At 59.4% G+C, this 56,547-nt stretch carries 55 protein-coding genes (2 of these 55 only partly in view); 32 read left to right on the forward strand and 23 right to left on the reverse strand.

Annotated elements, in window-relative coordinates; translation table 11 throughout:
- The 3 genes from folK to Q7U39_13290 form a co-directional block, all read right to left on the reverse strand.
- On the reverse strand, positions 1-486 hold the 5' portion of the coding sequence (folK, locus tag Q7U39_13280) for a 2-amino-4-hydroxy-6-hydroxymethyldihydropteridine diphosphokinase (GenBank protein MDO9118923.1). Its footprint begins 69 nt before the window's first position; the window shows 486 of its 555 coding nt (coding positions 1-486); its start codon is at positions 484-486; the stop codon falls past the left edge of the window.
- Positions 487-765: 279 nt separating this feature from the next.
- Positions 766-1,941: an LL-diaminopimelate aminotransferase gene (locus Q7U39_13285; GenBank protein MDO9118924.1), complete on the reverse strand. Its 1,176-nt coding sequence runs from the start codon at positions 1,939-1,941 to the stop codon at positions 766-768.
- A gap of 79 nt (positions 1,942-2,020) precedes the next feature.
- Positions 2,021-2,704, reverse strand: coding sequence for a type 1 glutamine amidotransferase (locus tag Q7U39_13290; protein ID MDO9118925.1), 684 nt, complete (start codon positions 2,702-2,704; stop codon positions 2,021-2,023).
- Between the two features lie 150 nt (positions 2,705-2,854).
- Here Q7U39_13290 and Q7U39_13295 point away from each other — a divergent pair, with 150 nt between their 5' ends.
- Together Q7U39_13295 and Q7U39_13300 are read left to right on the forward strand one after the other, a co-directional pair.
- Complete coding sequence (locus Q7U39_13295) at positions 2,855-3,700, forward strand: hypothetical protein (GenBank protein MDO9118926.1); 846 nt, start codon at positions 2,855-2,857, stop codon at positions 3,698-3,700.
- Between the two features lie 29 nt (positions 3,701-3,729).
- Positions 3,730-4,545 (forward strand): hypothetical protein, encoded by an 816-nt coding sequence (locus tag Q7U39_13300; GenBank protein ID MDO9118927.1) that lies wholly within the window; start codon positions 3,730-3,732, stop codon positions 4,543-4,545.
- A 43-nt stretch (positions 4,546-4,588) separates the two neighbouring features.
- On the opposite strand, the gene Q7U39_13305 is transcribed toward Q7U39_13300, so the two are convergent.
- Positions 4,589-5,314, reverse strand: a complete 726-nt coding sequence (locus Q7U39_13305; protein ID MDO9118928.1) for a methyltransferase domain-containing protein — start codon at positions 5,312-5,314, stop codon at positions 4,589-4,591.
- 270 nt (positions 5,315-5,584) lie between these two features.
- Between Q7U39_13305 and Q7U39_13310 the strand changes: the two genes are divergently transcribed.
- Positions 5,585-6,211 (forward strand): hypothetical protein, encoded by a 627-nt coding sequence (locus Q7U39_13310; GenBank protein ID MDO9118929.1) that lies wholly within the window; start codon positions 5,585-5,587, stop codon positions 6,209-6,211.
- On the opposite strand, the gene Q7U39_13315 is transcribed toward Q7U39_13310, so the two are convergent.
- Complete coding sequence (locus Q7U39_13315) at positions 6,188-6,535, reverse strand: hypothetical protein (GenBank protein MDO9118930.1); 348 nt, start codon at positions 6,533-6,535, stop codon at positions 6,188-6,190. The two genes, Q7U39_13310 and Q7U39_13315, sit on opposite strands and share 24 nt — an antisense overlap.
- Before the next feature lie 91 nt (positions 6,536-6,626).
- Between Q7U39_13315 and Q7U39_13320 the strand changes: the two genes are divergently transcribed.
- On the forward strand, positions 6,627-7,109 hold the full coding sequence (locus Q7U39_13320) for a hypothetical protein (protein MDO9118931.1): 483 nt from the start codon (positions 6,627-6,629) through the stop codon (positions 7,107-7,109).
- A gap of 69 nt (positions 7,110-7,178) precedes the next feature.
- On the opposite strand, the gene Q7U39_13325 is transcribed toward Q7U39_13320, so the two are convergent.
- Complete coding sequence (locus Q7U39_13325; GenBank protein MDO9118932.1) at positions 7,179-8,207, reverse strand: hypothetical protein; 1,029 nt, start codon at positions 8,205-8,207, stop codon at positions 7,179-7,181.
- A 666-nt stretch (positions 8,208-8,873) separates the two neighbouring features.
- Here Q7U39_13325 and Q7U39_13330 point away from each other — a divergent pair.
- The 7 genes from Q7U39_13330 to Q7U39_13360 all read left to right on the forward strand — a co-directional run bounded on the left by Q7U39_13330 (position 8,874) and on the right by Q7U39_13360 (position 12,723).
- Positions 8,874-9,152, forward strand: a complete 279-nt coding sequence (locus Q7U39_13330; protein MDO9118933.1) for a type II toxin-antitoxin system RelE/ParE family toxin — start codon at positions 8,874-8,876, stop codon at positions 9,150-9,152.
- Between the two features lie 12 nt (positions 9,153-9,164).
- The gene (locus Q7U39_13335; GenBank protein MDO9118934.1) at positions 9,165-9,449 is read left to right on the forward strand and encodes a HigA family addiction module antitoxin; all 285 of its coding nucleotides are present in this window, start codon (positions 9,165-9,167) and stop codon (positions 9,447-9,449) included.
- A gap of 63 nt (positions 9,450-9,512) precedes the next feature.
- Positions 9,513-9,860, forward strand: coding sequence for a hypothetical protein (locus Q7U39_13340; protein MDO9118935.1), 348 nt, complete (start codon positions 9,513-9,515; stop codon positions 9,858-9,860).
- Positions 9,861-10,592: 732 nt separating this feature from the next.
- The gene (locus Q7U39_13345; protein MDO9118936.1) at positions 10,593-11,216 is read left to right on the forward strand and encodes a DUF5343 domain-containing protein; all 624 of its coding nucleotides are present in this window, start codon (positions 10,593-10,595) and stop codon (positions 11,214-11,216) included.
- Positions 11,216-11,728 (forward strand): DUF4145 domain-containing protein, encoded by a 513-nt coding sequence (locus Q7U39_13350; GenBank protein MDO9118937.1) that lies wholly within the window; start codon positions 11,216-11,218, stop codon positions 11,726-11,728. The genes Q7U39_13345 and Q7U39_13350 overlap by 1 nt, the downstream gene beginning before the upstream one ends.
- An 89-nt stretch (positions 11,729-11,817) precedes the next feature.
- Positions 11,818-12,207, forward strand: coding sequence for a hypothetical protein (locus tag Q7U39_13355; GenBank protein MDO9118938.1), 390 nt, complete (start codon positions 11,818-11,820; stop codon positions 12,205-12,207).
- A 195-nt stretch (positions 12,208-12,402) separates the two neighbouring features.
- Entirely contained in the window at positions 12,403-12,723 is a 321-nt protein-coding gene (locus Q7U39_13360) for a HigA family addiction module antitoxin (GenBank protein MDO9118939.1), read from the forward strand.
- Between the two features lie 30 nt (positions 12,724-12,753).
- Here the strand turns inward: Q7U39_13360 and Q7U39_13365 are convergent, their stop codons facing one another.
- Positions 12,754-13,887: a lipocalin-like domain-containing protein gene (locus Q7U39_13365; protein ID MDO9118940.1), complete on the reverse strand. Its 1,134-nt coding sequence runs from the start codon at positions 13,885-13,887 to the stop codon at positions 12,754-12,756.
- Positions 13,888-14,050: 163 nt separating this feature from the next.
- Between Q7U39_13365 and Q7U39_13370 the strand changes: the two genes are divergently transcribed.
- The 4 genes from Q7U39_13370 to Q7U39_13385 all read left to right on the forward strand — a co-directional run bounded on the left by Q7U39_13370 (position 14,051) and on the right by Q7U39_13385 (position 17,467).
- Positions 14,051-14,740, forward strand: a complete 690-nt coding sequence (locus tag Q7U39_13370; GenBank protein ID MDO9118941.1) for an LON peptidase substrate-binding domain-containing protein — start codon at positions 14,051-14,053, stop codon at positions 14,738-14,740.
- Positions 14,740-15,711, forward strand: a complete 972-nt coding sequence (locus tag Q7U39_13375; protein MDO9118942.1) for an ATP-binding cassette domain-containing protein — start codon at positions 14,740-14,742, stop codon at positions 15,709-15,711. Before Q7U39_13370 ends, Q7U39_13375 begins: the two co-directional genes overlap by 1 nt.
- An 88-nt stretch (positions 15,712-15,799) precedes the next feature.
- On the forward strand, positions 15,800-16,579 hold the full coding sequence (locus Q7U39_13380; protein MDO9118943.1) for an ABC transporter permease: 780 nt from the start codon (positions 15,800-15,802) through the stop codon (positions 16,577-16,579).
- Between the two features lie 27 nt (positions 16,580-16,606).
- Positions 16,607-17,467, forward strand: a complete 861-nt coding sequence (locus tag Q7U39_13385) for a transglutaminase-like domain-containing protein (protein ID MDO9118944.1) — start codon at positions 16,607-16,609, stop codon at positions 17,465-17,467.
- A gap of 34 nt (positions 17,468-17,501) precedes the next feature.
- Here the strand turns inward: Q7U39_13385 and Q7U39_13390 are convergent, their stop codons facing one another.
- Complete coding sequence (locus tag Q7U39_13390; protein ID MDO9118945.1) at positions 17,502-18,257, reverse strand: MBL fold metallo-hydrolase; 756 nt, start codon at positions 18,255-18,257, stop codon at positions 17,502-17,504.
- 2 nt (positions 18,258-18,259) lie between these two features.
- Positions 18,260-18,784 (reverse strand): MarR family transcriptional regulator, encoded by a 525-nt coding sequence (locus tag Q7U39_13395; protein ID MDO9118946.1) that lies wholly within the window; start codon positions 18,782-18,784, stop codon positions 18,260-18,262.
- Between the two features lie 55 nt (positions 18,785-18,839).
- On the opposite strand from Q7U39_13395, the gene Q7U39_13400 reads away from it, so the two are divergent.
- A complete protein-coding gene (locus tag Q7U39_13400; GenBank protein MDO9118947.1) occupies positions 18,840-19,478 on the forward strand; it encodes a HEAT repeat domain-containing protein in 639 nt (212 codons plus the stop codon).
- Here the strand turns inward: Q7U39_13400 and Q7U39_13405 are convergent.
- On the reverse strand, positions 19,465-20,319 hold the full coding sequence (locus tag Q7U39_13405) for a metallophosphoesterase (GenBank protein ID MDO9118948.1): 855 nt from the start codon (positions 20,317-20,319) through the stop codon (positions 19,465-19,467). The two genes, Q7U39_13400 and Q7U39_13405, sit on opposite strands and share 14 nt — an antisense overlap.
- 2 nt (positions 20,320-20,321) lie before the next feature.
- On the reverse strand, positions 20,322-20,999 hold the full coding sequence (locus Q7U39_13410; GenBank protein ID MDO9118949.1) for a hypothetical protein: 678 nt from the start codon (positions 20,997-20,999) through the stop codon (positions 20,322-20,324).
- A gap of 81 nt (positions 21,000-21,080) precedes the next feature.
- On the opposite strand from Q7U39_13410, the gene Q7U39_13415 reads away from it, so the two are divergent.
- From Q7U39_13415 to Q7U39_13425, 3 genes are all read left to right on the forward strand, one after another.
- Positions 21,081-22,124 carry a tRNA pseudouridine(13) synthase TruD gene (locus Q7U39_13415; protein ID MDO9118950.1) on the forward strand — a complete coding sequence of 348 codons (1,044 nt, stop codon included), beginning with the start codon at positions 21,081-21,083 and terminating at the stop codon, positions 22,122-22,124.
- Between the two features lie 97 nt (positions 22,125-22,221).
- The gene (locus tag Q7U39_13420; protein ID MDO9118951.1) at positions 22,222-23,466 is read left to right on the forward strand and encodes a TIGR00300 family protein; all 1,245 of its coding nucleotides are present in this window, start codon (positions 22,222-22,224) and stop codon (positions 23,464-23,466) included.
- Positions 23,463-24,263: an arginine deiminase-related protein gene (locus Q7U39_13425; GenBank protein ID MDO9118952.1), complete on the forward strand. Its 801-nt coding sequence runs from the start codon at positions 23,463-23,465 to the stop codon at positions 24,261-24,263. The genes Q7U39_13420 and Q7U39_13425 overlap by 4 nt, the downstream gene beginning before the upstream one ends.
- Positions 24,264-24,279: 16 nt before the next feature.
- Here the strand turns inward: Q7U39_13425 and Q7U39_13430 are convergent, their stop codons facing one another.
- The gene (locus Q7U39_13430; protein MDO9118953.1) at positions 24,280-24,648 is read right to left on the reverse strand and encodes a zinc ribbon domain-containing protein; all 369 of its coding nucleotides are present in this window, start codon (positions 24,646-24,648) and stop codon (positions 24,280-24,282) included.
- Between the two features lie 135 nt (positions 24,649-24,783).
- Complete coding sequence (locus Q7U39_13435) at positions 24,784-25,515, reverse strand: OmpW family outer membrane protein (protein MDO9118954.1); 732 nt, start codon at positions 25,513-25,515, stop codon at positions 24,784-24,786.
- Between the two features lie 263 nt (positions 25,516-25,778).
- On the opposite strand from Q7U39_13435, the gene Q7U39_13440 reads away from it, so the two are divergent.
- Both Q7U39_13440 and larB read left to right on the forward strand, forming a co-directional pair.
- Complete coding sequence (locus Q7U39_13440) at positions 25,779-26,798, forward strand: NAD(P)H-dependent glycerol-3-phosphate dehydrogenase (protein MDO9118955.1); 1,020 nt, start codon at positions 25,779-25,781, stop codon at positions 26,796-26,798.
- Complete coding sequence (gene larB, locus Q7U39_13445) at positions 26,795-27,568, forward strand: nickel pincer cofactor biosynthesis protein LarB (GenBank protein MDO9118956.1); 774 nt, start codon at positions 26,795-26,797, stop codon at positions 27,566-27,568. The genes Q7U39_13440 and larB overlap by 4 nt, the downstream gene beginning before the upstream one ends.
- On the opposite strand, the gene Q7U39_13450 is transcribed toward larB, so the two are convergent.
- Positions 27,561-28,040 carry a hypothetical protein gene (locus Q7U39_13450; GenBank protein MDO9118957.1) on the reverse strand — a complete coding sequence of 160 codons (480 nt, stop codon included), beginning with the start codon at positions 28,038-28,040 and terminating at the stop codon, positions 27,561-27,563. The two genes, larB and Q7U39_13450, sit on opposite strands and share 8 nt — an antisense overlap.
- A gap of 373 nt (positions 28,041-28,413) precedes the next feature.
- On the opposite strand from Q7U39_13450, the gene larC reads away from it, so the two are divergent.
- From larC to Q7U39_13490, 8 genes are all read left to right on the forward strand, one after another.
- On the forward strand, positions 28,414-29,625 hold the full coding sequence (gene larC, locus Q7U39_13455; protein ID MDO9118958.1) for a nickel pincer cofactor biosynthesis protein LarC: 1,212 nt from the start codon (positions 28,414-28,416) through the stop codon (positions 29,623-29,625).
- A complete protein-coding gene (locus Q7U39_13460) occupies positions 29,622-30,626 on the forward strand; it encodes a hypothetical protein (protein MDO9118959.1) in 1,005 nt (334 codons plus the stop codon). The genes larC and Q7U39_13460 overlap by 4 nt, the downstream gene beginning before the upstream one ends.
- Positions 30,616-31,659, forward strand: coding sequence for a 4-hydroxythreonine-4-phosphate dehydrogenase PdxA (pdxA, locus tag Q7U39_13465; protein ID MDO9118960.1), 1,044 nt, complete (start codon positions 30,616-30,618; stop codon positions 31,657-31,659). The genes Q7U39_13460 and pdxA overlap by 11 nt, the downstream gene beginning before the upstream one ends.
- Positions 31,660-31,675: 16 nt before the next feature.
- Positions 31,676-32,002: a hypothetical protein gene (locus Q7U39_13470; protein MDO9118961.1), complete on the forward strand. Its 327-nt coding sequence runs from the start codon at positions 31,676-31,678 to the stop codon at positions 32,000-32,002.
- 3 nt (positions 32,003-32,005) lie between these two features.
- Positions 32,006-32,821, forward strand: coding sequence for a 16S rRNA (adenine(1518)-N(6)/adenine(1519)-N(6))-dimethyltransferase RsmA (rsmA, locus tag Q7U39_13475; protein ID MDO9118962.1), 816 nt, complete (start codon positions 32,006-32,008; stop codon positions 32,819-32,821).
- An 87-nt stretch (positions 32,822-32,908) separates the two neighbouring features.
- Positions 32,909-35,332 carry a DNA translocase FtsK gene (locus tag Q7U39_13480; GenBank protein MDO9118963.1) on the forward strand — a complete coding sequence of 808 codons (2,424 nt, stop codon included), beginning with the start codon at positions 32,909-32,911 and terminating at the stop codon, positions 35,330-35,332.
- Complete coding sequence (locus tag Q7U39_13485; GenBank protein MDO9118964.1) at positions 35,329-36,039, forward strand: outer membrane lipoprotein carrier protein LolA; 711 nt, start codon at positions 35,329-35,331, stop codon at positions 36,037-36,039. The genes Q7U39_13480 and Q7U39_13485 overlap by 4 nt, the downstream gene beginning before the upstream one ends.
- Positions 36,040-36,102: 63 nt before the next feature.
- Positions 36,103-36,864, forward strand: a complete 762-nt coding sequence (locus tag Q7U39_13490) for a 2OG-Fe(II) oxygenase (GenBank protein MDO9118965.1) — start codon at positions 36,103-36,105, stop codon at positions 36,862-36,864.
- Between the two features lie 1,039 nt (positions 36,865-37,903).
- On the opposite strand, the gene Q7U39_13495 is transcribed toward Q7U39_13490, so the two are convergent.
- The 5 genes from Q7U39_13495 to Q7U39_13515 form a co-directional block, all read right to left on the reverse strand.
- Positions 37,904-38,413: a hypothetical protein gene (locus Q7U39_13495; GenBank protein ID MDO9118966.1), complete on the reverse strand. Its 510-nt coding sequence runs from the start codon at positions 38,411-38,413 to the stop codon at positions 37,904-37,906.
- Between the two features lie 47 nt (positions 38,414-38,460).
- Positions 38,461-39,864 carry a radical SAM protein gene (locus Q7U39_13500; protein MDO9118967.1) on the reverse strand — a complete coding sequence of 468 codons (1,404 nt, stop codon included), beginning with the start codon at positions 39,862-39,864 and terminating at the stop codon, positions 38,461-38,463.
- Positions 39,864-41,957, reverse strand: a complete 2,094-nt coding sequence (locus tag Q7U39_13505; protein MDO9118968.1) for a universal stress protein — start codon at positions 41,955-41,957, stop codon at positions 39,864-39,866. Before Q7U39_13505 ends, Q7U39_13500 begins: the two co-directional genes overlap by 1 nt.
- 169 nt (positions 41,958-42,126) lie before the next feature.
- Positions 42,127-43,770 carry a radical SAM protein gene (locus Q7U39_13510; protein ID MDO9118969.1) on the reverse strand — a complete coding sequence of 548 codons (1,644 nt, stop codon included), beginning with the start codon at positions 43,768-43,770 and terminating at the stop codon, positions 42,127-42,129.
- A 4-nt stretch (positions 43,771-43,774) separates the two neighbouring features.
- Positions 43,775-44,551, reverse strand: coding sequence for a class I SAM-dependent methyltransferase (locus Q7U39_13515; protein ID MDO9118970.1), 777 nt, complete (start codon positions 44,549-44,551; stop codon positions 43,775-43,777).
- A gap of 79 nt (positions 44,552-44,630) precedes the next feature.
- Between Q7U39_13515 and uvrA the strand changes: the two genes are divergently transcribed.
- Together uvrA and Q7U39_13525 are read left to right on the forward strand one after the other, a co-directional pair.
- Positions 44,631-47,129, forward strand: coding sequence for an excinuclease ABC subunit UvrA (gene uvrA / locus Q7U39_13520; GenBank protein MDO9118971.1), 2,499 nt, complete (start codon positions 44,631-44,633; stop codon positions 47,127-47,129).
- A gap of 1,065 nt (positions 47,130-48,194) precedes the next feature.
- Entirely contained in the window at positions 48,195-48,524 is a 330-nt protein-coding gene (locus tag Q7U39_13525; GenBank protein ID MDO9118972.1) for a DMT family protein, read from the forward strand.
- A 5-nt stretch (positions 48,525-48,529) separates the two neighbouring features.
- Here Q7U39_13525 and Q7U39_13530 read toward each other — a convergent pair whose 3' ends face one another.
- The gene (locus Q7U39_13530) at positions 48,530-49,465 is read right to left on the reverse strand and encodes a hypothetical protein (protein MDO9118973.1); all 936 of its coding nucleotides are present in this window, start codon (positions 49,463-49,465) and stop codon (positions 48,530-48,532) included.
- A gap of 322 nt (positions 49,466-49,787) precedes the next feature.
- Between Q7U39_13530 and Q7U39_13535 the strand changes: the two genes are divergently transcribed.
- Complete coding sequence (locus Q7U39_13535) at positions 49,788-52,271, forward strand: ATP-binding protein (protein ID MDO9118974.1); 2,484 nt, start codon at positions 49,788-49,790, stop codon at positions 52,269-52,271.
- A gap of 16 nt (positions 52,272-52,287) precedes the next feature.
- On the opposite strand, the gene Q7U39_13540 is transcribed toward Q7U39_13535, so the two are convergent.
- The 3 genes in view from Q7U39_13540 to Q7U39_13550 are tightly spaced (at most 42 nt apart) and all read right to left on the reverse strand, a layout consistent with a single transcriptional unit that may run on beyond the window.
- Positions 52,288-54,957 (reverse strand): patatin-like phospholipase family protein, encoded by a 2,670-nt coding sequence (locus Q7U39_13540; protein ID MDO9118975.1) that lies wholly within the window; start codon positions 54,955-54,957, stop codon positions 52,288-52,290.
- A 42-nt stretch (positions 54,958-54,999) separates the two neighbouring features.
- Entirely contained in the window at positions 55,000-56,436 is a 1,437-nt protein-coding gene (locus tag Q7U39_13545) for a patatin-like phospholipase family protein (protein MDO9118976.1), read from the reverse strand.
- A 41-nt stretch (positions 56,437-56,477) separates the two neighbouring features.
- Positions 56,478-56,547 carry the 3' portion of a hypothetical protein gene (locus tag Q7U39_13550; GenBank protein MDO9118977.1) on the reverse strand. Its footprint extends 992 nt past the window's final position, so the window shows 70 of its 1,062 coding nt (coding positions 993-1,062); its start codon lies off the right edge, out of view; its stop codon occupies positions 56,478-56,480.

Here is a 56,547-nt window from a genome sequence, read left to right on the forward strand (position 1 = left end):
GCGAACTTCCGACCGGTCTTTGACCTCTGCGAGCAATTGTGTGGCGGTGCGCTCAAGCGAGGGATGGACCAAGAGCGGATCGAGTTCGTTTAACGGCATCAGGACGAACCGCCGGTCGTGCAGCCGGGGATGCGGCACGACAAGATCCGCTTCGTGGATGACCCTGGTGCCGTAAAACAGAATATCCAGATCGATCGTGCGAGGGCCCGAGCGATTGTCCTCATCGCGTCCCAACGAGCGCTCGATCTCGCGTAGGATCGTGAGCAAGCTGCGGGGCGTGATGTCGGTGTCGAGCTGCACGACGCCGTTGAGAAACCAAGTCTCTCCCGGTTGCGCATGGTCGAGCACGGGTTCGGTTTCGTAGAGCAACGAAATCCCGGTGACCTGCGAATGGGGAAGCAGGCTCAACAGGGTCACTGCGCGATCGCAGAAATCAAGGCGATCGCCGACATTTGATCCGAACCCGATGTAAACCGTTTCGCGCATATTCGTGATGAGCGATCTGTGATCAGTGATGGGTGAGAAGGAAATGAGACTGGTCCGACGCTCATCACCCTTCACTCAACACGCATCACTAGAATCCTGCCTTTTTAATCCGCGCCACCGCTTCCGCCAGCCGTTCTTTGGTCGTGCAGACGGTCATGCGGATGGAGCCCTTGTTCGATTGCACCGAACCCGATGTAGGCGGGTCCTCGTATGTCCGTCAACCACCACGTGTCAATCGTGAGGAATCTGCACGGTTGACGAGTGGCGAATGACGCCCACTCAGAATCCTGCCTTTTTAATCCGCTCCACCGCTTCTGCCAGCCGTTCTTTGGTCGTGCAGACGGTCATGCGGATGTAGCCCTCGCCCGGCGCGCCGAATCCGTTGCCCGGCGTGGTGACGATACCGGCCTTTTCCAGCAAATGCGCGGTGAACGAGGCGGACGAATACCCCTTCGGCACGGTCACCCAGATGTAGAAAGCGGCAGGCGGCGAATCCACCTCGAGCCCGAGCTCCTTCAGGCCCGGCACCAGCGTATCGCGCCGTTCCTGATAAATCTTCCGCAGCCCGTCCGTTACCGAATCGTCCAGCCCCAGTGCCGTGATGCCGGCGGCCTGCACCGCCTCGAACACGCCTGAGTCCAGCTGGCTTTTCACCTTGCCGAGCCCGGCCAGCACGTCCTTGTTGCCGACAGCGAACCCGATGCGCCAGCCGGTCATGTTGTAGGTCTTGGAGAGCGAGTGGAATTCCACGCCGACATCTTTCGCGCCATCCACTTCGAGGAAACTCGCCGGGCGTTTGCCGTCGTAAAAAATCTCCGAGTAGGCCGCATCGTGGCAGACGATGACCTGATTCTCCTGTGCGAACTCGACCACCCGCTTGAAGTAGTCCTTCGTCATGATGACGGAGGTCGGATTGTTGGGCGAGTTCAGCCACATCAGCTTAGCCTTCTTGGCGACGTCTTTCGGAATCGCGCTCAGGTCCGGCAGGAACCCGTTGGCCTTGGTGAGCGGCATGATGTGCGAGACGCCGCCGCAGAAGCTCGTGCCGACCGGATAGACCGGGTAGCCGGGGCTGGGGACCAGCACGGTATCGCCCGGATCGACAAACGCCAGATGGATATGGCCGATGCCTTCCTTCGAACCGATTAAGGTCAAGACTTCGTCGGCGGGATTCAACGTCACGTTGAACCGGCGCTTATACCAGTCGGCCACCGCCGTGCGGAACGACAGCATGCCCTCATAGGAGGGATATTGATGGTGCTTGGGGTTCTTGGCGGCTTGCGCCAGACTCTCGATGATCGGCGCGGGTGTAGGCAAATCCGGATCGCCGATGCCGAGGTTGATGATATCCACGCCCTTGGCAATCGCCGCCTGCTTCATCTTGTCGATGGCGGCGAAGAGATAGGGGGGCAAGGTTTTAATTCGGGTTGCGACTTCGATGGGGAAACCAGCCATGTCCGATGCACTCCTTTGCTAGATGGGGGGCCCTCGGGCCGAACGAAGCCCCTAGGCTACTTCAGGAATGAGCCGGTAATCAATGATTGGATTGCAGGAGATGCCCGATCAGCCGGTCGGCAATCTGGTGGGACAGCCACATATGGGGAAGGAAGCTGATCGAGGCCTTCGACGCCGTGATGTGCACCCGGTCCAGATCGGATGGACACTCGCGACAAAGGGCTTCGATTCCCTCCGCCTCGATTTCCAAGTGAAACAGCAGACCATAGGCCCTGGTTCCGTAGCGAAACGCTTGCAGCGGCGCAATGTCAGAACCGGCCAGGGGCACGCAATCAGCGGGGAGGTCGAACACCTCTCCGTGCCATTCGAAGACCGAGAGGGTTTCGGGAAAGCCGCCGAACACCGGATCGGTTTTCCCTTCGCCGGTTAGATGTATTCGTGTCGTGCCGATTTCCAGAGCCTTGCCTGGTTTCACGGCTGCGCCCAACGCCTTCACCATCAACTGACTGCCGAGGCAGACGCCGATGACAGGTGTTCCAGCGAGGAGGGCGGAGCGAATGAACGCGGTCTCCTCGGTGATCCAACGATCCGAATCGTTCACCGACATCGGCCCGCCCATCACGATCAACAGATCGCCCGCCTCTTTCGGCAGCCCGTCTTGCGGGACGAGATACCGATCGAGACTCACGCCCCGGTCAGTCAGCGCCGCGGCGAACGCCCCAGGACCTTCGAAGGGAACATGTTGAAGGCAAACGGCTCGCATGCAGACAGTAAGTCTCATAAACTTAAAAGTGGGGTCAAGGCGCATGCTTTCCAATAGCCAAGCGCGACGTGAGCCTTCGCTGCTGCCCTGGCTCAATGTCAATTCCGGTTCCCCTCTTCAGCTTTCACGCTAAATTGCCGAAAAGTAGTCATGATTGCCGAAATCGATTGCCCGGTACAGGAGACGGAAGGGACGCTGCCAGCCGTGGTCACGTCCGCGCCACGCTATTCATTGCCGCAACGGATCCGCTCGAGCTATCACGCCTTCTGGTACTGGCTTGGCGAAGGATTGGAGTGGTCGCGCGGTCTGTATCGCGAACGACCTGTGGGTCAGCTGACGCATCTCAGCGGGAGCCAGCAAGCGCGGATTGCCCTGTTGCGGCGCCAATTCGATGTCCGGTTTGAACAGCATTGCGCCGCGCTCACGACACTGAAGAGCTACGACTACCTCGACATTCTCGACCAGGCGTGGGCCGCCTGGGGGCAGCCCCGGCCGGTCGGCGGCGTCGTGCACGATGTGGGCGCCTCCAACTTCTGGTACGCCCGTGCGCTCCACGCCTTTTTCCTTCCGTCGGCCCTGACCGGGGTCGAAGTGGAAGGCCATCGCATTTACTACAACGGCTACAGCCGTCACGACTATGCGCAAGGGTACGTGCGCAATCTGCCGCAGACCGACTTTGTAATCGCCGACTATGCGCAGTATGCGCAGCCGGCCGATACGATCGTGGCCTGGTATCCCTTTGTAACCCCTGCGCCGGTGCTGGCGTGGCGGATGCCGCTGGCGTTTCTGGCGCCGCAGGCCTTGTTCGCGCGCATCGCAATGAATTTGAATCCGTCCGGTGTCTTCGTGATGGTCAATCAGGGTCGGGAAGAAGCCGACGTGGCCGCCGGTCTTTGCCGGCAGGCGGGACTGAGATGTGAGAGTTCCTGTGAATTGCGAGTGACATTGCGTCGGCGGCGCATTCCCCCGGTCGTATCCTGGTGGCGTTGTCTCTAGCCGTTCTCTATGGGGCTGCGTTACAATCCATGACCATGCAACACGCAATTAAAACGGTCGAAGATCTGCGGTGGCTGATGGCCCACACGGGCGGCTTCCGTTCCGGCTATGTGACCGACCTGCAGATGGCCAAGCGCCGGCTGTTCGACGAAGAGTCCGGCCGTGATGTGCTGGCCGACACCACGGTGTCGATGACGATCCGCTATCAGCTGCGAGGGATGGTGCGGGTGGCAAAGCTGGTGATGAACGGGGTGACGGATTTTTCGATCTTCGAGCAGGAGGGGAGCGACTCGTCGGCGCTCAGCGTGATTCAAGCGGAGCGGAGCAACGGGCGTCTGCGGTTCTGGTTCGATCCGCAGGGCGAGCTTTATGCGGTCTGTGAAGACGCGCAGCTCGAAGAAATTGCCACGCCGATTCTTGCGGAGCAGGTGCTCCCGGAGTTGGCTCGCTGGACGTTCCAGGGGCATTCCGGGGAGGCTCCGGCCATCTCGTGGTTTCTCATGGAACTCGAAGAGGCGGGCGCTCCTTGTTCTTGGGTCATCTCGAAAAAGCGCCGCGCCAGCGAGGCGCTGGCGCGATGGGAAGGGGACCTGACCCCGGTCGGCGACGGCAAGGGGCCGCGCGGAAATGCCGTGCGTGTGTTGGTCTATGGGGCGCAGGATGGCGAAGGATTCGGCGTCGTGCTCCGTGCGCTCGGCACGCCGGACCGGCAGGTGAGCCGGGTGCTGACGTTGCTGGCCGATCGCATGACGCAGCGCTATGCGGGAAGTTGTCTGGTGGGAACCACGATTATTCCTGGACGGGAGTGGGAGTCGTGGCGATCTCGAGGCGACGCCAGGCCGTAAGGGCTTGCGAAACCGCCAGGCCTGTATCGAGTGCCGGATTAGATTAGTGCGAGTGCCCGTTGGCGAAGTGGCCGTTGGTGCTGGTGTGGTGCTCGGTCTCATGGCCATTGCCGTTTGAATGGACCGCGCTCCCGTTTTTCACGACCTGCCCGTTCTTTCCGTTCACGCATTCCACCAAGGCCCAGAATCGCAGCGGATTCACGTTCTGCTTGCGCGCGACCTGCAACGACGTGCCTTCCAGGACGGTGTGCAGAGAGAGGTCCGTGCGCCATCCCAGATGCTTCGTGAGCGGGGAGATGACTTTCTCCATTGCCGCGATGATTTTGTTGCCGTTGCTGAAGTGGTTGAGCATGATGATGCGGCCGCCCGGCCGGCAGACGCGGATCATCTCATTGACGACTTTGCGGTGGTCCGGCACGGCGGTGACGACGTAGGCCGCGACGACGGTATCGAAACTATTGTCGGCGAACTCCATGGCCCCGGCATCCATGCGGTGGAGCTGCACGTGCGTCAAGCGATGCATCTCCGCCCGTTCCTTTGCCTTCCCCAGCATGCCTTCGGAAAGATCGATGCCGGTGATCTTGCAATGACGGGGATACATCGGAAGGGCGAGGCCGGTGCCCACGCCGACTTCCAGGATCTGCTCATTCGGCTGCACGTTGAGATTGCGGATCGCCGATTCGCGTCCCTCGTGAAAGACTTTGCCGAAAATCTGATCGTACACGCCGGCATACGACGTGTAGACCCGCTCCACTTTCTTCAAATCCATGAGTCCTCCGAATCCCGCATGACTTGGGAGTGGCCGTGCCTACTGAAGTAGGTTGGCGTGGAACCCAAACATCTGGGGAAAAACAAAAGGCGGGGAACCCGTGTGAGACGCGAGAGGCCCGCCTGAATTGCAAACGGCGCTACTGTAGCCAAGTCATGATGGTGAGTCAACTGATTCTTCTGAGGCAATCAGCCCTATCAAGCAGGGGCGGAAGACGGTCCGGCAGTGCCGTCTTGATTCGCGCGGCGCGCCTATGGGATAGGTACGCGCATGATGCTTGCAGGATTATTTGCCGGGGCGCTGTTCCTCGGCTTGCTCGTCGGCGACCGCTGGTACTTCCGCACCCTCTCCGCCGAAGCGAGCCGCTACGGCTGTCAGGTCGGGCGTGGAGCGACGCGGCTGGACACCTTGAGTCTCGCGCAGATCCATGCCCGCTTCGATACCCTGGGGCTTCTTCCGATGCGGCACGGGGTGGCCCGGTTGTTCGGTGAAAGCCAGCGCGTGCTCCTCCGCCCCCGCTATCCGACCCTCTGGGCGTTTCTCTGGATCTGGCCGATGAAGGCCACGATTGATCTCCGGGCCGACGGCGAGGCGGTCGTTTTGGCGATGACGAAACGCACGCCCTGGGCCTCGGCGATCCTGACCGGCGCGTGGTTTGTTATCGTCACAGTCGGGATGCTGGCGACGATCGTGAGCTATGCGGTGGAAGGGGGCTTGGCCAGTTCCAGCGGAGTCTGGATGGCCAGCGGAATTATCACCCTCGGATTGTTCTTTCTTTTTTCCGGTCTGGTGACGGTGGTGATGGCCTATCGCATGGAGAACAGCCGGCTCGCGGTGTTGCAGCAGGAGTTCGAAGAAGTCGTGACCGGCCGGTCACGACGCGTTGAACAATCCTAAAAAGTGATCGAATTCGGGCGGCAGGTCCAACGCCGAACGACGGCGTGCGAGACCGGCAATGATGCCGCGATGTTTTTTCACGAGGCCGGAGGTTTCAAAGGCCTGCCGGAATTGTTGCCATTGCAACGCGGGGTCGGCGGCAATCCTGGCCTGCTCATCTTTGGGCAGCGCGTGCACGGCAGTCGTCAGCGTCCGGATCGCTTTCTCCACGCTTTCATAGGGTGGCGCAAGTTTGAGCTGTGCGTAGAACGTTTCCAGATGAGACCGGAACTCCTCGCGCAGGCGCTGCAGGGGATCCTGTGATGGAACAGCTGGTTCAGGCATAGTCGTAGTCCGGATGATACGGTATGATGGTTTCGAGTCACAAGTCCTGCGGGAAGTATTCGTGCATTGGCTATCACAGGAGGTAGGTAAGATGATCAAGATGCGTTGGATGGTGTTGTCGATGGTCGGGATGTTGGCGTTGGGCGGCTGTTCTTCCCATCATCATCACGGGATGATGGAGTCGGGCAAGAGCGATGCCTATTGGCAGAAGGGCCAGCAGGACATGGCGGGCTTGATCGACCGGACGGTGAAGGATCCGGCCAAGGCCACGCAGGTGAAAGCCATTGTCGGCGAGATTGTCACCGAGCTGAAGGCGGGCCGTGAGCAGGAGCGCGCCGCTCATCGCCAGCTCTATGCGCTCAGCGCCAATTATGCGGCGACGCCCGAAGAGTTTACCAAGGTGATGGATGAGGCGAACAATCAGCGCATGAAGACGTCCACGAAGATTCTTGGCCTGCGGTTCAAAATGAAGGATCTGATGACGGCCGAGGAGTGGAAAGCGCTGTCCGACCAGATGCTGTCCTACAGCAGCAAGTATCAGCATGGGAGCGCCGGAGCGAAGACAGGGTATTAAGACGGGCTGTGAAGCGTCTCTCGTGAAGCGTTGTTCGCACGCGAGAGGCGAACGACGAGATACGAGGAACTAGTTTCGGACGGCAGCGGCTTTCAATGGCATGGGCGTCCAGCGCGTGCCGCCGTCGGTGGAGTGATAGAGGCCGCTGCCGTTGGTGCCGACAAAGAGGTCTTGCGGATTCTTGGGGCTCATGGCCAGGGAACGGATGTTCAAGGACGTGAGCCCCGCATTCATCGCCTGCCAGGTTTTGCCGCTATCCAGACTTTTCCAGACGCCGCCTGGTCCCCCGATATAAAGCTGTGTCGGTTGTGCCGGATCGATGAGCAGGCTGCTGACAAAGGGGTCTTTCATCCCTTCCCCGATCCGCTCCCATGATCGGCCCCCGTTGGCCGTGCGGAACAAGCCCTTGGTCGTTCCGGCATACACAATGTCCGGGGTGACTGGGTCAATGGCGATTGCATTCACACCCAGCGCCATGGCTCCCATCAGTTCCGTCTCGGGGATGAGTCCGGTATTGATCTTCTTCCACGAGGCCGCCGCGTCTTCCGATCGATACACGCCGCCGGTGGTGCCTGCGTAGAGGATGCGGGGATTCGTGGGGTGGATCGCGATCGACACCACGATGTGCACCTCTTTCATCCCCGCCATCCGCTCTTCCCACTCGCGCCCGCCGTCTTTCGTGGAGAAGGCGCCGACCGTCGTGGCAATGTAGATCTGCTCGTTGTTGGTGGAGTCGAACACGAATTGATTGATGAACGAGACGTGTTCCTTAAGCCCGACGTTGTGGGGGAGCCAATGTTGCCCGCCGTCCGGACTCTTGTAGACGGCGTCGGCCATGGTGCCGGCGTAGATCGTGGCCGGGAACTGCGGATCAATAGCGAGCGTCGTCACGCGGCGCGCGCTGAAACTCGGAAAGCGCTCCCAGGATGCCCCGGCATCGCGGGACTTGTAGACCGCATCGTTCGTGGCGACGTAGAGAATTTGAGTATTAGTTGGGTGTAGCGCAATCGAGACAATCGACTCGCTCTCTTTCTCGCAGCCAAGGCAGAAGAGGAGAAGAGCGAACGACGCCAATCTGAAGAGAGTGCGAATCAACATAACAGGGGTGGACCTAATCATAGGCGTTGTTGTTGAGTCAAGAAGAAGGGGAGGGGCGAGGTGGCCGGCCAGTCTCTGTGCTCGCGGAACGCGCGCCCTCGGAAGGACCTCGTTCGACGCGCGCAGTGGAAACTCGCCGGCCACCTCGCTGAAAGTAGAGGGGAGGGGATAGCGCAGCGTAGGAAGGGGAAGGGAGGGAGGCGTGGCCCGGGCAATCTCCCTTGCTCGCGCCCCGCGCACACGGGATCAATCCGTATTTCTACATCAAGGGAGGTGCTCGGTGCATGCGCGCAGTGGGAGATCGCCCAAGCCACGCCTCTAAATGATGACGAAGGGAGTAATGCGAGGGGGAAGGAGGGAGGCGAGGCGGCCGGCCAGTCTCTGTGCTCGCGGAACGCGCGCCCTCAGAAGGGCCTCGTTCGACGCGCGCAGTTGAGACTCCACCAGCCGCCTCGCTGAAAAGTGGAGGAAGGAGATTGCGTGGGTAGAAAGGGCGAGGGAGGCGTGGCCCGGGCGATCTCCCGTGCTCGCGCCTTGCGCACACGGGAAGGGGTGGCGTTCCCCTCATTCCGACTGCGCAAGGTGCGTTTGAGGGGGATGGTCATCGTAGTAACGTGCTTCTCCAGCGGCTTGTCAGGCGTAACGTAATAGGTTACAGTGTCCCGTGTGATCCGCAGCTTCAAGCATAAGGGCCTAGGCCGCTTCTTCGAGAGCGGGAGTAAATCAGGTATCCAGGCTCAACATGCAGAGCGGGTGCGCCTGATTTTGGCCCAATTGAATGCGGCCACCTCGCCACGGGATATGGCGCTGCCGGGGTTAGACCTTCATCCGCTCAAGGGAGACCGCAAAGGCACCTGGGCTGTGTCGGTAAGCGGGAACTGGCGGATCACGTTTCGGTTTGTCGGTAAGGACGCAGAGGTTGTCGATTACGAGGATTATCACTGACGAGGTCACGCTATGCGCATGCACAATCCCCCTCACCCAGGGACCATCATCAAGCATCTGTGTTTAGACCCGCTCAGCTTGAGTGTCACTCAGGCTGCTCAGGCCTTGGGGGTTAGCCGGAAAACCCTCTCTGCCATTTTGAACGGCCGGGCGGGGATTAGTCCTGAGATGGCGGTTCGCCTGTCGATGGCATTCGGCACTTCGTCTGAGAGCTGGCTCAATCAGCAAACCCAGTATGACCTGTGGCACGCCGAGCAGCGCCGCAAAGAACTTCGTGTCGCCAAGCTTGCGGTATAGAAGTAGGGTAATTTAAGGGGCAGCCCCCTTGCTCTTGTCACCGTGAGATTGCGAGGTGGGATCATGAAAACGGTCATACTTGAAGTGCGCTCTCCTGAGGAAGGCATGGCTGAGTTCGCGCAGGCCTGGAAGTCGGGCAAGGCGCATCGGTCGGCGCGCATTGGCTTTGCGACTCCTGAACTGCTGTGGAAGGTACTGTCTGCCAAACGATGGGACCTTCTGAAGGCGCTGTGCGGCGCCGGGCCGGTTTCCATCCGCGAAGCGGCACGCCGCGTTCAACGGGATGTGAAGGCCGTTCACAGCGACGTCACGGCTCTGTTGTCCGCCGGCTTGTTGAATCGTACGAAAACCGGCGGCATCGAATTCCCCTACGAGGCCGTAAAGGTCGAGTTCCTACTCCAGGCCGCATAACCTACCGGGCGAGCATGTAGCGACCCTTCACTCGCGGCAATGAGCCATGGCAGTGCTAAGAGCTGGCGTCGGCTCTATAGCGTTATCACTGTCCGCGCCGCATCTTCATTACTAGACAGCGTCATAACCAGAAATCTGAGTTAAGGCGTGGCCCGGGCGATCTCCCTTGCTCGCGCCACGCGCACGTGAGGAGGGGAGGAACGCCACCCCTGTCGCTCCTGTGCTCCCGGAGTGCGCACGCGGGATCAATCAGATGGTGAAATCAAGGGCGGTGCTCCCTCCATGGGCGCAGTAGGAACGACAAGGTGCCATTCCTTTGGGAGCGGGCAAATAATCTCGGCGCATCCCAGGGTGGGCGGGTGAAAAGGTTGCGCGCAGTGGGAGATTGCCCAGGCCACGCCTCTAAATGATAGCAAAGGGAGTAATGCGAGGGGGAAGGAGGGCGGCGAGGCGGCCGGCAAGTGTCTGTGCTCGCGGAACGCGCGCCCTCAGAAGGACCTCGTTCGACGCGCGCAGATGAGACTCCGCCAGCCGCATTGCTTAAAGGGGAAACAAAGAGGAATAGGGCCTAACGCATTGAATGATCGTCGACTAAGGCGTATTGTTCGCGACTGGCGATGGTGTGTTTCACGGGCAGGAAATGGCCGATTCGGTCCTTGTGCGGATCAGCCTAAACATTGTTGGACGGCAACTTGCACAAGCAGAAAAGTATCACGAGGAGGAGAACCAAAGATGGCTGATTTCATTTACACAACCGTCCCGGGGAAAATAAAACAGCTACTCCAGAAAATCAGAGAAGTCGGCGTGCCCCAAAAAGCTACCGTACAATGGCTTAAAGCCGTTGGCTTTAAATCTAGTAACGATGCATCGTTGCTTGGCGTCCTGAAGTTTATCGGCTTTATTGACTCAAGCAGCGTCCCCAGTTCGAAGTGGGCTCAATACAGAGGCGCAAACCACAAGGTTGTACTTGGAGAGGCACTTCGCGAGGGTTACGCGGACCTATTCGCTGTCTATCCAGACGCAAACCAACGAAGCCAAAGTGATATCGATCATGTTTTCAGCACAAGCTCATCGGGTGGAAAGCAGGTCATCGCAAAGACAGTGAGCACCTTCAAAGCACTTGCGGAACAGGCAGAATTTTCGCCAGTAAATGAACAGACCGACCTTCGCATGCCCTCTGGTCCTCTCCATACGCCGGCGGTTCAACCCCCAGGTGGGGCCGGCCGCAGTTCGTTTGGGCCTGCATTACATATCGATGTTCAGATTCATATATCGCCAGAGGCTTCGGCGGACCAAATAGATCAAATCTTCGCAAGCATGTCTAAGCATCTTTATGGTTCAAAGAAGCCTGAATAATGGCAGGCGCACGTAATATATTCTCGGTTGCGAAAGCGATCCAAGCGGATGTCGCAAAAGAGCTGGGGCCGCCAGAAGAAGGGCTGCGCTCCTCCACGCAATGCGTGATCCCGCTGTCTGTTGTACGTGGGACACGCGGATACATCGAACGCGTAGCCAACCAAATCAATGGGGCTTACGAAAATGGTTGGTATGACGCATGCGCAGTTATGATTCGCCGCGTTCTAGAAACGCTGATTATCGAAGCCTACGAACATTACAACCTTGCAGCGAGCATAAAAAACGCGGCGGGCGACTTTTTCTATTTAAGGGATCTCATCGACAAATGCCTTCAAGAAACTGCTTGGAACCTGAGTCGGAATTGTAGACAGGCAATGCCGAAACTTAAGGACATTGGCGACAAGTCGGCACATAGTCGAAGATACAACGCTCATAGGGGCGATATCGATCCACTGTTGTTGGATATTAGATTGGTCGTGCAGGAGTTTGTTTACCTTGCAGGGCTCAAGTAAGCCGCCCAACAAGGCGCTCCAGCCGACGTCGGCGCTAACGCGCCGCCGCGTCTGAGCTTGGTCGTTAGGCGTGACTGGTAGTGCGGCTTATGCTTCACCCCAATCAATTTAAGGTCAACGATGCTTGGATTGCCTTTCGGCTCAATGATGCGGCTATTGTCACGGAACGAGACGGCGACTTTGATTGCATAGCCTTGATGGACGCGGCGAGTTGCTGCATTCTCGGTATGGAAATGTATTCCGCCCGTGCCAAGGGTCCGTCCGCGCAAGAGTCGCGCCGCTTGCTGCAGAAGGCGCACGGTCGCGAAGGCAAATTTCCGCAAAGACTGTTCGTTGCAGAAGGACAAGTTGCAGATGCGCTGTGTCAGGAAGCAGCTCGCCTCACAATCGAGGTTGTCACTGTTCCGGAGGATGAACTGCTCGTGTTTATCGGCGAAGCACGTGACGGGTTCAAAGAACGTTTTGGGAGAACACAGTGACGTCTAGCCATGCGCTGGAGCGGCGGGGGATCGGGTACAGTGCGGTTGTGAAGAAGTGTGAGGTGATCGGAAGCTCACCGAAAATCATAATGTCTCCATTTCTGGCCCCGAGTGAACGATCAGTTCCGCCTCTGTTTTCGTTGGACGGACACCGGGGCGGAAGATGTTGAGATTGTAGACTATCATTGAGCGAGGATGACGATGCGCAAACTGAAGCCGGTCACGCCTGGCGAGCTCTTGTTGGAAGAATTCCTCAAGCCCATGGAGCTGAGCCGGTACCGGCTGGCGAAGGAAATCGGTGTTCCGGCACAGCGCATTGGCGATATTGTGGCCGGCAGCCGCTCAATTACGGCCGACACCGACTTGCGCCTGTGCCGATTCTTCGGCCTTTCGAACGGGTATTGGTTGCGAGCTCAGGCGGCCTATGACATGGAAGTCGCAGAACGAGCGTTAGGTTCGAAGCTCTCAAAAATCAAGCCATGGTCTGGATCAAAAGGGTTGAAGGTTGCATCCTGATTTCAGCCGTAGCAGTTACCCTCTCGCTCCCTACAGCTTCTGTTTGATCCGTTCTGCATACCCCGTCAGTTCGACATAGCCTTGGCCTTTGATTGCTTGGTCATGCTCGGTTCCCTCCACCGCGACTGCTCCTTCCCAATACGTCACTTGCGTGCTGCGTGTCGTGCGCAATTCCTGATCGGCCAGGAGCGGGGTCAGGTTCAACGACAGCCCGAGTGAGGGAATAGAAACCTGCCAGCGGTGGGGATAGGTGGCCTTGCTGGTTGGACTGGTCCAGGTATCAAGCGGGGTCAGTTGGATATCGGAGGCTGAGAGATGCTGCGTGCGACCATCTGCCAAGACGAGCGTCCCGCTGGAGGCTGCGTCCGAAGTTCCGTCGGTATGACGGAGGCGATAGACCATGAGTTCCCGATTGTCGGCGAGTTGGATGCTGAACCAATCCCACCCGGCGAGATCCGCGCCCAAGTCCGCCGAGCCGAACTCGTGGTCCATCCAACTGGTGCCGGTGACGCGGAAAGTCTCGTTGCCGATGCTCAGAGTCCCGGACGTCGTGAGATTGGTAAAAGAATAGTAGTGTGACGCTTGCCCCGCTGCCGCTCCCTTTTTGCTGATGCCTCGCTCGCCATGGATAACCAGCGGTTTAGCGGGATCGAGCGTCAGCGCGAGCGCCACTCCATCGGCCTTGGCCTCGAGCTTCTGCTGGTCGCTGGTTCCACCGGGTGACTCTGCGCGCCAGTGATCGAGCCAGACGTGCAGATGGGTGGCATCGGCTCCGGCCTTGCCTAACCCGGCGCGGCTGATACGGTCGCGAAAGTGAAAGCGTTGGCCCGTGACGTCCGTGACGGCTAGATGGGCCAGATAGAGTTGATCCACCGACCAGCGGGAGGGGCGCGTCTCGACTTGATCGGGCGCGATGCCGCGACGAAAGAAGGTGAGCTCAAATCCGAATCGCCGGCCCTCTGCAGTCTCCAGGTGACCGGTGTAGTACCACCATTCGGTGCGGAAGGCATCGTGTGCGCCGTGATCGCGCGGGAACTCGTACCGATAGCCTTCTTGCGCCAGGCGAAAGGAGATGTCGGCAGGATCGGCCGCGGGTGCCACCGATCCGCCGGTGGCTAAGACCCATGCCAGTCCAATCACGAGACGAGCAGCTAGCGATGTCATTGCACACCAGGCCAGGATGATTATTTCGCCCACCGGCTTATAGCACGCGTGGATTCATGTGCACAAATCGCCTGTATTGGTGAGGCGATTGGCAATGTGTTGCGGGGCAGTCGCGCAGGCGCTCGGCGTTGACAATTTTCACAACTCTCGGCTATCGTGAGCCATGCAAATTGATCGCGAGCGCGACCAACCCACGAGCGATCCCTACGACAACGCCGTCCCGTTCATCATCCCGGAACGTGTCCCAGTGTTTGCGTTGCCCAACGTGGTCTTTTTCCCGAAGACCTATCTGCCGCTCCATATTTTCGAGCCGCGCTATCGGCAGATGGTGGCAGACGCCGCGGCGGGCGGACAGTGCGTGGCCATGGCGCTGCTGAAGGAGGGCTGGGAGGAGGATTACTACGGTCATCCCGCGATCTATCCGATCGGCTGTGTGGGGCGTCTCCTCAGTGTGGAGTCATTGCCGGACGGTCGGTCGAATATCCTGCTCCAGGGGTTGGAGCGGTACGAAATTCAAGAAGAGTTTTTCGAGAAGCCCTATCGGGAGGCCAGGGTGGTCCTGAAGAAGGCGGCCGTCGAGCCGTCGCTGGCTCCGGAAGTGCGCCAGGCCCTGATGAAGGTGTTGGAGAAATATCTGCGCGCGCGCGAAGATGCGGCGACGTGGGAAGGATTGTTCCGCGACGATGTGAAAGACGAAGTCCTCGTCAATACGCTCTCGACGTATTTGGACTGCACACCATTGGAAAAACAATTTCTCATAGAAGCCGAAGGTCTCCACCAGCGGGCGCGTCGTCTGAGCGACCTGATCCAGTTCATGGTGCATGATCAACAAGGCGCGAAGGGTTGGGGGTAATGGACCGGACAATTGCGATTGATGTGAATCGGCTCTGCAAGACCTACGACGGCCATAAAGCGGTCGACGATCTTTCTTTCCAGGTGTATGCGGGCGAAATCTTCGGCCTGCTGGGGCCCAACGGCGCCGGCAAAAGTACGACGCTGCGCACGCTCATTACGCTGCTGCATCCCACCTCCGGCACTGCGACGGTGCTCGGGCACGATACGGTGCGTGAGGCGGATCTGGTGCGGACGCTGTTCGGCTACGTGCCGCAAGAGCGGGCCATCGATCGATTCCTCACCGGGCGCGAGCATCTCGAATTGCTCGGGGCGCTCTACCATCTGACGAAAGAAGAAGCCACGAAGCGGATCGCCGAACTCCTCAAACTGGTCGAACTCGAAGAGCACGCGGACCGGCCGGCCAAGACCTATTCGGGCGGCATGAAGCGGAAGCTCGATATCGCCTGCGGCCTGTTGCCGAATCCGAAGATTCTCTTTTTGGACGAGCCGACGTTGGGGTTGGATGTGCAGAGCCGGCTGCGGATCTGGGACTATATCCGGATGCTCAAGGCCCGCGGCATGACCGTGGTCATGACGACCAATTATCTTGATGAGGCCGATCAATTGTGCGATCGCCTGGCGATCATCGATTGCGGCAAGGTCAAGACGATCGGTTCGCCGGCCGAGCTGAAAGTGGCGCTCGGCGGCGACATCGTGTCGCTCACGATCAAGGAAACCGCGCGGCTTGGCGCCTTGGCTTCCGCTCTCAAGGGGCAGCCCGCCATTCGCACGGTGAATACGACAGCCACCGGCCTCGACATTCGCGTGGAATCCGCTGAAAAAGCCCTTCCGGCCATCTTAGAGGCGGCGAACAAACTGGAATGCCGCCTCGATTTTATTGACTATCACCGTCCCCGGTTGGACGATGTCTTTATCGCCCATACGGGCCGTTCTTTACGAGACGCGGCGCCTGCGGAAGAACCAGCGTAGCAGGGATGCCGTTTGTAATAATGGATTGTCAGTTCATTGGAACTGAAGACGCGTTGAATAGTATTTTGAGTACTTACTAGGGAGATACATGGCGCACTATTGGCAAGAAATCGGGGCTCTGACGATGCGATGGGTTCGCCGTCTGAGCCGGGAAAAATTCAGCATGCTCTTCACGCTGGTGCAGCCGATGCTGTTCTGGCTGATCTTCTTCGGCAATCTGTTTCAGCGCGCGGCGGATGTGCAGGTGACCCAGGCGCCCAATTACATCAGCTTCCTCGCGGCCGGTGTGGTCGTGATGACGGTGCTGAATAACGGGTTGGCCGGCGGCGTCGATCTGCTGTTCGACAAGGAAAACGGATTTCTCGAACGGTTGATGTCCGCGCCGATTCACCGGAGCTCGGTCATTCTGAGCCGGTTTATCTTCGTGATGACGATCACGTCTCTGCAAGTCTTGGTGATCCTCGGTATCGCGTTTCTCTTCGGCGTGCATCCGGCCACGGGATTGCTCGGCGTGGGCATGATCCTCTTGATCGGCATGTTGTTCGGTGTGGGGCTGACAGCCATCTCGATGGCGATGGCCTTTTCGGTGAAGAGTCACGGCGACTTTTTCTCGGTCCTCGGATTCCTCTCGCTCCCGATGATTTTCCTCAGCTCGGCGCTGGTGCCGCTGACGGCCATGCCGACCTGGATGAGTGTTCTGGCGCAATTCAACCCCATGACCTGGGCGATCGACGCCGTGCGGCCTCTGATTCTCACCAATTGGAGCGATGCCCTGCCGCATGTGGGCATGGCGATCGTCGTCATGGTCATTTTTGATGCGCTGTGCTTGTATGGCGGAGCCAAAGCGTTCCGCCGGGCGATGGGCTAGTTGGCTGCGACCCGCGTGAGTACCCCCATGGTGATTCCAGAGAGTCAAATACGCGCCCTCATCCGGCTGTTGTCCGATGAGGATGCACGCATTGTCGAGACCATCAGCGATAAGCTGATCGATATCGGTCCGTCGGCGGTACCGCTGCTTCAGGAAGCCGAGATCGAGCAGCCGGAGATGGCGGATCGCATCGCGACGATTCTGGAAGAGATTCGTTGGGGTAAGCTCGAGGACGAAATGCGGGCCATGGCCGCGGGCCCTGACGCGACCATGAGTCTGGAACAGGGGGCGTTTCTCATTGCCCGGTACACGTACCCCCTGCTCGATACGGCGGAGTACGGGCGGCTGCTCGATACGATGGCGCAGGAAGTCCGGGAACGGATCGGCCCGCGCGCATCCGGTGAAGAAACGGTCAATGCGTTGAACCGCTACGTGTTCACCGAGCAGGGCTTCAAGGGCAACACCAAGAACTATTACGAAGTCGAGAACAGCTATCTGAATCGCGTGATCGATCGGCGGGTAGGGATTCCCATCAGCTTGTCGGTGGTCTATCTCCTCATCGGGCAGCGCCTGGGTCTGCCGCTGCATGGCATCGGGATGCCGGGCCATTTTTTGGTGAAGTACGAGTCGGACCGCTACAAGATTTTCATCGATTGCTTCAACGGCGGAGCGCTGTTGACGGAAAAGAATTGCGCCCGGTTCTTAACGGAAGCCGGGTATGGATTCGATGACAAGTATCTGCAGCACAGCCAGGTTCGCGGCATCCTCTCCCGCATGGTGAAGAATCTTCTGGCGATCTATTCCAAGATGGATGAGCCGGTGAAGACGGCGCGGTTTACCACGCTGATCGAAATTCTCGGCGGGGAGCCCCGCGAAGAGGGCTTGTAGTCCGGCTGGTTTCTTTTTCCGCAGCCTGCTCCCCTCAGAGTCGAATCGTCAGCAGATCTTTCCCCTTCATCACGGTCCCGCGAAAATTCTCCGCTGCCTGAGCTTTCACGTCGGCGCGATCTGCGGGCGGATAGAAATGCGATAGCACCAGTCGATCCACGCCGGCCTCTTCCGCCACCTGGCCGCATTCCCCCGCATGCATGTGCACCGGCCCCGGCTTCGTCGCCGGGAACGAACAGTCCAGCACGGCCACGTCGGCTTCACGGCACAGGCGTACCAAGCTGTCGCAGTATTGCGCATCGCCTGAGTAGACCAGCGTCTTGTTCTTGTGCTCGATCCGATATCCCACGCTATTCAGATCCGGGACATGCACGACCCGACGGGGAGTAATGAGCGTCTCACCGATCCAAAAGGCTCGGTCCGTCACTTCTTTCAGATGTACTCGGAACGGCGGATCGGAAAAGCTGGGGAAGGTGGCCATGATGCTGCGGAACAGCGTTTTCGCCCCGCGCGGGCCGATCAGGGTGAGGTCGGGGCGCCACCCGCCGCCATGCTTGGTATAGATCACCGCGTCAAAGTAGAAGGTGATGAAATCAGAAAAGTGGTCGGCGTGAAAATGAGAGAAGAGGATATGCGTGATGCGATGGCGATCGATGCCGGTTTTCAGGAGATTGGACAGTGTCCTGGGGCCGAAGTCCAACAGCATGGTCTGGTCGGTACGGACGAGATAGCCGGCGGCGGCCCTGGTCGGGTGAACATTCGTGCCAGAGCCGAGAATGGTCAGCCGCATGTCTAGGAAGTTCCTCGCTTGAAGCTGTCACGAAGGCGGAGGAGCAGCCGCCGCGCGTCGTCGACCTCTTTCGGGCTCAATGCCCGTTCGAAAAACGGTTTCAGAAACGCGATATGGGCTGCGTAAGTTTTGCGGAAGACGCCGTCGCCCTTCTCGGTGAGTTGAATCCTGATTTGACGGCGATCGCTGTCGACGGACTCACGGCGAATCAATCCCTTGGCCGCCAGCCGGTCGAGCACGCCGGTGAGTGTCCCCTTGGTCACAAGCGTTCTGGCCGATAACTCAGAGCAGGTCATGCCATCCGTATCTCCCAACGTCGCAATGACGTCGAACTGGGACGGCGTCAGCTTCAACGATCGGATATGGCGGTTATCGGCGAGCCAAAACGCCTGGTAGGCTTCTACCAACGGTCTGACCAGCTTGAGATGGGGGTCGTCTTTCAGATCGGGAAGTTCCATGGCCGGAGCATATTCTGCCGCGGTCATGGGGTCAAGAGACGACGGGTTGATGTGAGTGTTTGCGTGCATGGCAGGGGGATCTTTCATTGACGGCGCGAGGGATGCGCCCGTATGATCCGCTCCCATGTTGCGACGCGCTGACCAGGGCCAGGCCAATCTGAGCGCCATTGTCATCCTCCTAGGGGTCGTCATTACCTCGGTGTGGGTGTGGAAACGGCTGTCACTGGAATCGCAGGAATACGTGATCGACCAGGCGATTCCGCTGGCCGCTGCGGTGCTCGGCATCGGCGTGCTGGTGATGGTGGTTATTAAGAAGATCCGTCGGCGGGTGCAGCAAACCCGCAAACGGGATCGCTTGCTTGCGGCCTTTCTGCGGGAAACCGTTCGCGACAAGAAACTTGAGCTGTCATTCGCCCTGGCGGAAGTGAACGGGTATCGGGTGAACGGGCTTGAATCGGTGGCCCCGGCGCTCAAAGAGCTCTGGGTGAGCACGTTGCGCCGCGCGGTCGGGGAGAAGCAACATCGCATTCGCGGGATGGCCGCCAGTCACTTGGGGGTGCTGCAGGACCGTTCGATCGTTCCGTTGTTACTCGCCGCGCTCGAAGACGATCATGCCTATGTCCGGTCCTGCGCGGCCTTGGGATTGGGCCGCCTGCGCGCCTCCGAGGCCCGGGGAAAACTTGAAGAAGTGATGAAGGAAGATTGGGATCAGACCACGCGCAGTCGCGCCAAAGAAGCGCTGGAACGACTCACGCCGCCATAATGGCCGGAGCGGCTGATTCGACGGTCCACTGGATCAGGGCGATCTCCGGCCGGCAGTTCCACCGCAGCGGGAGAAACGACCAGCCGAGTCCTCGATTGACATACAGCCGCTGGCCGCCCTTCTCGTGGTGCCCGGCAATCCGGCCATTGCAGCCTGGCGGCAGCCAGATGGTCGGAATTCCTGGAATTCTCCACTGCCCTCCGTGGCTGTGTCCGCACAAAATCAGGTTGGCGTGATGCTGCGGTTCCATTTGATCGAGGATATTCGGGGCGTGCGCGAGCAGCAGCGTAAACCGATGCTGTGCTTGGGCAGGTAGGCATCGGAGATCGGCCCGGTGCAGCGACGGATCATCCACCCCGACAAGGGCCAGTTCGCCGCCGTTCGTGTGAATCGTCGCCGACTCGTTGATGAGCAGCGTGATCCGATGCCGCTCCGCCCAGTGGCGGAACTGTTCGACGGGAACGCCGCTGTAGTGGTCATGATTGCCCAGCGTGATATAAACCGGGGCAATGGTGCGCAGTTGCGCGAGAAATCGAAACAGGTGAGGCAGGCCCTCCGGGACATTCAACAGGTCGCCGGTAATGAAAATCCAGTCCGGCTCCAATCCTTTGACTTCGTCGGCGATCAGATCGTGGCGGGGCTGGTGGCGGTCGAGATGGAGATCGCTCAGATGGACGGCCCGGTGGCCGGCCAGCACCCGATGAGGAAAGGTCAGACGGGTGACGGCATGTTCCGACAAGCCGATTTCGCACTGTGGAAACAGGCTGAAGAGGCGATAGAAGGGTTCGCTCAGGCAGGTGCCGACAAACGCCCGGGCACGATCGGGCCACGAATGGCTCACCCTCATTTGGTGACTCGGTCAAGTTCGGCCCGGTCGGCCGGTGAGACTCGATAGCCTTTTTCGTACAGCTGGGCCATGCCGGTCATCAGGTGTTCCAGATCTCGCATGCGATACCAGTCATCGAAGCGCCCGGCGAGCGAGGCCGCCTGTGCGCCGGGAGAGCGGCTGGAATCGAACGTGAGGGCCAAGGCCGGGAAAATATCCTGGAGCTCCTCCAGGCTGTAACGGCCATCGTCGTTGCGATCGCCCACGAGGGCGTACTCATAGAACGTCAGGCTGACGGATAGCGATGTTTGCGTGCGGTGAAAGTCCTGGCGGACCGAGTCTAGCCCGCGCGGATAGGCTCGCAGACATTCCTCCTTACTCGGAGGCTGGAGAACCAGATCCAAGCGAATGGGCTGGGCGAGCGGGGGCGCCGAGGGCTGTTTGTCTTGATGATAGAACCAGTTGGTGCAGCCGCTGGCTTGCGCGAAGGCCGTTTTGTCCAGCTCGATTTGCCGTTGAATATGTTGCGTGAATTGGCGGAAGACGTCGGATGGTTTCCCCGGCCGATCAGATTCGGCTGAGACGGAAAGGGGAAGCAAGCCTGCCAAGCATGTACAGGCGACTGCGATGAGCAGCGGCATCGCCGGGATGTTTCCGGTATGATCGGGCGGGCTTGGCTGGACGCGCTTCAACATAATTCAATATACCATGGGCCTTGGTCTTCCCCGAAGCAAGTGTCGAGATTTATCCATGACGCAACCATCGGATGGTGAAGAGTGAATATACAAGCCGAGCCGTTTCTTACCGCCTCAATCCCCGGCATCGGCGGGGTGATGCGGGCGACCCACGAGGATTTTCAAGTCGAAGAGCGTCCGTTGTATCTCCCGTGCGGAGACGGCGAGCATCTGTATCTGAGCGTGACCAAGCGCGGATTGTCGACGCCGGATCTGGTGAAGAACTTTTCGTCGGTGTTGGGTGTGAAAGCGCAGGCGATCGGGGTCGCCGGATTGAAAGATGCGCGCGCGGTGACGACCCAGATGGTCTCGGTCCAGGGTGTCGATCAAGACCGGATCTCCCGGCTGGCGATCGACGAGCAGGTGCTAAAGGTGGAGGTGCTGGGACGGCACCGCAATCGTTTGCGGACCGGCCATCATGCGGGGAACCGGTTTCGCCTGGTGGTTCGTGATGTGGCCTCGCATGCGGCAGAGTCGGTGCCGGCCATCCTCGCCGAGCTGGGACGCCGCGGCGTCCCGAATTACTTCGGTCCGCAGCGCCAGGGAAAACGCGGGGACAACCATGAAGTCGGCGCCGCCTTGCTGCAAGATGCCCGTCGACGCGAGAAGATGAGTCGGGCCAAACGGATGTGGTATTTGAACACGTACCAGTCCTATCTCTTCAATCTTATTCTGGCCAGGCGTATCGATCGGATCGATCAGGTGGCCGTCGGCGATTGGGCGATGAAGTCGCAGAACGGCGCCTGTTTTTTAGTCGAGGATGCGGAGAAAGAACAGATTCGCGCCGACTGTTTCGAGATCAGTCCGACAGGCATCTTGTTCGGCTCACGCGTGTCCTGGGCCGAAGGAGAGCCGGGCGTGATCGAACAAGCGGTCGTGGCTGAGGCGGGCACGACGCAGGAGGCGTTGGTTGCGGCAGCCAAAGACTGTGGTTTTCGCGGTGAACGACGGGCCCTGCGTGTTCCGCTGGCTGAATTGGAGTGGGCGCTCGACGGGACGGCACTCACCCTCACGTTTGCGCTGCCCCCTGGCGCCTACGCGACGAGTGTTTTGCGAGAGGTCATGAAACCGTCCGCCGGCCTTTGAGCGACCCTGGTCGATCCTTCCTCGAACCCTCCCGGCTCTCCTGCCGATTCCGGTCTGGGGGGTGGTAGAATTAGGACATAGCAGCGGGGAGCGTTGGATGACGACGGTTCAAGAAACGATCGTCCTGCGTGGCCACATTATCGATTCACTGATCCTGGCGAAGGTTCTGGATCTGATTCTGATGATGGGAGGTTCGTTTGACCTCGATCAGGTCGAGATCGGCCGCACCCGGGAGGATCAGTCGCAGGCGCAGATTATCGTACGGGCGCCGACGCTCGCCACGCTGAACCATATCCTGCACGCGATTCAACCGCACGGCGCCGTGGTCGAGCGCGACTCCGACTGCATTCTGCAGCCGGCCCCAGCCGACGGCGTATTCCCCGACGAGTTTTATTCCACCACCCATTTGCCGACCGAAGTGCGCCTGAACGGCACATGGCTCGAGGTCCAAAGGGTCGAGATGGACCTGGGCATTGCCGTAGATCAGCAACAGATGACTGCCAGAACAGTTCCGATGGCCGATGTCCGTAAGGGAGATCGGATCGTTACCGGGCAGGCCGGCGTGCGCGTCATTCCGATGCAGCGGCCTCGCGAGCGCGATGTCTTTGCCTTCATGGAGTCCACGGTCTCCCCCGAACGTCCGCATAGCCACGTTATTGCCGATGTAGCCCGGCGGATGCAGCTGATTCGCGACGAGCGGCGAGCGGGAAGCGGGCAGGCCAAGGTCCTGCTGGCCGGAGGGCCTGCGATCATTCATGCCGGCGGGCGGGATGCGCTGACGTGGTTGATCGAGGAAGGATTCATCCACGTGTTGTTCTGCGGCAATGCCTTGGCGGCGCACGATATGGAAGCCGATCTCTACGGAACCTCGTTAGGTTACGCGTTGACTGTCGGGCATGCGGTTCCGCACGGGCATGCGCATCATCTGCGAACCATCAACCGGATTCGAGCGATCGGCAGCATTCGGGGCGCCGTCGAATCCGGCGTGATCAAGCGCGGGATCATGGCGGCCTGCATCAGGGCCGGGGTTCACCTGGTGATGGCCGGCACGATCAGAGACGATGGCCCATTGCCCGGGGTCATCACCGATTCGATGCAAGCGCAAGCGGCCATGCGGGAGGCGATTCCGGGAGTCGGGCTGGCGCTCCTGGTCGCCTCCACGCTGCATGCGGTGGCTACCGGTAATCTGCTGCCCGCCGCCGCGCCGACCGTCTGTGTCGACATCAATGCGTCGGTTCCCACGAAGCTCGCCGATCGAGGCAGTTTTCAAGCCGTCGGCCTGGTGATGGATGCGGCCTCTTTTCTCAACGAACTGGCCAGGCAGCTGGGGAGGTCCCTGTGAGCCGGCTGTTAGTCTGTCCTCCGGACTATTTCGACATCGAGTATGAGATCAATCCCTGGATGCGGCGTTCAAACACGGTCGATCATGTCAGTGCCGTCACGCAGTGGCACGGTCTCATGCATGTTCTCGAGTGGGAAGTTGGCGCCGTGCTGGAGCGGATGCGTCCGGTGCCGGGGTTGCCGGACTTGGTGTTTACCGCCAATGCCGGTGTGGTCGTCGGCCGACGGGCGGTCGTCAGCCGGTTTCGCTATCCCGAGCGCCAACGGGAGGAAGCCTATTTCGAGGATTGGTTTCGCAGTGCCGGCTATGACGTGGTGACGTTGGAGCCCGAGTTCTTTTTCGAAGGTGCCGGGGACCTGCTGGGATTTTCCGATTGCTGGTTCGGAGGCTATCGCCAGCGATCGGACATACGGGTGTTCCCGCTGCTCAGCGACGTCTTTACGCGTGAGATCATTCCCCTGGAACTCGTCGACGGACGGTTTTACCATCTCGATACGTGCTTCTGCCCTCTGTCAGGCGGCGAGCTGCTCTACTTTCCGGCGGCGTTCGATACGGATGGACAGGAGGTCATCATAGAGCGGGTGCCCGAAGGGGCTCGTTTCGTTGTCCCTGAAAGCGAAGCGTTGAGATTTGCGTGCAATGCGGTGTGTGCGGGGAAACATGTGGTGTTGCCTGCAGGATGTTCCGAGACGGAACGGCAGCTCCAGTCCCGTGGATATCGAACGCACTCTCTGCCGCTGGACGAATTTATGAAGTCCGGCGGGTCGGCGAAGTGTTTGACGCTCGCGCTCGACTGACTGCACCGCCGATATGTTATCGCTTTCTGAAAAAGAAGGCGGCATAGAGGCCTGCAATCGTCACGGTGGTCAGCTCGATGGTGAGCAACATGCGGCTGACGATCGCCTCGGAGGTCGGCGGGGAGAGGACACTGTGAAAGCCGAGGAATTCCGGAGGCTGACTCGGCGGGGTTTCCCAGGGAGGGAGCAACACGGCGACGATCAATGTGCCGACCATGCCATAGAGCACATTCAGATTCAATTGCTCCGGGGTTGTCGGCGGAGGGGTCGGGGCCTGGGACTGGACCGGCGAGGATGATGCGGTCGCCGCGAGTCGTTGTCCGCACTGGGTGCAGAAGCGATTGATCTCCGGCAGCGACTGGTGACAACTTGGACAAGTCTGCATACCCTGCATACTACGGCGAATCGGAGTTCTGCGTAAACCCGCGGGGCAAAGTATTTACGGGAGTAGGAAATAGTATCGGATGTGTGTGCCGAAGGTATGTGCCGCGCTGCCGGTTCATGGCAGCGCGACGATGGCCTAGAAGTGGTAGTTGAGACCGAACGCGATAAAGTGCGGATTATAGTCAGCTTTGAATCCGAATCCGCCGGTACTGTTTCCGTCAAAGTTGAAACTAGCTCGACTATGTTTCCACTCGCCGAACGCGCTGAGATGCCGAGTAATGTAATATTCGAGGCCGGCTTTTGTGTTGAACCCGATGCTCGTTGAACTCTGAGAACCTTCGAATCCCGTTGCCGTTGTTTTGACGTTGGCCATAAAGACGCCCATCCCGATTCCTAGATAGGGTTGCAATCTGGTCTTATGGTAGCGAAACATGAGATTGATGGGAACAAACGCGCGAACTCGAAAATAGTCTCCGGAAAGCGTGCCTTCCACGGTCCCTCCCGCGACTGGGCCAAAATCTTTCAGGGTGGCGCCGTTGGGGATTGTGATTCGGGTGTTCTGCTGTTTGATATGCGGAGTCGTCTGAAAAAACTCCGACTCGATACCAAACCAGCGAGCCCGCGGGAAATAGTAACCCACTTTCACCCCGATGAGGGCCGAACTCGCGAGTTCCCGGTCGGACATGGTTCCTGGCGGCGAGAAGTCCGTCAGCTCGACACCCTTGAGTGTGTTGCCTGCGAGTGTGGTTCCGATCTGTCCCCCGATGTAGGCTTCGGGATACGCGTAGGGCGTGGCGATAAGAAAGGACAAGAGGCCTGCCAAGAGGGCTCCTCCAAAGGTGTGTTTCGTATGCATTTGTTGCGTCATGGGCTTCCTCCGGCTACGTCTGCTCGTGTTCTATCCTATGTCTCTAGGGCCTTCCCGCGAAGGGTTTTCTCGAATTCGTCCACAGAGGGAGCAAGGCATGTGCCATCGTTCCTCGGGGGTCTAACGCTTCGGTTGCCCCTGGCTTGACAGATCTGAGAGCGCCGTTCCGTTCGTTGACTCCTAGCCAGGGGCTTCCTATAATCCGCGCCGCTTGGTTGAGCGGTCTGTCGCGGCTTCCATTTTCACCATTGGATTGATCCGGAATGCAGGAGATCAGATCACTCGGAGTCATTGGAGCCGGTGCTTGGGGGACCGCTCTGGCCAAACACCTGGCCGAGAAGGGGCTGGAGGTTCGCCTCTGGGCCTATGAACGCGATGTGGTCGATTCCATCAACGCGACACAGGAGAATCGAGTCTTTCTCCCGGGTGTTGCGCTCCCCCGGACGCTGACCGCGACTACGTCTCTGGCCGAGGCGATCGAGCAGCGTGACGGTGTTCTGTTTGTGGTCCCGTCCCATGTGACGAGACAGGTCCTGCGCAATCTGGCTTCCTGCCTGTCGCGTCCGATTCCGCTCATCAGTGCGACCAAAGGAGTGGAGGAAGACAGCTCAAAGCTGATGACCCAGGTCATGGACGAGGTGCTCCCGGAATCCATGGAGCAATATCTAATGGCACTATCCGGGCCGAGCTTCGCCAGCGAACTCAGCGCCGGGAAGCCGACGGCGGTTTGTCTGGCCGGGCGAGACGCCCAGCTGGTAGCGCGGTTTCAAACTGCCTTGATGACACCGGCTTTGCGGGTCTACGCCGATACCGATCTCATCGGATTGCAACTCGGCGGGGCGTTGAAGAATGTCATGGCGCTGGCCGCCGGAGTGGTCGACGGGTTGGACCTGGGGCACAATGCGCGCGCGGCTCTGATTACCCGCGGGCTCGCGGAGATCGTGCGATTGGGCGTGGCGATGGGGGCCGATCCGCGGACACTATATGGGCTCTCCGGTGTGGGCGATCTGGTATTGACCTGCACCGGTTCGCTCAGCCGGAACCATATGGTTGGGGTGCGATTGGGCCAGGGCGAATCCCTCGATGCTATTTTGGGTGGGATGCAGGCCGTGGCGGAAGGGGTCCGCACGGCTCGGGCGGCGCTGGGTTTGGCGCGGCGGCATCAGGTCGACATGCCGATTACGCAGGAGATCAATGCCGTGCTGTTCGAAGGAAAGTCCTGCCGGAAGGCGGTGAGTGATCTGATGGAGCGGGATGCGAAGCCGGAGAAAGGGCGGATATGAGTCCGGAGGGGATTGAGCAACTGTTAACGGATGTACGAACCGGTCGGGTGACCGTTGCACGCGCGGTCCAGCGGTTGCGCAGCCTGCCGTTCGAAAACCTCGGCTTTGCCTCGCTGGATCATCATCGGTCGCTCCGTCAGGGCTTTCCTGAAGTGCTGTTGTGCGAAGGCAAGACGGCGAAGCAGTCGGTCGCCATTGCCCGCGCGCTGATCAAGAAGGGCGGGCCGTTTCTGGCAACCCGGGCCGAGCCGTCCGTCGCCAAAGCCATCATGAAACTTGATCGCCGTGCCCGCTATCATGCCGATGCGCGCATCGTGGCGATCAACAGCAAGCCTGCGCGGCGTGCAGGGCATATTCTTGTTCTGACCGCCGGGACCGCGGACGTGCCGGTGGCCGAGGAGGCGCGAGTGACGGCAGAGGTGATGGGCAGTCACGTCGAAACGCTGTACGACGTGGGCGTCGCGGGACTGCATCGGTTGTTAGGCCGGAAGGATCGGCTCTTTGAAGCGCGCGTGGCAATCGTGGTGGCCGGGATGGATGGCGTGTTGCCAAGCGTGGTTGGAGGGTTGGTCGACTGTCCTGTCGTGGCGGTGCCGACGAGCCGGGGATACGGCGCAAGCTTCGGTGGCCTGGCCGCGTTGCTCACGATGCTGAATTCCTGCGCGGCCGGTGTCGGAGTAATGAATATCGATAACGGATTCGGGGCGGGGTGCCTCGCCCATCGTATCAATCTGATGGGCAACTCCCCTCGTCTGCCGGCAGCTACTTGACGGTCAGTTCCCCGCGTTTAGGCCAGGCCACCATCATGGTGCGCAGCCCTTTCTCACTGTTCGCCAGCAACTTAATGCGGACTTCGTACGCATAGGCTCCCGGGCCAGCCAGTTGCTTCCGATGATCTTTCCCGTCCCAGGACAGGCGAATCGGAAGCGTCGTTCGTGCTTCGCCGGGCTTGGTTGATTGCGGCTGAAGTGCCTGGCGATGCGTCAGAAAGCGCAACGATGTTTTCGAGGGGGAACTGATCAGGGAGGAAACTTCAAGGACGGTCGCGCCGTTCAGCTCTTTCGGGAGCTGGACGTTCACGGAGAATTCCAAGAGCCCGTTGCCTGCCTCATAGGGCGTCGGCGCGATGTGCAAGTCCAGAATTTTGAGTTCCGGTTCCGGGCGCGGGACACGCGGGGGCTTTGTCTTGGCAAAGCCGTCGAGGGGAGCCAGCATGACGAGGCCGACGATGCAGCTCAGCATCAGGCCCGTCGTCGCGAAGCGCCCTTCGCGTCCTGGTGCCCGGCGGTCTCGCAAGGCTGGTTGTGCGCTGTCGGAAGTGTGTGAGTGGAAGGCGGCGGACTCAGAACAGTTGTTTATCATATACGGGGGATAACATAGGCTCTGGGGGCTGTCAATGAAAGACCGCCAGGGTGCTCGAAAAGACCGCCCGCGTTGTTCCCCGCCTTTGCAGAAACGCTTCGCACGGGCAGGTCGCGTCGCGCGGAAGCCCGAGATACCGGAGCGTACGACTCATCTCTTCGCTTGCTGCGGCAACCCGAATGTAGCGATTGCCGTTGTGCGGCGCCTTGGGTAAGATGTGCGGCTTGTGACGATGTGTCGATAAGGAGCGGGAGTGGGACGACGATTGCATTTCGATTGTTTCTCGGGCGTGAGCGGCGACATGGTGCTCGGCGCCCTGGTCGATGTCGGGCTCTCGCTGGCCACGCTGCGCACCGAACTCAAACGACTCAAGTTGACCGGATATCGTCTTGAACAGCGGCAAGTGCATCGTGGCGCATTGCATGCGACCAAGATCACGGTTGCGATCCAACGCGGATTCGATCGCCCGCTCACGCTTTCCCGCATTCAAAAGATTCTGGCCGCCAGCACGTTGCCGGCGGTCGTGAAAGAGCAGAGCCGGACGGTGTTCGACCATCTTGCGGCAGCCGAAGGGCTGGCCCATCGAGTCGCCACGCGCGATGTCCATTTTCATGAAGTCGGCGTCATCGATTCGTTTATCGATGTTGTCGGGGGAGTGTTGGGCTGTCATCTGCTCGGGGTCACGACGGTCACGGCTTCGGCGGTGAATGTCGGTGCCGGGACGATTCGAACGGCTCACGGGTTGCTCCCGGTTCCCGGACCGGCAGTCGCCGCGCTTGCGAAGGGCATTCCCATCTATTCTGAAGGGCCGCGCTGTGAGTTGGCGACCCCGACCGGGATGGCGCTGCTGCGTACGTTGGCGGCTTCGTTCGGGTCGATGCCTGTGCTCGAGTCCGCGCAAGTCGGGTATGGTGCCGGAGACGCTGATCCTGAGGGGTGGCCTAATGCGCTCCGGGTCTTTCTGGCCGATGAGACCGGGTCAAGCGGGCGGCCGACCGATCGAGTGGTGCAGATCGAAACGAATCTCGACGATCTCAATCCCCAAGCCTACGAACATGTGATGGCGCAGTTGTTTGCCGTCGGAGCGCTCGATGTGGCCTTGATCCCCGTCATTATGAAACGCAGCCGGCCCGGCGTCATCCTGAGTTGTCTCGCGCCGCGCGAACATACCGATGCGGTGATGGAAGTGGTGTTGCAGGAAACCACCGCGCTGGGTGTCCGGATTCAGGAGCTCGACCGGCAGGTGCTCCCGCGGCGGTTCATGACGGTGAAAGTGACGGGTGGATCGGTGCGGATGAAAATCGGTGAGGTCGGAGCCGGGTGGGAAAAAGCGGCACCGGAATATGTCGATTGTCAGAAGATTGCGGTTCGGATCGGACGCCCGTTGAAAGATGTCATGGATGAAGCGCGCGTCGCGTACTCTCGGGTGGCGCCGCGGAAGGGAAAGAAGGGGGCACGTTCGTGACCCTGCTCTTCTACGTGGCGCTGTTTCTTGTGTCGGTGGCCGTCACGTTGGGTGGCTGCGGCTTATTCACCAATGCCATCGAGTGGTTGGGGAAGCGGCTCGGAATCTCCGAAGGCGCGGTGGGCAGTATCTTCGCGGCGATCGGAACCACGCTGCCGGAAACATCGATTCCTGTCATCGCGATCTTTTTCGGGAAGAGCCAGCAGGAAGCGGAAGTCGGTTTGGGCGCGATTCTCGGGGCTCCCTTCATGCTCAGCACGCTGGTGTTGCCGATTCTCGCCCTGCTGCTGATCCTGTTCGCCCGCGCCGGCAAGCGGTCGGCGCAGTTCCATTTGAACTACGGCGAGGTCAGGACGGATCTGACGTTCTTCACGATCGGGTACGCCGTCGCGCTGGGCTGTGTGTTTATTCCATCCCATGCGGTTCATGTCGCCGCCGCCGTCGGGCTCATGAGTCTCTATGTCTACTACATGAAGATTAAATTCAGTGCCGAAGACGAAGAGGGCGGCGATGGTTCGCTGGAGCCGTTGTTGTTTGCCAAGCAGGCCACGACACCATCCTATATGATGATCGGGCTGCAGGCCGTCGCAGGTCTCGGCGGGTTGATTGCGGGAGCCCATCTATTCGTGACCGCCGCGGAAACTGTGGCTGCGACTTTTTCCATCTCCCCGCTGATCCTGGCGTTGTTGATCGCGCCTTTGGCGACGGAATTACCGGAAATGTCGAACAGCTTCCTCTGGCTCTATCGGAAGAAAGATCGTCTGGCAATCGGGAATGTGACCGGGGCCATGGTGTTCCAAGGAACCTTTCCCGTTTCAGTGGGGTTGATCGGAACCGAATGGGCCCTGGCGCCTTCGGCGATGCTCACGATGGTGTTGGCCGTGGTCGCAGCAGGCCTCTGCCTGCTTCAAATTCTCGTCGGCGGCCGATGGCAACCCTTGTTGCTGGGCGCCGGCGCCATCCTGTATGTGGGGTATACGGTGTATCTCTATGCCTTCTAAACGTTCAGTCAGCACGCGACCGTCATTGCCCCTCCTCGGGATCACGATGGGCGATCCCGCCGGGATCGGACCGGAGGTGATCGCCAAAGCGCTGGCGGGCCGGGAGGTGCAGCGCCTCTGTTTGCCGCTGGTCATCGGGTCTGTGACGGTCATGGAGCGGACGGTCAAGAAGTTACGGCTCAAGCTGAATGTGGTGCCGGTCCATGGCCACGATCCTGTTCCGCTAAAGGGGAATACGGTGGCGGTGCTGGATCCGATGGAGAGGCCGCTGAAAAAATTTACCGCGGGCGTGGCGGCGGCGGAAACCGGCGCGGCGTCTGTCGAGTTCATCAAGAAAGCCGTGCATCTGGCGGCAATCGGCTGCATCGACGGCATCGTCACGGCGCCGATCAATAAAGAAGCCATCAATATGGCGGGCTGTCACTACCCTGGCCATACCGAATTGCTGGCCGATCTGACCCACGCCAAAGAGTCCGGCATGATGATCGTCGGCGGTCCGCTCCGCATCATGTTCGTCACCACGCATGTGGCGATCAGGGATTTGTCCAAGCTCCTGACTCAGGCGAAGATCGAGAAGGCGATTCGCCTCGCCCATCAGGCGCTCACTACTCTCTATGGCATCAAGAAGCCCAGAATCGGAGTCGCCGCCTTGAATCCCCATGCCGGTGAACATGGGCTCTTCGGCAATGAGGAAGCCCGGGTGATCCTCCCGGCCGCCCGTGCCGCGCAGGCGCAGGGAATTCTGGCCAGCGACCCGCAGCCGGCCGATACGCTCTTCGGCAAAGCGGTCAAGGGGCAGTATGACGGCATCGTGGCGATGTATCATGATCAGGGCTTGATCCCGTTGAAGCTCGTGGCGTTCGGGACCTGCGTGAATCTGACGGTCGGACTCCCGATCATCCGCACCTCCGTCGATCACGGCACGGCGTTCGATATCGTCGGGAAAGGCGTGGCCGATCCCGGCAGTCTATTGGAAGCGATCACGCTGGCCGCCAGGATTGCCCAGAGTCGCGCGATGGCGCGCGTGAAATAGGAAGGACACCACCGATATGTCGCAGGAAGTATCTAAGGGACTCGCAGTGATCCAACAGCAGATCAAAGAACTGGATGCGCTGGCCAAGCAAACGCTTGAAGATTTGAACACGGTGGCGGGTGACGAGCGCGTGGCCAAATGGAAAACCCGTACGGTCACGCTCATTACCGAGGCGGTGGGGGCGGCGGAGGGGCAGAAGTTTGCCGCGATTCACCCGGGCCCGTCGTTTACCAATGATCTGGTCGAAGAGTTCAACGACTTGATCGACGGCTATCGTACGCCGTTGGCGGCGCTGGCCAAGCGGTTGGCGGCAATCCCACCACGCCCTGCTCCCGGTGCGTGAGGCGTGGGACGTCCGGATTCTCCTGCCGATCCTCCCGCCGCGATCAAACGGCTCGGTCAGAACTTTCTCATCGATCCCAACATCGTCCGCAAAATCGTGGCGCTGGCGGACATTGCCCCGAACGACCGGGTCCTCGAAATCGGCCCTGGCCGCGGTGTCCTGACCGAGATACTGTGCAAAGCCGCCGGCCATGTCACGGCTGTTGAAATCGACCCCCGGCTTCATGCCTATCTTGCCGAACGGCAGGCGGAGTTTCCCAATCTGACGCTCGTGCTTGAAGACGCATTAGTCTATCCCGTGGAGCATCTGCCGGTCGGGACCATCGTGGTCGCCAATTTGCCGTACTATATCTCGACGCCGTTGTTGTTCAGATTGTTGGACCAACGCGATCGATTCTCCAGGCTGGTGCTCATGCTTCAGAATGAAGTGGCCGACCGACTGGTCGCCAAGCCCGGCAGCTCCGACTATGGCGTCTTGTCGGTCATGGCGCAGTACGCCGCCGAGATCACGAAAGCCTTCCGTGTCTCCGCCCAATGTTTCCGGCCCAGGCCGGAAGTCGGCTCCGCCGTGGTGTTGTTGCGGACGAGAGCGCGGCGGGAACTCAGCCCGCAAGAAGAGCCGAAGTTTGCAGCGTTCGTGAAGGCTGCCTTCGCCCACCGGCGGAAGACGCTGGTGAATTCACTCAAGGACGAAGGGTATGACCAGATGCGTATCGCTGGAGGGCTTGAGCGGCTCTCGCTTTCTCTGTCCATTAGGGCGGAAGGCTTGTCGCTCGAGCAGCTGATCCAGCTCACACGTTTCATGGTTTCCCCGGGATAAATACGGGGTGTCCGGATCGCGTCCTGTTCGGCCTTGTTCCGCTGCCGTTGTTTGAAACGATGTGGCCCCTGTGTTAGCATCCGCGACATGGGTGCTACTACGTCGGCGAAGCGGGGAGAAGCCCGCCGCGCCCCCGCTCCTCCTTCCCATATTCAGCGTGAAGTCATCGGCGTGATCTTGATCGCGCTGAGCTTGCTCACGCTGTTGAGCTTGCTGTCATTTGTGCCGGGTGAAGCCGAGACGGTGGCGTCCGGCGCGTCGGCTACGGCTCCTCCACGCAATTTGATCGGTTCCTTCGGGGCGGTCCTCGCGGGGGGATTCTTTTTCCTGATCGGCGGGGCCGCGTACCTGTTTCCTCCCTTGCTCGGCAAGCTCGGCCTGCGCTGTTTCTCTCAGAGTCCCGTCAGCGTCCGGTTGCGCACGGCCGTCAGTTCGCTCGGGGCGGTCTGTTTCCTGAGTGCCTTTCTGCATCTTGAAGCCACCGCCGTGCCCACGTTGAGCAGCGGTTTCGTCCATCGAGGGATGGCAGGCGGAGTCTTCGGCCAGGTCCTGGCAGATGGGCTCAAGTCCTGGTTTGCCAGCACCGGCGCCCACATTGTGATTCTGGCCAGCTTTTTAGTCTCGCTCTTGTTCACGACCCCGCTGTCCCTGACCGAGTTGGTTCAGGGCTTTCCCGCACGCTGGGATGCCTGGAGAGAAAAGCTTGCGGCGCTGATGCCGGAACCGGCGGTTGAACCGCCGGTGGAGTCCGGGAACCGCAGGCAGCGGAGCCGCGTCATGAAGGACAGTCCGGAGCCCGAACCGGAAGCCCTCGTAGAGGCCACGACCATTGCTGAAAGCGAATCGGCCCCGGTGACCGAGTGGCCGGTGATTCAGCCGCCGATCGCATCGTTTCCCCCTCCTGTGGAAGCGAATGAACCCGAGGTGGAAGCGGTTTCAACGCAGGTCGATGCCGGGGATTATGAACTTCCCGATCCGGATGAGTTGCTGAGTGATCCGACCGGTCCGATCACGCGCATGTCGGACGAGGAGCTGAAGGCGCAGTCAGATGTGCTCATGCGCGCCTTGGCGAGTTTTGGCATCATCGGCAAGGTGACGGAAGTGCGGCCCGGGCCGGTCGTGACGATGTATGAGTTCGAGCCGTCGCCGGGAACCAAGGTCGCGAGGATTGTGAATCTGGCGGACGATCTGGCTCTGGGGCTGAAGGCGATCAGTCTGCGCATTGTCGCGCCGATTCCGGGGAAGTCGGTGGTCGGGATCGAAGTGCCGAACCTGGCTCGCGAAACGGTGTCGATGAAAGAAGTCGTGATGAGCGAGACCTTCACGAAGGCCCGCTCGAAGCTCACGCTGGCGCTGGGCAAAGATATCTTCGGCGCTCCGGCGATCGCGGATCTCAAAACGATGCCGCATCTGCTGGTGGCCGGCGCCACCGGGGCCGGCAAGAGCGTCGGGCTCAATACGATGTTGTTAAGCATTCTGTTTTCCGCAAGGCCGAGCGAGGTCAAGCTCCTCCTGATCGATCCGAAGATGTTGGAGTTTTCGTCGTATGACGGCATCCCCCACTTGCTGCGGCCCGTCATCACCGATGCGAAATCGGCGGCGCGCGGGTTGGGATGGGTGGTCGCCGAGATGGAACGGCGGTACAAGTTGCTGTCGGAAGCCGGCGTCCGGAATATCGACGCGTACAATCGCAAGGTAGCCGGGTTGCATGAGGTGTTTGCGGAAGAGACGGCGGCGGCGAATCAGCCCGAATTGCCGATACAGTTTCTGACGGAAGAGCAGCGCCTTTCTGCCGGTGAGTCGACGGATCCCGAGGTCGCCCCCGGTCCTCGCGATCGTCCGACGCCGCCTGAGCCGCTGCCCTATATTGTCGTGATGATCGATGAGTTGGCCGATTTGATGATGGTGGCGCCGAAGGATGTCGAGGATAAGATCGCCCGGTTGGCGCAGATGGCCCGGGCGTCCGGCATCCATCTCGTGCTGGCGACGCAGCGGCCGTCGGTAGATGTGTTGACGGGCTTGATCAAGGCGAACTTCCCTGCCCGGATCGCCTTCCAGGTTTCGTCGAAGACCGACTCGCGAACGATTCTGGACGCCAACGGCGCCGAAGCGTTGCTGGGTCGCGGTGACATGTTGTATCTGGCCTCGGGCACGGGACGGCTGGCCCGGCTGCACGGATCCTTCGTCTCCGATGACGATGTGCGGCGGGTCGTGGACTTTGTGAAGAAGCAGGCGCTGCCAAAATACGATCCCGAGCTGCAATCATTGAAGCAGGAAGACGCGGCGGAAGAGGAAGCCAAAGACGAAGTCTACGAGCAGGCGAAAGATTTGGTGCTCTCGACCGGTCAGGCCTCCGCGTCATTGATTCAGCGGCGGTTGCGCGTCGGCTATCCCCGCGCTGCCAGGATGATTGAGCAAATGGAAGCGGATGGGATTGTCGGCGCGGCGGGCCGGGACGGGCGCCGGGAAGTGTTGGGCCGCCGTGGCCCGGTGGGAGCAACTGAAGCATGAGTGGATGGAAAGCCCTGGTGTTCATCGGGATTGCGGTGTGCGTGCCGGTCTGGTCTGCCTGGGCCGCCGATGCGGTGCCTGATGAGAAGGCGATGCAGGAAGTGCACGAGGTCGTGCGGCAGTTGCAGGCCCGTTATGAAAAGACGAAGGATCTCCAGGCGGACTTTACGCAAAAGACCAGAATTGAGGGGTTTGAGCGGCCGGTGTTGTCTTCGGGAAAAGTCTACATCAAGAAGCCTGGCCGACTGCGGTGGGACTACCTCGATCCGGCCAACGAACAGATTTATGTGAACCACGACGACGTCAAAGTGTATGTGCCGGAGCATAAACAGGTGCTCATTGGCAAGCTGACGCACATGGCGGCCTCACAGGCGCCGTTGGAACTGTTGCAGGGCGCGGCGAAGCTGGAAGAGTCCTTTGAGATTTCTCCGGCGACCGGGAAAGAGCGCGGTGTGGGCGGGCTTCGCCTCCTGAGTCTGGTGCCGAAGGGGCGTGAGACAGATCCCTCGCGGCATGTGCAGCGGATCGTCGTGGAGGTCTTTCCGAAGACCTATTTTATTCGTACCGTGTGGCTCCATGAGATCAGCGGGAATGTGGCCACGTTCGAGTTTTCCTCGTTAAAACCGAATCTCGGACTGGGGGAAGAGGTCTTCGACTTCAAGGCGCCGGCCGATGTCGAGGTGGTCAAGGCGCCGGTGCTGAATTAGCCGGCTTCTGTCAGGCGGGTTGAGGTCGTCGCGAGAGCGAGACGGGTGGGAGAGGGCGAAGACATGCAATCGACCAGCGCACAGTCAGTGACGGAAGCCGTCGACCGGGCCGTTGCGGCGCTCGATTTCGACCGGTTGCACAAGACCTACTGGGAGCAGAACGAGTTTCTTGTCATCAAGCAATTTCTTCCGCGGGCGTTTGTCGAATCAGCGTTTGTGCCGCAGGTGGAAGGGCTCAAGCCGCGCATCAACCGCAACTATATCCCCGGCCACAAGAAGGGCGGCAGCGTCAGCTACTATACGGTGCAGGAGCAGGCGCCCTTGTTTCTCGACCTCTACCGGTCGACCGCCTATCGCAGCTTTCTCAACCGGTTGGTTCATGCGAATCTGCTGTTATGCCCGGACGATGATCCGCATTCCTGTGCGCTCTACTACTACACGGAGCCGGGGGACCATATCGGCTTTCATTACGATACGTCCTACTACAAGGGCGCGCGCTATACGATCTTGATGGGAATGGTCGACCGTTCATCGCACTGCAAGCTGGTGTGTGATCTGTTTAAGGACGATCCGGCGAAGGAGACGCAGCATCTCGAACTCATTACCGAGCCCGGGGACATGGTCATTTTCAACGGCGACAAGCTCTGGCATGCGGTCACCCCTCTGGCGGAGGGGGAGGAGCGGGTGGCGCTGACGATGGAGTATGTCACGAATCCTGAAATGGGCCGGTTTCATCGTCTGTACTCAAACCTGAAAGACTCGTTCGCCTATTTCGGATTGAAGGCCGTGTTCAAACGGGCGTCCTCCGGTCAACGCACCTCCTAATATCCCGCTCGACGAATCCGCCCCGTGGCAGTGGAACAGTAAAGCCGCTTAGCCGCTCACGTGTCCTTCTGCGTTGGGTATGACGGACTTCCCCCTCACTCTATTTTGTCCCGGCGATGCGGGCCATTGCTTCGGCGATATGGCTGCCTCTCCGTTCGGTTTTCTGGACACCGGTTGCCGTATCGTGAGCATTTGGGTTCGTCCAGCCCCTCGTGCTCCGCGAGGGCGCCCCGCTTTCAATTCCTGCTCGCGAGGAGGGAATGGGCCACGGTTTGCGAGTTCCATCGAGGTGAGCGTCGCACGAAGGGCATCTTCTACGAGCCAGGCTAGCGTGGTGTGGGGTGTCCAGTAGGCGGCATCCCGCAATTGATTGACCAGCTGCATTGGAAGTGTGATCGTCAGTCTGGTGGTCGGTCTATGATGTGCGGAAACCTTCTGAGGATCGGCCTGAGCTCGAGCTCGTTCAGGTCTCGGGGTATTCTCCATGATCGACTCTGCTGGGGGATTGGTTATCAACATGGCAGCCCTTTCATGATGAAGGCGGTGCATAAGAAGTTTCCGTGAGTCTGTGTAACGCAATAGTGGCGATAGGCCGTGCCTCCTTTCGGAGGCACGGCGCTCATGGCCATGGACGAAGGCACCAGCGTGTTTCTGGATGGGCACAATCCAGAAACCGCATCACCCTGCAGAGGGGAACCCTCAGAGACAAGGTGCGTAACTGGCAGCGTCGCGCCATGCCATATCCGATCGAATGGAGTAATGAACGAAAAAGTCGTCATAGCCAAAGTGAACGATCCCTTGTTCGAAGGTACATATGGGAGAACAAGTACGGACTAGGAGTACAGCAATGGGCGTACCAGGCTGGTCACGTCACTCATTCGAGCGAATGAGTTCTAAGATGTTGATTTCTTACGGTGGAGAATTGAGGCGGCGATGACGCTGAGCGAAGGAGAGAATCTGGATCAGATCGATGTATCTGAACCGGTACGAGGGCTATCTGCTTTGATACAGGGTGCGAGCGAGAGGGCGTAGGAAGTGTTTATAGGTGCAGATGTTTCATTGCGGCAGCACAGAGGACGATAAAAAATCCCATCCAGAGAGCCGCGCGCTGATAGGGAATGACTTCATAATCCTCATCCTCCTCTGCTTCATCATCTGACTTGAAGATAACGGTGTAGAGAAACAGGGTGAGCAAGCAAAGGACTAATCCGAGCTTGATGAAGAAAATGGTCAAGTACTTGGCATTGTGCTGGATCCCCAGCTGGGTCTGCGAGGTCATGACCTGATTGACGTAGTGCAAATTGATCCCGCCGGTAAACAGGAGAACCACCAAGAGGATCCCGGCTATTTTCCTATAATGCTGGTAAAACACATCACTGATGGGCTTGATCTGTTCTTTGGCCACGGCTTTCTTCAGCCCCGGAGTAACGGCCATGACAAGAAACGCCAGTCCGCCGATCCAAATGATGGCCGACAGCAGATGGAACCAGTGATTGATGATCGGAATCAGGGTATTCAGATCGGTGACGATGCTTTGGAGGGCGTCCATAGAGCTTTCATGAGGGAACGCAGCGAAAGTTCGCCCGCGTTACGACCTCACTCCTTACCCTTCATGTCGAAATTGAAGACGGGGGCGTCGTTGCCGAATCGCTTTTTTCTGAGCTCTTCCATCAGCTCGATGGTGATGAGCGAGATGCTATTCTCGCGGGCATGCTTCTCGACGCCTTTTTTGACCATCGCGCGGAGAAAATAGGGGATACGGCTCAAGCGTAGCTCGGATGCCTCGTCCCAGGGGATGACGGATTCTTCCGGGACGTTGAAGGCCACCTTGATCTTCTCGCCGCCTTTGGGGGTGTAGAGGCACCACTCATCTTCATCCAGCCAGTCGCCATGATCCACGTACGGACGGGCGCGGCAGCCCCCGCAGATGTCGGTATATTCGCAGTCGCCGCATTTCCCCTTGAGCTGCGGGTAGCGGAAGGAATTGAAGACGTCGGACTTTTCCCAGAGATCGACGAAGCTGTTCTCGCGGACATTGCCGGCAGAGAGCGGCATATAGGGACAGGGCGTCAATTCACCGTTCGGCGTCACGCGCGCGTAGTTGGTGCCGGCGAGGCAGCCGCCGCCCATGTAACCGGTCGCTTTGGTGATGGGAGAGTTCGGATCTTTCTCGTAAGCCAGGCGCTTGAAGTGGGGGGCGCAACGGGCGCGGACCAGCATGCCCTTATAATTGTCCTGGCAATTGACCAGATAGCCTAACACTTCCTCGTACTGCGCCGGCGTGATGTCCGTGAGCTCTTCGCCGCGGCCCGTGCAGACCATGAAGAACACATTGAGGACTCGCGCCCCCAGTTGATGTGACCACTCGATGACCGCGGGCAGCTCCTGATAGTTCATCGGTTGCGCGCTGAAATGGACTTGGAATTGAAGGCCGTTGCGCTTGCTGGCTTCAATGCCGGCCACCGCGGCCTCCCAGGCGCCCGGGACGCCACGGAAAGAATTGTGCTTGGCGGCATCGAGCGAATCGATGCTGATGCCGACGCCCATCACGCCGATCTCGACGAGGGCTTTGGCCATCTGATCGTTGATGAGCATGCCGTTGGTCCCGAAGACCACCATGAAGCCGAGCTTCACCGCGTGGCGGGCGATATCGAGAATGTCGGGACGGACCAGCGGCTCTCCGCCGGTGATGACCAGCAGGCAGCCTTTATTCACTTCGGCAATTTGATCGATGAGCTTGTAGCACTCTTCAGTGGAGAGCTCGTCGTCGCCGCCGGCCGACTTGGTGGTGGCATCGAGGTAGCAGTGATCGCACTTGAGATTGCAGCGTTTCGTCAGATTGAGCGCAACGAGATACGGCTTGAAGTCATCGACGGTCCGGCCGTCGTACACTCCTTCGCCCTTCGACGCAGGGGTCATGAACTGCGTGATCTGTTGTTGAAGCGACCCGAGCGCTCCCTGCAGCGAGGGAAGGCTCAGCATCGGGAGCGATTTACTCATCAGTTGGCCCCGGACTTCGAACCGGTGAGATTGGCAATCATGTCCTTCAGATTGCCGGTCTTCATCGCATCGGCCATATAGCCCTTGGCCTGTTCGATCCCCTCATTGGCCACTTCAGCCGTAATAAGGGTCGCTCCGATCTTCTCCGCATGCTTTTCAATCAAGGCCTTGGTGCAATCGCGCATGAAACCTTCAGGGGCCCGCTCCAGCCTGGCCTGAGCGTCAGCGCTCCAGGTAAACGGAGAATTTTCCGCCGGCTTGGCAGCGCCGTTGCCGTTCGCATGCTCGCCGTTCGTCCCATTGGCCATGGCGGCCAGCTTTTCTTCGGCGACCGGCGCGGTGCCGGTGCCTTTGTTCGCGAAAATCGGCTGATAGTCTTCGTCCGCCGCTTCCTTGATCGTGGGGGCGGCGTATTCGAGTGTAATCGTCGTCATGCCGAGCTTTCTGGCGCTTTTTTCGATTCTGGCCTTGGCGCGGCGACGTTGGAATCCGGCGGGAACCGCGCGGATCGCTTCTTTCGCGTCCTTCGTCCATTGCATGGGGACATCGTCGTAAGCGAGATCGGTTTCCAGCTCGCCTTCGGCCTTGGCGGCCGCTTCGAAAATCTGTTTGTCGACCAGCTTGAACTTGTCGCCGTCGGCGGAGCAGACCGGGCATTTCACGGGCGCGTCGCCCTTCCCGATGTAGCCGCATCCGTCGCAGACGAAATAATTCTGGCTCATGCGGTCGAGGTAGGCCTGGGTCCCGACCGAGTTCTTCGGCTTTTCTTCCACGATGCCGGTCATCATGCCGCTCAGGGTGTTGCCCATGAGGTCTTTGGCGACCGAATCGTCCGCCTGCATCTTGTCCCGGTCGATGCCGGCGGCATCCAGACTGCCCCCGAGGGCGCGCATGGCATCCATGGCTCCTTTGGGAAGAATGTGTCCGATGGCGATATCGAGAACCGTGTTGCTGATGATCGTGTGGCCTTTTTCAATGGCATAACGATGGACCGCGGTCTTGGCCACGCCGCGAGCGAAGATCGGAATCTTTTCCATCCGCCGCAAGGCCTCTTCCGTCCAAGCGATGGTGTACTCGGCTTGCGTATCGATCGGCGGCACGTACTTGCGATTGGACACCAGGACGTTACAGGCGGCGCTGCGCAACAGGTTTTCCGTGTTGCTGCCGATGTCCATGTCTTCATCGCTATGGACGCCGATGCGGCCGACGATGAGCAGCCAGGGGGTATCCTTGCGGACGTACTGAATGATTTTTTCAAAGGCTTTGCCGTCAAGAAGGGTCGTCTTGACGTCGGTGTTCTCGGCTTGGGCAATTTCACGGGAAACATCGAGGTGTGACTGATAGATTTTGGCCAGGCCGCTGTCGATAATTTCTTCGTGCAGCTTTTCCTGTTCCTTGAACCGGAAGACCTTGCCGGCTTCTTCGTTCAACACGCCGGAGATGCTGTGGAAGGCCGCGTAATGGAAGTACGGATCGAAGGCGGAGATGACTTCGACCGGCCGGTTGAAAGCCTTGCCGAGGGCCAGACCCGTCATCAACCCGCCGAACGAATAAGGGCTGCCGTCTACTGCCACGACGATCTTGCCGTTATTCATCGGTTCGGTGTTCTTGATGATGAACATGTCCGAGTTGCGGATGCGGCGGATCACGCGCTCGGTATTGCTGCCGATCACGCTGTCTTTCACTGCGCCGACGCCCAGCGCGCCCATGATGACCAGATCGTAGGCGTTCGTATTGATATCTTCGACGAGCACTTTCCAATTGCGCCCTTCGAGGGATTTGCGTTCGATCGGGAGGTTGGACTCGTTGCACTTCTTGTCGACGTAGTCGAGGTAGGAGTCCGTGATGATCTGGAGTCCGCGCGTGATCAGCGAATCGTGGATCTGCCGCTGGCGGTCCAGTTCCTTTTCATCGTGATACTCCTCAGGCAATCCCGCTTCCATTTGCTTGAAGCGCTTGTCGTGCATCTTCGCGGCGTACACGTGGCTGCCGACGATCTTGGACCCGAAGGTCTTTGCGAACTCGACGCCCACGTCGACCGCTGTATTCGAATGGTCGGAATTATCGACCGGGATATAGATGGTCTTATACATTGAGACGCCTCCTCCAAGGCCTCTTTTTGTCGGGGAGAACCGTCATAATTGTGAGAAAAACCAAACGGTTGCCTGAGATCCCCGGCATAAAAGAGGTCGGATAATAGCATTGGGCCAATCTGGAATGCAAGGCGAAGATCCGGAGTCAAAGGCCTCGTGGGCAGCGAGTTTAGGAAACGGGTGTCGCTGAGGATTTGGAGGAAGATGTCACAGAAGTAGATGGGTTCTTGCGCGACTTGAGAATTTCTTCCAGAGACAGCAGGGCGTCCCGGCCGGAGTTCCCTTCGATCCCTTTGAGGAGGCTTTTGTCCGCGTATTGGCCGGATTGACCCGTCGCATCGGCGGACGCTGTTTGAGAGAGGGAGCCGGTCCATTTTCTGGGGTCGCGACTGCCTTCCTTCCGCTCCCAGGCCTTCAGACAGGCTTTGGCGATGAAGCTGTTAAGGGGGGCTGGGTTATAGAGCAGCTTCCGGATGCTGGTCGGGGTCAGCATCAAGGGATTATAGCCGGCTGACAGGTAGCCTTCTTCAAGCAAGCGCTGTTCAAGATCAGTATTTGGCTGAATTCCCAGGAAGAACATCAGCGGGAACACCCGTTCCTCCCCCAGAATCGAGGCCACGATCTTATAGGACTCCACGCTCTGCAACAGTGTCTCTTCGGTCTCTTTGGGGGAGTTGAGTGAATAGTTTAGGATAACCTTGCCCTTGAATCCGGCTTCGGCCAGGTAGCGGCATCCATCATAGAGGCGCTCGAGCTTAAACCCCATATGGAGGTTGTTCAGCACCTCCTGAGAGCCGGAGGTAATGGCCACTTCCAAATCTCCCACGCCCGACCGCACCATTAGCTTCGCCAACTCAGGCGTAATGAGCGAGGTGCGGATATAGCCGGACCACTCGATCTCCAGTTTTTCGCTGACAATCCGCTCCAGGATCTCCGTGCATTGCGGATAGGCCTCTTTCCCGGTGATGAACTGCGCATCGGTAAACCAGAACCGCCGAGCACCCCACTGGTGGTAATGCTGAGTAATATCCTTCACTACCATGGACGGCGGCCGATACCGGACCCGCTTTCCCTCAATATAGGGGTAGAGGCAGAAGGCGCAGTCGTAGGGACAGCCCCGTTTGGTCTGTACGCCGATCGATTCACCGATAAATTCACGATGCTGGGGGAAAATCGACGTCAGGTAAGGCAGATCGACCGTCAGGGCATCGAGCAGCGCTGGTGAGCCCTGCTGGCCTTTCCGGACTTTCCCGCCTTCTTTGATGATATAGCGTTCGTCTTCGATCGAGCGGCCTTCGATCACTTTCAGGATCGCATCTTCCCCTTCGCCGAGCAGGCCGATCGTCCCCTCCGGCAATTTCTCGATGAGCTGGTCGGCAAAGGCTGTAAAGGCTCCGCCCCCGATCATGATCTGCGCCTTTGAAAACTCTTTCCGGATCAGCCAGGGATACGACAGAATTTTGTAGATGTGGCTGTAGTAGCGGTAGAGCTGTTTCACCCCTTCGAACGAGGCGACTATGCGCTTGAGCGGATTGCTGGCGAAATAGAAATTGAACGCATGCTCCAGCGACGAATCGCCCTCGTGCGGCGAGAAGATCTGAATATCCCGCCAGGAGAAGCAGACCAGGTCCGGCTTGAAGGCCGTCGCCGCATCGCGGAGGGCTTGGCTGCGCTTTGAGACGGGGAAAAGCGACAGGTCGAGGATCTGCTGGCGCACGTCCGGCTGGCGGCGGTGAATAAAGTCGGCCAGATAGGTGATCCCGATCGGATAGACCTTCTTGCATGGCAGGAAGACGTAAAGAACAGAATTCATGGGCTTATTTCACCGCCACATGGATCGCGACGATCCCGCCCGTGAGGTTCTTATAGGACACCTGGCGGAAGCCGGCTTCACGTAAAATCTGGCAGAGCCGCTCCTGATCGGGAAACGTGCGGATGGAGGCGGGCAGATACTCGTAGACGCCGGTGGTGTCCCGCGCGACCTTCGTTCCGATCCAGGGCAGCAGTTTGAACGAATACCAATCATAGAGCGCGCGCAGCCAGCCGAAGACTGGCCGGGAGAACTCCAGGCAGACAAACGTGCCGCCCGGTTTCATCACCCGGCGAATTTCACCGACCGCTTGCGGGAGGTTGCCGACGTTACGCATGCAAAAGCCGGTCGTCACTGCATCGAATGTGTTGTCCGTGAATCCGAGATGCTCTGCATTGGCTTGCAGGCAGGAGATCTTGCCCGTGCGCCCTTTGAGATCCACCTTCTTGAGCCCCTCGGCGAGCATCGCGTGATTGAGATCGGAGGCGACCACGCGGCCGTTGGTTCCCATGCGGGGTTCGACCAACAGAGCCAGGTCGGCCGTGCCGGCTCCCACATCGAGCGCGGTTCCCTGTTCGACTTGCGGGACGACCGACGCCGTGATTTTCTTCCAGCGGTAATGGAGTCCGAAGCTCAGCAGCGTGTTGTTGAGATCGTAGACGCCCGCGATGGCCGTGAACATTCGCTGTACGGCCTGTTCGCGTGCCGGTCCTGACCAGGTCGACACCGCCTGCGCAGGGGCCTGGGTGCCGGATGGAGCAGAAGATTGTCGCGCTTGTACCATGGCGCCGTGGTAACACCTGCTTTCAGACTTTGTCAAGGCAACAGGACGGCCATGGTATAATCCCGCGCCTATGAGCAATATGATCACCATAAAAGGCGCCCGCGAACATAACCTCAAAAATATCGACGTCACGATTCCGCGCGATAAGCTGGTGGTCATTACCGGCTTGAGCGGATCGGGCAAGTCGTCGCTCGCGTTCGACACCATTTACGCCGAAGGGCAGCGGCGTTATGTCGAATCCCTGTCGGCCTACGCCCGGCAGTTCCTGGAGCAGATGGGCAAGCCGGATGTCGATTCGATCGAGGGGCTGTCGCCCGCGATTTCCATCGAGCAAAAGAGTACCAGCCACAATCCTCGTTCCACTGTCGGGACCGTCACGGAGATCTACGACTATCTGCGATTGCTGTTCGCGCGGGTCGGGCGCCCCTACTGTTTTCAGTGCGGAGAAGAAATCGCCGCGCAGACCGTTCAGCAGATGGTTGATGCCATCGCAGGTCTGCCGGAAGGAAGCAAGTTTCAGATTTTGGCGCCGATTGTCCGGGGGCGAAAAGGGGAATATCGCAAAGAGCTGCTTGAGATGCGCAAGGCCGGGTATGTCCGGGCCCGCGTGAACGGCGAGATCGTCGATCTCGGAGAGGACATCGTCCTCGATAAACAGAAGAAGCACACGATTGAAATCATCGTCGATCGCCTGGTGATGAAGGCGGGGGATGCGCTGATGCGGCGCCTGGCCGACTCGGTCGAGACCTCGTTGAAACTCACCGGCGGACTGGTGGCGGTCCTGACCGATAACGGCAAGACGCGTCTCTATAGCGACAAGCTGGCCTGCATCAAGTGCGGCGTGAGCTACCCGGAAGTCGAACCGCGCATCTTCTCATTTAATAGCCCGCACGGAGCTTGCCCGGCCTGCGACGGCATCGGTTACGCCATGACCCCCGGCTGTCCGGAAGAAGAGGATTTTACGTTGCTGGATGCCTGCGAGGTCTGCCAGGGCGCCAGGCTCAAGCCGGAAAGCCTCGCGATCAAGCTGGAGAGGAAATCCATCGCCGAAGTCACGAGCCTGTCGATCAGAGCCGCGGCGGAGTTTTTTGTCTCGCTGAAGTTTACCGATCGTGAACTCGTCATCGCGCATCGCATTTTGAAAGAGATTCGCGAACGGCTCGGTTTTCTGGTGAACGTCGGGTTGGACTACCTCACACTGAATCGGGCAGCGGCGACTTTGTCCGGCGGCGAGGGACAGCGGATCAGGCTGGCCACGCAAATTGGCTCAGGCCTCGTCGGCGTCCTCTATATTCTCGACGAACCGTCGATCGGGTTGCACCAGCGGGACAACCGCCGGCTCTTGCAGACTCTGCTGCGGTTGCGCGATCTCGGCAATACGGTCGTGGTGGTGGAGCATGACGCCGAAACGATGATGGCCGCAGATCACCTGCTCGACATGGGGCCCGGCGCCGGCACGCAAGGCGGCCATGTCATCGCCCAGGGGACGCCGCAAGAGGTGATGGGCAATCCCGATTCCATCACCGGCCAGTATCTGCGCGGCATTCAGACCGTCTCGCTGCCGCAGCGCGACCGCAAGCCGAAGGGCTATCTCACAGTCGCGAACGCGCAGAAGCACAACCTCAAGAATGTGACGGCGAAGATTCCGTTAGGCATGTTGACCTGCGTGACCGGCGTCTCTGGTTCGGGGAAGAGTACGCTCGTCCTCGAGGTCCTGTTCCATTCGCTCTCGCAGATGCTTTATCAGAAGAAACCCAAGATTGACGGCTGTAAGGAGCTGCGCGGCGTGGATGCGCTGGATAAGGTCATCGACATCGATCAGTCCCCGATCGGCCGGACGCCGCGATCTAATCCGGCCACCTATACCGGCCTGTTCAGCTTCATCCGGGATCTCTATTCGAATCTGCCGGAGTCCCGTGTCCGCGGGTACAAGCCCGGGCGCTACAGTTTCAACGTCAAAGGCGGGCGCTGCGAAGCCTGCCAGGGCGACGGGCTGATCAAGATCGAGATGCATTTCCTGCCGGATGTCTATGTGACCTGCGAGGTCTGCAAGGGCCAGCGGTACAATCGCGAAACGATGGAGATTTTGCATAAGGGCAAGAGCATCGCCGATGTGTTGAATATGACCGTCGACGACGCGGTGGAATTCTTCGAGCACATTCCCTTCATCAAGCGGAAGCTCGAAACGTTGCACGATGTCGGGTTGCACTATGTGAAGCTCGGCCAGTCTGCCACAACACTTTCCGGCGGCGAAGCCCAGCGGGTCAAATTGTCGCGCGAACTCTCGAAGCGGCCCACCGGGCGGACCATGTACATCCTGGACGAGCCGACCACCGGGCTCCATTTCGCCGACGTGCAGCGGCTGATCGATGTGCTGGATCGTTTGGTGGAAGCTGGCAATACCGTTTTGGTCATCGAGCACAATCTCGACGTCATCAAGAACGCCGACTGGATCATCGACCTCGGCCCCGAGGGCGGCGACCGCGGCGGCGAAATCGTGGTCGAAGGCCCGCCCAGGGAAGTGGCGAAGTCGAAGCGATCATACACAGGGCAGGTGCTGAAAGAAGCGGGGTTATAGGGGACTGGCTCCGCCGTTCGGCGGTGCCTGTCCGCGTTAGGAAGCGAGAGGGGCACGGGGTAGAGAAGGGCAGATCTTTCGAGAGTCGCCATGATGGGATGGATAGAGGTTGCTTCTGGCTCCGTACTCACCGCGTGCGACTCTAAAGCGCGACCAATGGTCGCAAGCCGTCGCACTGCGGCGCTCTCATGGCTGTCATCTACCCGCGCCCGCCATGCCGACTCTCAAAAGCTCTGCCCTTCCACCCCGCTAAGGAAGGAAAGGGTGGGAGCGTCTAACGGCGCTAATGGCCTTCAGCCGCAGTGTCTTTCAGACCGATGATACTGGTTTCCGATAGGGTGCTGAGCTTGACTGGAAACATAGACGTCATAAGAGATTACTTCCAAGGGTGGCAGGAGGATCTTGCTAGAGTTAAGTCGCTCCTGAGCGATCCCAAATACTATCTGGAGGCCATATTAGTTCTGAGTTGTTACATCGGGGGCTTGGGCTCACTACGCTATCCAGGCGAGCAAGATAACAGAGCCTACAAAACAGTTGTTCGTGAATATTCGGGGAAGAGAGACTTTTACGAACAAGTAGACCTCCTTTTCTTTCTGCAATGGCCACGCTCGGAATTTCAGAATCATGGGGACTACCTAAAGCTAAAGAATCACGCGGATGTCTCCCAAATAATAGTCTCGACCTATGGCGGAGAAGGCCAAATCAAGAACGGAACACGCTACATTTCACAGCACGACTTTGTAGCTTCAGTGGATCTGAAACCACCACAATCCTTTGATCGAGAGAACCTTCTTCAGCATCTCCCGCTCTTCTCGCTTTGTGAAATGCTTTATCGCTATTTGCGCTGTCGAGCGGTCCATAGGGTCCGGTTCCCCCTTGTTACTCGCGTTACACGGATGGATGGCAGCATACGATATGAAGATAATCATGCGATCACGGGATCTGTACTGCTTGAAACAACGGAAAACATTCTTGCGAACTTAAGCGACCAGTGCATAGAGCAATCTCAATGGCCTTGGGAGCTGTGAGAACTGATAGCGGCCCGCGTTTCGACGAAAGGAGCCCATGCACACCATTCTTCTACTCACCATCTCCAACATCTTCATGACCTTCGCCTGGTATGGGCATTTGAAGTACAAGGATTCGCCGTTGTGGATAGTGGTGCTGGTGAGTTGGGGGATTGCGTTCTTTGAGTATTGTTTCCAGGTGCCGGCCAACCGCATCGGGCACTACGAATTCAATGCTGCACAGTTGAAAACGATTCAGGAAGTCATCACGCTCGTGGTGTTCTGCATCTTTTCGGTGCTGTATCTGAAAGAGCCGCTGAAGTGGAATTATCTGGCCGGGTTCGGCCTGATGATCGGGGCGGTCTTTTTGATCTTCAAGGAATGGTAGGCGGGTTAGTTCAAGAACCAGCGGTCGTAGAGATACAGCAGATCGAACGTCAGGCGGGCGCCGAAGGTCGGACCGTAGTCTTTCTGGTTGATCAAGTCATTCCAGGTTTCAAAGGTTACGGCGGCATACCGGACTGCGACGGAGATAAACCGCTCTTCAAGCGATGCTTTCTTCTGGTCCACGAACAGTCCCGAATCGATGGTAGCCGCGATCTCGATTTCCCATGGACTGGTGCAGGGGCAGCTCCAGTCGGCATAGTTGCCGATCCCGACCGAGCCTTGGGCGATCCAGGAGGTGGCGGCCACTTCCCGAAAGGCCGCTCCCCCGAACGGCCGTCCCACGCGGCCCATCGCGGAAATTCGTAGATGGTCGGAAACCCACGGCACAGCGGCGAACGGGGACAGCCGGCGGAACCCGGCCTGGGCGTAGGGCTCATAGTAGAGCGATCCGCCGGCGGCCCCCACTCCGGCAAAGAACACGTCGTCCGATCCCCACAGGCTCATCCAGCGCGTGAGTGAACTGCTGACCATGAAATCATCGGTCTCCCGCTTGTTCCCCACGGGAACCGGATCGAAGCCGCGCAGTTTGTGAATCACGTCATTCTGCAGGAAGCGGCTGAATCCATCCCGCGTCGGTCCTCCGCCGGCGGTGAAATTGGCGTTCCACCCTTTGAATGTTTCCAGCCGTTCCGTCCAGCTGAGGGAAAAGAAGTTGAATCCCATCGTTTCCCGGATGTCGTTGTAGCGGTTGCCGGCCCCGTCGAATTCCGTGAACCGGTCGACCACCGTGAGCCCGAGCGCCAGCGTACGGTCGTGGTCGGGATAGCCGATCGCCCCCCAATGGATGCTTTGGGCCGGGGGCTCGGCATGCCCGGCAGCAGGCAGCGAGATGAGCAGGGCCGCTGCAAGTAGAATCTGTTTCACGGATTCGGGAAATTTCATAGGCGGCATCTTGCAAGGGATCGGGAGTTCGCGCAAGGGGAAATGAAATCAGGGCCTCCGCTTGCAGTGCGGCGTCACGATTACTAACAGGCGGCGGAGAAACTCATGATGTCTTCTGTAGCCGTCACACATATCGAGGTGTGAGAGGGCGCTGAACATCCATGCAGGATACGCAAAAAGGCCGTCCGGCAAGGCCGCAGCGAGCGAAGGGGTGAGGCGTACGCTTCGGTACGTTGAGCCGCTGAACGAAGCGAGAACGCTGCTGGCGGACTTTTTCCGCATCCTGCTAGAATGGCGGCGCACATCCGTAGGGAGGATTCGCATGGCGACGAAAAAGAAAGATTCAGGCAAGTCCGCTGCTGTAGCCAAACCGTCGAGCACTGCCGAAGACTTCGAAAAGCTCGGGGTGTTCTATCTGGGCCGTCCCTATGACATGGCGGCGAAGCAGGCGAAGCCGGGCTGGCTGCTCTACGACTCAAAAGATCTGGTCACTCATGCGGTCTGCGTCGGCATGACCGGCAGCGGGAAGACCGGCCTCTGTCTCTCTCTCCTCGAAGAAGCGGCCATCGACAACATTCCCGCCATTATCATCGACCCCAAGGGCGATCTCGGCAATTTGATGCTGACGTTTCCGAGTCTGAAGGGTGAAGACTTTCAACCCTGGATCAACGAAGACGACGCACGCAAGAAGGGATTGTCGCCGGCCGACTATGCCAAGGCGCAGGCCGAGCTGTGGACGAAGGGGCTGGCGGGCTGGCAGCAGGACGGCGCGCGCATTCAGCGGCTGCGGGATGCGGCCGATGTGGCTATCTACACGCCGGGCAGCAACGCGGGACTTCCGGTTTCCATTCTGAAGTCCTTCGCCGCGCCGGCCGCTGATGTGCGCGAGGATGCTGAACTGTTCCGCGAACGCATCAGCACCACCGTGACCAGTTTGCTGGGTTTGCTCGGTATCGAAGCCGATCCGATTCAGAGTCGCGAGCACATTCTGCTCTCCACGATTCTGGATCGCACATGGAGGAACGAGGAAGATCTGGATCTCGCCGCGCTCATTCATGCCATTCAAACTCCGCCGGTCACAAAGATCGGTGTGATGGACCTGGACTCTTTCTTCCCCTCGAAAGACCGCTTCGCGCTGGCCATGAAGTTGAATAATCTGCTCGCCGCGCCCGGCTTCCAATCCTGGCTCGAAGGAGAGGCGCTCGATATTCAGTCGCTTCTCTATACGCCCGCGGGCAAGCCGCGTCTGGCGATCTTCTCCATCGCGCATCTGAACGACGCCGAGCGCATGTTCTTCGTGACGCTCTTACTGAGTCAGATGGTCGGATGGATGCGGGGGCAATCGGGCACGACCAGCTTGCGGGCGCTCCTCTATATGGATGAAATTTTCGGCTATTTCCCGCCGGTGGCGAATCCGCCGTCGAAGCTGCCGCTGATGACGCTGCTCAAGCAGGCCCGCGCGTTCGGACTGGGCGTGGTGCTGGCGACGCAAAATCCCGTCGATCTCGACTACAAAGGCCTCGCCAACACCGGCACCTGGTTCATCGGACGGTTGCAGACGGAGCGCGATAAGGCGCGGGTGCTCGAGGGATTGGAGGGTGCCTCCTCCAGCGCGGGGAAGAAGTTCGACAAGGGGCGGATGGAACAGACGCTGGCAGGGCTTGGAGCCAGAATCTTCTTGATGAACAATGTGCATGAAGACGAGCCGGTCGTATTCGAAACCCGCTGGTGTCTCTCGTACTTGCGCGGCCCTCTGACGAGAACGCAGATCAAACAGTTGATGGATCCGCAGCGAGCCGTTCATGCCGCGACGACCTCAACTCCGGCAGCTCAGTCGGTGAAGAGTGCCAAAGGTGGCGCTCGTCCGATTGTCCCGCCGGATGTGCCGCAGCAGTTTGTGCCGTTGCGTGGGGCCAAGCCGGAGGGGAGCGACCTTGTGTATGCCCCGATGCTGTTGGGATCGTCTCAGATCCGGTTCTCCGATACGAAGAGCGGCATCGACCAGATGCAGGACGTGACGGTGTTAGCGCCCATGAGCGACGGCGCCGTGGCGGTCGATTGGGATCATGCCGTTGCCGCGGATCTGGCCGTCGCCGATCTGGAGCAGTCGCCGGAGAGTGATGCCCAGTTCCTTCCGTTTCCGGCCGGCGCGAGCAAGGCCAAGAGCTATGCCGATTGGAACAAAGATTTCGGCGGCTGGCTGTTCAGGACCCAGAAGCTCGAGCTGTTCAAGAGCCCGACCACGAAAGACGTATCCAAGCCGGGCGAGTCCGAACGGGATTTCCGTGTACGACTCCAACAGTCCGGCCGCGAGCTGCGGGATAAGGCGGCCGAGTCGTTACGCCAGAAGTACGCACCGAAAATTGCGACGCTACAGGACCGCATCCGGCGAGCCGATCAGATGAAGGCCAAGCAGCAAGCGGAGTCCCGTTCCAGTCAGGTGCAGGCGGCCATCAGTGTCGGCGCTTCGATCCTTGGCGCGTTCTTGGGTCGGAAGACGATCAGCGCCACGAATATCGGACGCGCGACGACGGCGATCAAGAGCGCCGGCCGTGTAATGAAAGAGTCGCAGGATGTCGGTCACGCCGAAGAAAACGTGGCGGTGTTGCAGCAGCAGCTGGCGGATCTCGAAGCGCAGTTCAAAACCGAGAGCGATGCATGGGCGGCCGCGACCGATCCGTTGAACGAAAAGCTCGAGACCATTTCCATCAAGCCCACTAAATCCAACATCGCGGTGAAGCTCGTAGCCCTGGCTTGGACCCCGCAATGGCGAGACGCGAAGGGGATGACAACGCCGGCCTGGTAATAGCTGCGGGCTTGCGCTAGGGCAAGACCGAGGGTTTTGGTAGAGACGGGTTGTCCTGTGCGTGAATGCTGTCGAAGATCTCCGGCAGAGTGGTGGCCTGAGTGGTGACAGAGGCGAAGACTTCCGTTGCCACATGCTCTCCCAATCGGCGGTACGATTCGAATTGTGACTCATCGAAAAACTGATCCGATGTCGGTTCGTGCGGGAACTGCTCGTGATGGGCCGCGTACTCCAGCACGTCGACCGGTTCATCGCCGCTGAGCGAAGGCTTGAGATAGATCAGGACGCCGTCAGGGGCGCAAGGATCGACACGACTATAGCGGATGGCCCCTACTGCATAGTGGACCCCGGAGCGATGCTGGGCTGACGGTCGTAGCGGCTCGACGTTGATATCAATATCGATTCCCTGATCGATCCGGATCTTCCGGATCGCATTTCCCAAGTCCTGAAATTCCATCTTCTCATCGCAGCCGGCGTCACTCACAAGAATGTAGTGGCATCGCCGCAGCACCATCTCATAGAGCCCGAGGTTCTCGAAGTGTCCGCCGTCGGAGAGGTAGACATACCGCTTCTGTTCATTGGTGAAGCCGAATGCTTCCGCCAGCATCGGCCCGACGGCGAACTCCGGGCAGGACCGCTTGTAGGTGTCTTGCCCGGCGCGGCCGGGATTGCCGAGCCACCATCCGAGCCGGACATTGAACAGCGTCAGGAGAAAGGTGATGGCCGGCGAGGAGTGATAGCCCATGTTCGGACTGGCAGCTGCGCCGGAAATGGCGAGCGCGGTGCCGAGGGTGATGGGTTGATTGACGGCCGGGTTCTTCCCGTATTCGGATGATCGCCGATAGCCGAGCTGGCTCACGAAGCTGCCACAATGCAGCTGTGACACGGTAAAGGACTGGGCCTTGCGTTGTTGCCAGGCGAGATTGTTCCCATGGACCAGATTCAGGGCGATGTTGACCACGTGGAAGGGTTTCTGCACCGCGCTCGCTTGGGGAGCGAGATCGGCCATGGCAAGGTTATCTCCCGAATCGAACCCCGTGAAGGGATTGGATGTGCGCGTGTTCCACCGCGACGCACCAAGATAGGCTCGAATCAAGCGATTGCGATACATCGAGTGCAGCGAAAACTTATTGATATTGATGACGACGGACAACAGTACACTGAAGAGCGCCATGCCGATGATGAATTCGCCGACCTGAAACCACGGTGCCTCCGTGACGATGGCCTGCGTGATGCGCGCTAACTGAATGAGGATGAGCCCGATGGTCAGCGGCGCCAGCAGGAGCAGATAGACATGATTTCCGAGTCGCTCCCACCAGGCTGATTCAGACCCTGAGGGCTTCGCATTGGTCTTGGCGCTGAATCCCAGTATCACGGTTAAGACGCCGGTGATCCCGCCGGCCGATGCGACCCAGGAAGACAGTTTTCCCCACAAGGCTGGACCGAAGATGGTGATGCTTCCCAGGCCGGCCCAGCAGACGGACGCGATCAGCACCCACGACCCTGCGCGGCCCCACCATTCCCTGTCGCCGTCTCCGGTCGAGCGGCTGGCGATGCCGATGAAGAGGGTCGCGGCAAGAAGGAAGAGGGAGAGGAATGCCGGGACTGCTGCGCAGGTGTACCAGAGCAGATCGGGATCGAGCCCTTTGATTCGATCGAGTTTCATGAGGGCGACCCAGAGGAGTCCTCCTCCGAGCAGGCCGCTTAGGACAATTGTCAGTGACTCGAAGAAACGCCACCAGTCGAGCCATGGCCGGCGGAGGATCATGGCCGCGACGAGCCACGCGGTCAGGTGCATGGCGCCAGATCCCAAGGCCAGAGTGAACAAGCTGGAAAAGCCCAATAAGGAGAGGTGATCGAGTGAGTAGTCCGGCTGCCGGTAAAACCATTCCCAGGCGATGGTGAGACAGCTGACCGCTACCATGAGCGGCAAGAGACAGGCGAAGAGGAATGTCCGTTGGGCCTCGACCTGTTTCCAGAAGGGGGCTTGTCGCAGTTTCCACAGGCTCGGCCGGCAGAGGTGTAGATACGTCAGGTTGATCAGCAAACCGGCGGATCCCAGAATCATCAACGCCGTCATGGCTGCCGGGGAAGCCGGCATGTGCAGCGTGGCTCGGTAGAGCAGGGGGAGGGCCAGCAGTGCCAGTAAGAATGGGACGAGCACCAGCCAATTCAGGAGGAGATTGCGTAAATAGGTGCCGATCAGCGTCCAGGAATCAGCCGACATCAGACCCAGTCGAGGACTGAGGTAATTGCTGTAGGTACGGAGCCAACTCACCGGCTCGGGCTCATAGGCTGACGTACCGGGCGGTGCGGCCTGCCCCAGTTGGTCGCAGACACCCTGGAGGCCGCCCGGATCGCGACGAATCCAGGCACTCAGCCAGCTGCCGATGTAGCCGCCACCCGATACGGTGGAGAGGTAATCGAAATGCCGGAGCAGATTGTGCCGTGCCAACCCCTGCAACACTCCAAGCCCGAAGGTGGCGCTGCGAATGCCCCCGCCGGAGAGACAGAGTGCGGAACGTGTGGGATTCAACTGATGGATCGATGCGAAGACATGCTTCAAGTGCTCGTCCGGCGACAGATGGTCGGGGAACGAGAGATGGACGTCGTGCAGTTCCGCCGCTTCCTCTGCAAGGACTTGCGCCAGCGGGATCGGGCCGTCGGTCTGGTCAGAATCCATCATGATCATGCACGTGTCCGGTTGCTCTCTCGGTCAGTCCGGCAGTCAATGCGCCGGGGCCGCTTGTAAGAATGTCACAATCCGGCCCTGCTGTTTCTCCACGACTTTCTTCGCCGCGGCGAACAGCAGCGGCGCGTGGCAGTCCTCGTCGATCTTAAACAAGGTTGGAATCTGCCGGATCACCCGCTTCACGTCCTCCGGGGTGAGCCCCGAAGGGCATCCGGCGGGGATCGGATCGTCTTGAGCCCACTCGGCGTCGGTATGCCGGAGGATGATGAGTTTGAGCTGATTGTAGTCGGGGAGCAGGACGCCTTCGGTTCGGAGGCTGTGCCAGAGCATTGCCTGATAGGCGTTGGCCCGTTCTTCCATGATGCCGACAATCCGGGAAGGATCCTCGATAAAAACCTCAAACCCTTTCTCGCTTCTACCGAGGTCGGCCGCCCCCTCATCGAAGGGATAGGAGGTGTCGATGACGAGGATCAGCCCGCGTCGTGTTTGCGGGTGAGCCGGATTCAACTTGTTCAGGAAAAGGGTGGTCAGTGATTCCGTGCCGAGATTATCGAAGAGCCCGCCGTCGCCGACGTGGGTATAGGATGAGGATCCCGCTGTCTGATAGGTCACCGGTCCGACCACCGGTGGAAATGAGGCGGAGGTGGCCACGGCGAGCGACACCGGCAGCGTGCGGTGATCACCGCCGAGGTCTTCCACGGTTAACGGGAGGAACTGGTTCTTGGCCCGATCCACGCTGCGGTCGAAGCTGGCCTTGCCTTCCGGGGTGAATTGGAGGCCCTTGGCGATCAGCTTGGCGCGCAACTCTGCGGTGAAATCGTAGGCAAAGTTCGCCGGGGCCAGCGTGGTCAGCACGAGCCGACGGCCTGAGTTGTACATCGTGCCGTTCAGCATGATCTGCGGCGCATCTCCATGTCTGGTTCGCTCATACAATCCGGCAAAGGTGATCTCGTCGAAAAAGTTGGCATCCCAGACATCGGCGAACGAATGCGCGAACTTGGTGGGGTTGGCCACCCGGAAGTTCAGCACCTGACGCCCCAGTGCCCGGATCTGAAAGTTCTTCTGCATGTCATCTTTGAAGCGGGCGAAAAACTGCTGATACGCGGGAGACAGTTGTTGGCCGGCAAACATAGGCTCCGTCTTTGCCGGTTTCTTGACGGCGTAGTAGGCCGTCGCCAGACTCCCGCCCGAGACGCTGGACATATGGGTGACCGCTTCCAGGACGCTGCGTTCCTGTCCGGCCTCCATGAAGCGGACATTCGCGAGGGCTTCCAGCGTGCCGGCAGCGAAGGTTGCGGCGCGGCTCCCGCCGCCTGATACGGCGAGGCCGACCACTGTGTCTCGATCGGGCAACGGGGCAAAGACCGGCTGGTGCTGGTCGGTATGAGCGGGGAGCTGGTGGATCTTGGCAAAACACCCGCTGAGAGCGAGAAGGTATCCCAGGCTCAGGCTGAGTGAGAGTGTGCGTGTCATTGCGTCCTCGTCAGTTCGTCATATGCGCTGATGTTGAGCGATTAGGGATGCTGTGTGACTTGAAAATAGCAGAAGCCTTCGTGCTCGACGAGTTTCTTTGCAAAAACTCCC

Origin of the sequence: Nitrospira sp. (genome assembly GCA_030653545.1) — a bacterium.
GTDB lineage: Bacteria > Nitrospirota > Nitrospiria > Nitrospirales > Nitrospiraceae > Nitrospira_D.

Bases quoted from the DNA above. Each gene is read 5' to 3' on its own strand.
- Q7U39_13365 (MDO9118940.1), bottom strand. From the start codon at position 13,887: ATGACATCGCTAGCTGCTCGTCTCGTGATTGGACTGGCATGGGTCTTA.
- Q7U39_13440 (MDO9118955.1), top strand. From the start codon at position 25,779: ATGCAGGAGATCAGATCACTCGGAGTCATTGGAGCCGGTGCTTGGGGG.
- Q7U39_13300 (MDO9118927.1), top strand. From the start codon at position 3,730: ATGACCATGCAACACGCAATTAAAACGGTCGAAGATCTGCGGTGGCTG.
- Q7U39_13325 (MDO9118932.1), bottom strand. From the start codon at position 8,207: ATGTTGATTCGCACTCTCTTCAGATTGGCGTCGTTCGCTCTTCTCCTC.
- Q7U39_13420 (MDO9118951.1), top strand. From the start codon at position 22,222: ATGACGACGGTTCAAGAAACGATCGTCCTGCGTGGCCACATTATCGAT.
- Q7U39_13490 (MDO9118965.1), top strand. From the start codon at position 36,103: ATGCAATCGACCAGCGCACAGTCAGTGACGGAAGCCGTCGACCGGGCC.
- Q7U39_13515 (MDO9118970.1), bottom strand. From the start codon at position 44,551: ATGGTACAAGCGCGACAATCTTCTGCTCCATCCGGCACCCAGGCCCCT.
- Q7U39_13305 (MDO9118928.1), bottom strand. From the start codon at position 5,314: ATGGATTTGAAGAAAGTGGAGCGGGTCTACACGTCGTATGCCGGCGTG.
- Q7U39_13395 (MDO9118946.1), bottom strand. From the start codon at position 18,784: ATGCACGCAAACACTCACATCAACCCGTCGTCTCTTGACCCCATGACC.
- Q7U39_13430 (MDO9118953.1), bottom strand. From the start codon at position 24,648: ATGCAGACTTGTCCAAGTTGTCACCAGTCGCTGCCGGAGATCAATCGC.
- Q7U39_13540 (MDO9118975.1), bottom strand. From the start codon at position 54,957: ATGATGGATTCTGACCAGACCGACGGCCCGATCCCGCTGGCGCAAGTC.
- Q7U39_13290 (MDO9118925.1), bottom strand. From the start codon at position 2,704: ATGCGAGCCGTTTGCCTTCAACATGTTCCCTTCGAAGGTCCTGGGGCG.
- Q7U39_13315 (MDO9118930.1), bottom strand. From the start codon at position 6,535: ATGCCTGAACCAGCTGTTCCATCACAGGATCCCCTGCAGCGCCTGCGC.
- Q7U39_13340 (MDO9118935.1), top strand. From the start codon at position 9,513: ATGAAAACGGTCATACTTGAAGTGCGCTCTCCTGAGGAAGGCATGGCT.
- Q7U39_13385 (MDO9118944.1), top strand. From the start codon at position 16,607: ATGGTGATTCCAGAGAGTCAAATACGCGCCCTCATCCGGCTGTTGTCC.
- Q7U39_13345 (MDO9118936.1), top strand. From the start codon at position 10,593: ATGGCTGATTTCATTTACACAACCGTCCCGGGGAAAATAAAACAGCTA.
- Q7U39_13335 (MDO9118934.1), top strand. From the start codon at position 9,165: ATGCGCATGCACAATCCCCCTCACCCAGGGACCATCATCAAGCATCTG.
- pdxA (MDO9118960.1), top strand. From the start codon at position 30,616: ATGCCTTCTAAACGTTCAGTCAGCACGCGACCGTCATTGCCCCTCCTC.
- Q7U39_13450 (MDO9118957.1), bottom strand. From the start codon at position 28,040: ATGCTGAGCTGCATCGTCGGCCTCGTCATGCTGGCTCCCCTCGACGGC.
- uvrA (MDO9118971.1), top strand. From the start codon at position 44,631: ATGATCACCATAAAAGGCGCCCGCGAACATAACCTCAAAAATATCGAC.
- Q7U39_13535 (MDO9118974.1), top strand. From the start codon at position 49,788: ATGGCGACGAAAAAGAAAGATTCAGGCAAGTCCGCTGCTGTAGCCAAA.
- Q7U39_13310 (MDO9118929.1), top strand. From the start codon at position 5,585: ATGATGCTTGCAGGATTATTTGCCGGGGCGCTGTTCCTCGGCTTGCTC.
- Q7U39_13545 (MDO9118976.1), bottom strand. From the start codon at position 56,436: ATGACACGCACACTCTCACTCAGCCTGAGCCTGGGATACCTTCTCGCT.
- Q7U39_13360 (MDO9118939.1), top strand. From the start codon at position 12,403: ATGACGATGCGCAAACTGAAGCCGGTCACGCCTGGCGAGCTCTTGTTG.
- Q7U39_13370 (MDO9118941.1), top strand. From the start codon at position 14,051: ATGCAAATTGATCGCGAGCGCGACCAACCCACGAGCGATCCCTACGAC.
- Q7U39_13350 (MDO9118937.1), top strand. From the start codon at position 11,216: ATGGCAGGCGCACGTAATATATTCTCGGTTGCGAAAGCGATCCAAGCG.
- Q7U39_13400 (MDO9118947.1), top strand. From the start codon at position 18,840: ATGTTGCGACGCGCTGACCAGGGCCAGGCCAATCTGAGCGCCATTGTC.
- Q7U39_13525 (MDO9118972.1), top strand. From the start codon at position 48,195: ATGCACACCATTCTTCTACTCACCATCTCCAACATCTTCATGACCTTC.
- Q7U39_13355 (MDO9118938.1), top strand. From the start codon at position 11,818: ATGCTTCACCCCAATCAATTTAAGGTCAACGATGCTTGGATTGCCTTT.
- Q7U39_13500 (MDO9118967.1), bottom strand. From the start codon at position 39,864: ATGAGTAAATCGCTCCCGATGCTGAGCCTTCCCTCGCTGCAGGGAGCG.
- Q7U39_13505 (MDO9118968.1), bottom strand. From the start codon at position 41,957: ATGTATAAGACCATCTATATCCCGGTCGATAATTCCGACCATTCGAAT.
- Q7U39_13410 (MDO9118949.1), bottom strand. From the start codon at position 20,999: ATGTTGAAGCGCGTCCAGCCAAGCCCGCCCGATCATACCGGAAACATC.
- Q7U39_13470 (MDO9118961.1), top strand. From the start codon at position 31,676: ATGTCGCAGGAAGTATCTAAGGGACTCGCAGTGATCCAACAGCAGATC.
- larB (MDO9118956.1), top strand. From the start codon at position 26,795: ATGAGTCCGGAGGGGATTGAGCAACTGTTAACGGATGTACGAACCGGT.
- Q7U39_13390 (MDO9118945.1), bottom strand. From the start codon at position 18,257: ATGCGGCTGACCATTCTCGGCTCTGGCACGAATGTTCACCCGACCAGG.
- Q7U39_13485 (MDO9118964.1), top strand. From the start codon at position 35,329: ATGAGTGGATGGAAAGCCCTGGTGTTCATCGGGATTGCGGTGTGCGTG.
- Q7U39_13380 (MDO9118943.1), top strand. From the start codon at position 15,800: ATGGCGCACTATTGGCAAGAAATCGGGGCTCTGACGATGCGATGGGTT.
- Q7U39_13480 (MDO9118963.1), top strand. From the start codon at position 32,909: ATGGGTGCTACTACGTCGGCGAAGCGGGGAGAAGCCCGCCGCGCCCCC.
- Q7U39_13285 (MDO9118924.1), bottom strand. From the start codon at position 1,941: ATGGCTGGTTTCCCCATCGAAGTCGCAACCCGAATTAAAACCTTGCCC.
- Q7U39_13530 (MDO9118973.1), bottom strand. From the start codon at position 49,465: ATGAAATTTCCCGAATCCGTGAAACAGATTCTACTTGCAGCGGCCCTG.
- Q7U39_13510 (MDO9118969.1), bottom strand. From the start codon at position 43,770: ATGAATTCTGTTCTTTACGTCTTCCTGCCATGCAAGAAGGTCTATCCG.
- Q7U39_13320 (MDO9118931.1), top strand. From the start codon at position 6,627: ATGATCAAGATGCGTTGGATGGTGTTGTCGATGGTCGGGATGTTGGCG.
- Q7U39_13295 (MDO9118926.1), top strand. From the start codon at position 2,855: ATGATTGCCGAAATCGATTGCCCGGTACAGGAGACGGAAGGGACGCTG.
- Q7U39_13435 (MDO9118954.1), bottom strand. From the start codon at position 25,515: ATGACGCAACAAATGCATACGAAACACACCTTTGGAGGAGCCCTCTTG.
- Q7U39_13495 (MDO9118966.1), bottom strand. From the start codon at position 38,413: ATGGACGCCCTCCAAAGCATCGTCACCGATCTGAATACCCTGATTCCG.
- Q7U39_13375 (MDO9118942.1), top strand. From the start codon at position 14,740: ATGGACCGGACAATTGCGATTGATGTGAATCGGCTCTGCAAGACCTAC.